This is a genomic window from Paenarthrobacter sp. 10L420 (assembly GCF_056395385.1).
In genome coordinates this window covers 1-57,101 of the sequence record NZ_JBFTJK010000005.1, presented here as the reverse complement: position 1 = coordinate 57,101, position 57,101 = coordinate 1, and the positions used below count along the sequence as shown (strand labels likewise).

The window sequence follows — 57,101 nt, the reverse complement described above, 5'->3', positions numbered from 1 at the left end:
TGGTTACCCAACCAATGCCATCGATGCCCCTGAGCTTCTGGGGTGACGACGGCAGCCGCTATCACGACAGCTACTTCGCGACATATCCGGGGGTGTGGCGGCATGGGGACTTCATTGAGTTCACCCTCCAGGGCATCCTGATCCACGGCCGCTCCGACTCAACCCTCAACCGCAATGGGCTGCGGCTCGGCTCGGCAGATATCTATGCCGTGGTTGAACCGCTGCAGGAAGTTGCCGAGGCTTTGGTTGTCGGTGCGGAACTGGGCGTTGATTATTACATGCCGCTGTTTGTCCATTTGGCTGACGGAGCCGACCCGAGCATCGCGCGGGAAGCTATCACCAGATCCATTCGGGAGAACCTGTCCGTTCGGTACCTTCCCGACGACATTGTCTTCATGCCCGGAATTCCGCATACCCGCACTGGAAAGAAGCTGGAGGTCCCCGTAAAGCGGCTCTTGCAGGGTGCACCACTGGAAACCGTCGCAGATCTCGGATCGGTGGACAACGCCGCCCTGTTGGAAGAATATGCGAGGTTTGCCCTTAGTCGGCAGACCGTATCACCCTAGGCGGCACCGCCCTACGGGCAATGGAAATGGGGGAGAGGACGAGCCGGACCGGCGCAAGCGAGGTCCGGCTCGTCGTCGTGCTCGGGCCCTTACGTCAAAGCGGTCCAGAAGCTGATTCGCCCGCTAGCGACGTCCCATCACCGCTTTCCTCGGGGTGCGATGCATCCAGGACTTCGACTGCGTATTGCACCACCGCTTTGGCCCGGTTTGTGAGGACCGCTTCCTTGGGCCACACCGCGACGACGGAGGTTTGGCCGGCACGGGGGCGGAGGTGCCTGGTGACGAGCCCTTTGCCTTCGCTCGAAACGGGGATCTGGTTGGGCCGCGACATCAGCAGGCTATAGCCGAGTCCCCGCCCGACCATTGCCCGGACAAGATCGATTTGCGGTACTACCGCCCCGAGGTGGGGTTTGAGGCCGCGTTGGGCGAACATCAACTGCGTATATTCGGTGCTGGGTGCCGTGTTGAGCATGATGAGCGGCTTGCTAGCCAAAGCTTCCAGTTCAATGTCCTCTTCCTGGGCAAGGGGGTCGTCGGCGCCCAGGACTGCCATGACTTCGGTTTGGTAGATGACTTTGCGTTCCACGTCCGCGGGAAGGCCGATGTCATAGACGATCGCAGTGTCCAGGCTTCCGTTTTCCAGAGCGGGCAGCAGGTCGGCATGGTCTCCCACCGTGATGCTGATTTCCACTTTTGGGTGGCGTTTTGCCATGCCCTCGAGGACGGCGGGGAGCACGTTGCTTGCCAGGCCTGTGTAGCAGCCCAGTGACACCGGGCCTTTGAGCTCGCCACGAAGCTCTCCCAACCCCTCGGCCAGTGCACTGGCTTCCCGAAGCAATTCCCGGGCCCGCGTTGCGAAGTGGCGTCCAGTGGGTGTCAGGTGCATTCCCTTGGCTTTCCTGCGAATGCACAGCTGTTCCCCCAGTGCTGCCTCCAGCTCACTGATGGCATGGGAGAGCGCCGATTCGGAGATGTGCAGCTGTTGTGCTGCTGACCCCAAGGTGCTGTGTTCGGGGAGCGCGGCGAACAGTTCGAGCTGTCGAAAGGTGAACTTCGGCACTTGAGTCTCTATTCCTAAGAAATCGAATTACTTCTGCTGATATCCGCAGTTTACTGGAGAATCCTTTGCCGTGACACTGATTACACGACGACGTACCAGTAGCACTTGTTACAAAACGACGTGCCAGTAGGAGCAAGCCATGACGACACAAGCGGGCGAGTGCCCGTTCCACGGGAACTCAGTGATTACCCATACGACAGCAGACCCGGTTCGCGGCAGCGGGGGAGAGGAGCCTGCAACTGTTTCACCGAATGCCGCTGACTACCCGGTGGCTGATTGGGTTGACGTAGCGGCCCTTGCAACTAATCCATACCCGACTTATGCCCGGCTCCGGGCGGAGTCTCCGGTGGCGTGGGTTCCGCAGCTTAACAAGTTCCTGGTGACGAGTTACGCCGGTTGCCACACGGTTGAACAGGATCAGGAGCTGTTCAGCGCCAACGTTTCGGGTGCAACGATGACCCGGGCGATCGGCGCCCAGCCAATGTTGCGCAAAGACGACCCGGAGCACGCCGCAGACCGGGCGCCTGTAAATCCTGTTCTTCGTCCCAAGTCCATCAAGGAAGTCTGGGGACCGGTTTTTGAGCGTAACGCCGAGACCTACCTTCAGAAAGTCGCCGAGCTGGGGCCGGACGAAGCGGATCTGAACCGGGATTACGCAGCCCCCGTGGCATCGCAGAACCTTATTGACCTCTTGGGATTGAAGGACGTTTCCGTGGAGCAGGTGCGGCGCTGGTCTCACGACTTCATCGCCGGCATGGGAAATGTTCTGGATGATCAGTCGATCTGGGATCGGTGTGATGCCGCTACCGCGGAGGCTGATCGCTTGCTGGAGGAGCTCATCCCCTATTACCGGCAGAATCCGGACGCCTCGATGGTGTCCGCATTCGCTAACAGCGGCCTCCCCACCGCGAATGTTGCGGCCAACGTCAAACTGACCATTTCCGGTGGTATGAACGAGCCGCAGCATATGGTCACCAACATGGTGTGGGCGCTGAGCAATCACGTTGACCAGCGAGAGCAGGTCCTTGCTGATCCAGCTTTGTGGGCATCAGTGTTTGATGAGGCGGTCAGGTGGCAGTCACCGATCGGAATGTACCCCCGGGAAACGACACGGGAAACTGTCCTTGAAGGCGTCCGTATACCTGCCGGCGCCGGTATCGGCGTCGTCGTGGCATCTGCCAACCGCGACGAGGGCCACTTCGGCGCTTCAGCTGCAGAATTCGATATCAATCGGACCAAACGCCCCCACCTCGCCTTCGGCAGCAGCGTCCACCTCTGCGCCGGTCACTGGGCGGCGAAGACCTCCATTGGCCAGATCGCCGTGCCGATGGCCTACGAGCGCTTTCCGGGCCTGCGCGTGGACCAGCGACGGAGTGAAAGCTGGGATGGCTGGGTCTTCCGCGGACTGACCAGCCTGCCCGTCACCTGGAACTAACCCAACTACCCATTACCAAAAGGAGCAACGATGCCCAGCGTCACCTACACCCAGCCCAACGGCACCCAACAAACCCTCCAAGTCGAGGCAGGCACTACCCTGATGCGTGCTGCTGTCAACAACGGCGTCGACGGCATCATCGGCGAATGTGGAGGCCAGGCCATGTGCGCCACCTGCCACGTCTACGTCCGCCCGGAATATGTGCAAGCGCTCCCGGACATCAGCGATGACGAAGACGAAATGCTGGACTGCGCCACGGCCGAGAGGACGGACAGCTCCCGGCTCGCCTGCCAGATCCAACTCAACGCGGAGCTCTCGGAGATTGTCGTGGACATCCCGGTCGGCCAACTCTAGAACGGGGACAGTGATATGAGCGTTGTCATCATTGGTGCCGGACAGGCCGGCCTGCAGCTCGCCGACTCTCTGCGGACAGAAGGATACGACGGCAAGATTGACGTGATAGGCGAGGAATTCGGTGTGCCCTATCAGCGCCCCCCTCTGTCAAAGGACTACCTCGCTCCGGGTAAGGAAGCAGCTCCCTTGCCGTTGCGCGGCCCATCCTTCTTCCTCGATAAGCACATCACGCTTCATGCAGGGGTTCGGGCACTGACTGTTGACCGGCCTGAACGCACGGTGAAAACCACTGAAGGGATGCTCGAATACGACCACCTCGTTTTCGCAACCGGCGCCAGAAACAGGATGCTGAGCTGCCCGGGCGCCCTCCTGCCCGGCGTCCATGGTCTAAAAACACTCTCGGATGCAGAGGCATTGCACATGGCGCTGCCCGCGGCCCGCAACATCGTGATCATCGGTGCCGGATTTATCGGACTCGAATTCGCGGCGGCAGCCTTGGCACACGGATGCAACGTCACAGTCCTGGAATTCGCTCCCCGTCCAATGGGACGAGCGCTGACTCCCGTCATGAGCGAATGGTTCGCAGGCGCCCTTCGCTCCCAAGGCATAAGCCTGCGCCTCAATGAAGGAATTGAGTGCTTCGAGCCTGGAACTGATGGCCGGGTAGCAGCCGCAATCTCCACCTCAGGGGCTTCCTACCCAGCAGATCTCGTCCTCGTCGGCATTGGCGTACAGCCCAACGACACCTTGGCTCGCGACAGCGGAATCGAAACAAGCAACGGAATCGTCGTCGATGAAACACTCCGCACAGCAGACCCCGCTATTCTGGCAATCGGCGACTGCGCCAATTTCCCCAGTGCACATGCCGTGGGCAGTCTCCGCCTGGAGTCCGTCCAAAACGCCACAGACCAAGCACGTCATGCGGCACGTGCAATCCTGGGGGCTGAAAGCCCCTATACGGCACTGCCGTGGTTCTGGTCCACGCAAGGCCCATACAAGCTACAGATGGCAGGCATCCCACAACCGGATGACGACGTCCTGATCATGGGCAACCCGAGCGAAGCAAAGTTCTCCGTCCTCTGCTTCAGGGAGGGCATCCTCGCGGCTGTGGAATCGGTCAACAACGCCGCAGACCATATGGCGGCCCGCAAACTACTCTCTTCAGGCATCGCCATCACCCGTACCCTAGTGGAAAGCGAGGGCTTCACCCTCAAGGCTGCCACCAGGGAGGTATCGCTTGTCAGCCCAGTCCCCTAATGGATGGACCCCCACCGGGATGGACCTGAATCTGTTGATGCCCCTGCGTGTGTTGCTGGAGGAGCGCAACGTCAGCGCGGCCGCTCTTCGGTTGAATGTCAGTCAGCCCACCGCTTCCACATTTCTTGCCAAGCTTCGTCGGTACTTTGATGACCCTCTGCTGGTGCGGGAAGGCAATATCTACAGATTGTCCCCTCTGGCAATGCGCTTGAAGGAAGAGCTACCGGGCGCCCTGCGGTCTCTCGAACAGATCATGAGGGCCAAATCGGAGTTCAATCCTTCCACCAGCGATCACGAATTCACCATTTTGGCCACGGACTATGCCAGTTGGCGCGTCGGCACCCAGCTGCTTCCCCGACTTGAGTCCTTGGCTCCGGGGATCAAGATCAGGTTCGACCATGTCCTTCCCGCCCACGTCGACGGCGCGCCCGAATCCCTCAAAGATGTGGATGGCATGCTGCTGCCGCACGGCTACCTCGCCCAACAGCCCTACTTGGACGTCCTCCTTGACGATTGGACATGCTTGGTCGCCAGCGACAACCCGCACTTGGGGGAGCGCCCTTCACGGGAAGAACTTCTGGCGATGCCCTGGATCATGACCATCAGTGGCAGGGGAGCGTTTACTCCCGCCGCACGGCAACTTCAGATAGCCGGGATCGACCCAGTGGTAAGCACCATTACCCCAAATTTCTTCGTCATTCCTTCCCTGATTGAAGGATCCAACAAGGCCGCCTTGATGCCCGGGGCGTTAGCCCGGAGGGCAGTCCAAAGCTCAAGCCGACTCCGCCTTGTGGACCCTCCTATCCCTCTGTCTGCGCTTTCAGAGGCCTTCTGGTGGCACCGGGACCGAGAACACGAGCCCGCGCACCGCTGGTTCCGCCAGCAGTTGGAACTGGCCTGTGCGCCGCTGCTTCGAGCGCCCTCGGAAGAGTTTTAACACCGCTCAAGGCAGACCTTCCACTATCTGATTTTCCAATAGCTCCTATTGGAAAATCCCGCTTCCCAATAGTTATGACCCAACTCACACTGAAATAGCCGGCAGATAACAAGCAATGGAAATTTGATACGGCTTTACAGAAAGGATCGACGATGATCCACCTCCTCTCACATCTTTCCCACATCGAGATTTTCGCGAGCGATCTCGAGGAATCCGTCCGCTATTACGAAGAGCAGGTTGGTCTTCGTGTCGTGGACCGTGCAAACGGCAAGGTGTATCTCCGTTGTTGGGGTGACTACTACGCGTACAGCGTGGTCTTGACTCCCGGAAATGAGCCTGGAATGGTCTCGATGGCCTGGCGCACGTCAAGCGACGAGGCACTTCAGGAAGCTGCCCGCCGGCTTGACGCCACCGAGTACGCCGGAAAATGGAAGGATGCAGGAGAAGGCCTCGGGCGCTCCTACGTCTTTACCGGACCGTACGGCCACACAATGCAGCTTTTCTGGGAAGTCGACCTGTACAAAGGCGAAGGCGAATTCGCTTCGACATACCCCGATCGGCCTTCGAAAAGAAGCAACCAAGGCATCGCGCCCCGCCAACTGGACCACGTCACGATCGCCGCTTCCGATGTTGAGGGATTTGCCACGTGGTACAACGAGACGCTGGGCTTCCGCATCATGGCCTTCGCAGGCTTGGAGCACCCGGACATCACTTTCTTTGGGGTCCTGACCACCAACGAGAAGTCACACGATCTGGGAATTCTGCTCGATGCTTCCGACCGTCCCGGTCGCATTCATCACTACGCCTTCTGGGTGGATAACCAGGCTGAGCTGGCCCGCGCGGCGGACCTCCTCATCGAGGACGGCACACCTATGGAGTTCGGTCCAGGCATTCACGGTATCGGTGAGCAGGATTACCTGTACTTCCGGGAGGCTAGCGGCCTACGTATTGAGGTCAATACCGGCGGATACCGTAACTACGTGCCTGACTGGAAGCCAAACCGCTGGACCCCTGCCCTCGGGGCGAACGATCTCTACCGGAACAGGGAACTGCCGCAGTCGATGCTGGAGGCCTTCCCGCCCGCAGCCGCACCGACCGCTACCGAGCAGGGTCTCGTTCCCGGCACCGAAGCCGAACTTATCGAACAAGCGGCGCTGCGAACAGAGAGGTTCATTGGATCATGACCGCATTCCCGGAATCAAAGCAGAGTTTGTCCTCTTTCACTGACTCCGTCGGCCTTACCTGGCGCCATTGGGCCTACTTCACACTCATTACGCTCGTCCTCCTGGCAGACGGGATGGAAGTTACGATTATCAGCCACACCTTCCCTTCGCTTGTGAAGGAGTGGGGTGTCTCTGTGGGCGGCGGTATCACCCTCATCGTGACTGCTGGCTTCATCACTATGGGAATCGGCGCGATCATCGCCGGACGTCTTGCTGATGTGCTGGGAAGAAAGACAGTGTTGACCAGCGCCGCCGGCCTCTTCTCCATCGCAACGACGCTAGGGGCAACATCCCCGGATTTCACCGCTTTCACCATGTGGCGGCTCGTGGCTTGCTTCGGCATCGGCGCCGTAATGCCAACCGGCGTCACTCTCCTTGCTGATCTGGTTCCAGCCAGGCGGCGCGGGGCAATGGTTGCGGCAGCATATGCGGGCGTAGGACTGGGAACGACGGTTGGTGCAGCACTCGCCGGCCTGCTGATACCCGGTGGCGGTTGGAGGGCGCTTCTCGTTGCAGGCGGCCTTGCCCCGGTCCTCATCATCATTATGCTTGCATTCCTCGTGCCCGAACCGCCTGCTTTCCATGCCGCCCGTGGGGCGACTGAGAGAGCGAAACAGGGACTGGCGCGCCTTGTTCCGAAGGTTGATCTCGCACATGTCGATCTGACGCCACCGGCAAAGGGAGACACTAAGGAAGCCCTTAAAGTCGTTGTCTCCAAACGCTTTGCCGTCACGACCATACTCCTCTGGGTCTTCGGGTTCTTCTCGCTCGGTACGCAGTTGCTGATCGCCCAGTATCTTCCGACGCTCCTCCAGCAGCCCGTCCCCGGCCTCAACACGGTGCAGAGCAGCACCATCGTAGGTGCATATGGATTCTCCAGCGTTCTTGGTGGACTGGTCCTTGGGGCCATTTTGACCAAGGTATCCCGATACTTGACCATTGGCCTCGTCCTTGGAATGTCCGTAGCAATGACCCTGGTCATCGCTCTTGTACCGAGTCCCGGGTTTTCCACGTTGTTGCCGCTCTTCACGATCGCCGGCTTCATCCTGCCGACAGGCTTCGGCCCTACACGCAACATCCTCGCCACTGCTGCTTACCCGACGGCGGTCCGCGGCACCGGCGTCGGAATGACAGAACTCGGAGCACGCCTTGGTTCGGCCGCCGGAGGAGCGGCCGGCGGCACCCTGATAGGTGCCGGACTGAGTCTCTCGGCCATTTTCCTCGCGCTCCTTGTACCTCTCGCAGTCCTGCTTGGCGCTCTCGTCGGCTTGAGAGCCGAAGCGAAACGAACGGGAGAAACCGGGGCGGAGGCCTCCGAAGAAGTAGCCGGTCCGGTCCTTGCCGCACCTACCGTTGCCAACTGACGCCGTCGTCGTTTCCTGCTTTGATTATTTGATGGCGCCTGCCCCGATTCCTTTGACGATGTGCCGCTGCGCCAGCAGATAGAAGATTATGACAGGAACAATCGATATCGCAGTTGCCGCCAGGAGGATTTGTTGTTGCGGTGTTTCTGCCGAATCGAAGCTGGTCAGGCCTCGCTGTATGGGCATGAGTGAATTGTCATCGAAGAGAACGAGGGCCATGAGGTACTCGTTCCATGCGGCCAGTCCCTGGATTACAGCTACTGCCGCCAGGCCCGGCTTGGCCAAGGGGAGGATAACGCTGGCGAAGATCCTGAGGGAGGAAGCGCCATCAAGAGCGGCCGCTTCCTCTAGATCCTTGGGCTGGCTGGCGAAGAAGCTGCGCATGATCAACGTGGCCATGGGAACACCTGAAGTGATGAGGATCAGGACGTAACCTACCCGGCTGTTGGTGAGCCCGAGGTCGGTCAGTAGACGGTATTGGGCGAGGAACATAGCAGGGGCCGGGATAATCATGACGGCGAGAATCACCACTGTGAAGATGCTCTTGCCCCGGAACTCCATGCGGGCAAGCGCGTAGCCGGCCATGCTCGATGCCACGAGAATCCCCGCGACCGCGGTCAGCGTGTACGTAATGCTGTTGAGCAGGTACATTCCGAGGTCGCCCTGCACCCATGCCGTGACGTAATTTTCCCAATGCGCTTCAAGGGGCACGAGGCTTTTTCCTGCAAGCAACTCCTCCAGCGATTGGAGGGAGCCGGAAACCATCCACAGGAGGGGGAAGAGCGCTATGAGCGCAGCAACTATCAGCAGGCCGTACAGACCGATTTTGTCAGGCCGGATTCGACTCCTCCGGACGCGCACGCGATGATCCTGCAGTGCAGTTGCGTCAGAAATGCGGGTTCGATGTTCGGCGACTTCGGTGTTCTTCACTGACATCAGAGGCTTCTTTCGACTGATTGATGTGTCCTCATGCCCGAGACCGCCTGGTTGAGACGGCAAGCTGAATCAGAGAGAGCAGCACGAGGGCACCGCCGAAGACAACCGACATGGCGGCAGCGCTGCCGTACTCGTGGTTTGTAAAGGCTTCAGCATAAATTTGAAGGGTCGGAACCATGGTGTGATAGCCCGGTCCTCCGTTCGTCAGCACCTGGACGGTGCCAAAGACCTGCAGTGCCGCCAGAAGGGTGAGCAAGCTGACGATGGTAGTGACAGGCGCAAGCTGCGGCCAGGTGATGTACCGGAATTTCGACCACGCCCTTGCCCCGTCCAGTTCCGCAGCTTCGTAAAGTTCGGAGGGAATGTCCTGCAGTCCTGCGAGGAAAAGCAGGAATCCGAAGCCCCAATGGAACCAGATGAACACCGCAATGACCGATGGCAACGCAAGGGCAGGATCGCCGAGCCAGTTCTGCTGGAAGGCGCCGAGTCCCACGATCTCGAGCAAACGATTGAGGACTCCGGATTGCGGTGAGAAGAGCGACGTAAAGATCAAACCAACGACGACGACCGAGAGGACTCCGGGAAGATAGAAGACTGTCCGGAAGAAGGTTTTTCCTCGTACCACTTTGTTCACTGCCACGGCCATGGCGATCGCGAGACCGTTACCGATGAAGAAACCGACCAGAGCGAAGACTGCGACGTTTTGCATCGATGCCCAGAACGCTTCGTTCTTGAACACTGACTCGTAATTCTTCCAGCCGATAAAGGGCGTGTCCGGGCTGACACCGTCCCAGCTCTGGAAACTGAGCAGGATGGCTTGGGCGAACGGAGTGATGGTGAACGTAGCGATCAGAACGATTGCGGGGGAGAGGAACAATAGCCCGAGCAGCGTCTTTCGCGCGCTGCCTCTGCGTCGCGGCGCCCCGAAGGAGCGCCGCGAGGCAGATGTTGCGAGTTGGGGGGACATCAGCTCTTATCCTGGGCAGCCTGCAGGTCATCCAGGACCTGGTCGATCGTAAGCTCGCCGAGGACAAGGCCCTGTGCATCCCGAATGATAGCGGTGTTCACGTTGGTCTTGATGGTGTTCGGCAGAACCTGCATGTCCTTAACACCTGCCCCGAATCCGGAAAGTTGGGGCGAAAGTGTCCCGCTTGCCAGCAGCTCAGGGTTCGATGGCATGATGTGACCCACTTCAGCGAAAACCTTCTGCTGTGCAGGGGCAGTAAGCCACTTGACGAACTCAAGCGCTTCCTTTGGGTGCTTGCCCTTCGGGTTGATGACTGCGCCCTTTCCCGGAAGGCCCGGTGAACGGGGTGCAAGTTTGCCGTTGGCGGCCGGCGGAACGGTCAAAGAGATGAAGCTGTTGTAGTCGGGGGCCGTCTTGAATCCGACCGAGACGCCAGGGGAGGCGTCGAAAATGGCGCCGACTTCATGCTTGCTGAAGAATGATCCTTCCACGGTGGGGTTGTCATTTTGGCCGCCTGTCAGGGAGCCGTTGGCAATAACGCCGGCCTTTTTCAAATCCACGAGCAGTTGGAAGGCATTGCGCCACCCGTCGGACTTCCAGCTGGCCTTACCGTCAAACGTCGCGGAGATCTCGTCGTCCGTCAGCCAGTTTGAGGCGAAACCCTGGATCAGCTGGGGCGTCAGCGAGGCGGCGACAGAGAAGGTACCCTGGCCGTTCTTGCTGGCCGCGGCGAGCTTTGAGATGAGTTCGCTGGACGTCTTTGGCAGGGCCCCGGGGTCGATGCCGGTCGCCGCCGTGTCCAGAAGGAGCCCATACGTCTGGGTTTCCCAATGCGCCGTATAGATTCCGGCGGGAACACCCAGGTTGTTCCCATCTGCGAACGTGGACATCTTGATCACGGCGGGGCTGAAGTTCTTACCCCAGTCTCCCTGCAACTCGGATTCAAGGTTCATCGCCCAGCCGGCTTTGTAGAAGGGCGCCATGTCCGTGGCATTGAAAGAGGAGTAGATATCAGGCATCGATTTTGACTGTGCTTTTGCCTGCAGCTTGGGCAGATAGTCTGTCGGGCCGGGCGAATCAACGGTGATTTTGATGCCCTTCTCCCTGGAGTACTGCTCCGCTAGCTGATTCAGGGCCGCTTCCTGTCCACGGGATTGGTTAAGGAAGGTCAACTCAACGGCACCAGAGCTGTCACCGGACGCGCTCGTTGAACCGCCGCCGGCGGAACAGCCCTGGAGGAAGAGTGAAGCGGCTACTGCGACGGCGCCGACGGTAACAGCCCGACGTCGGACAGCTGCCGGACTTGCTGGGGTACTGCTGTTTTTACGCATGGATTCTCACCTTTGAAAAGGACGTAAGGATTTGGGGGAGTTCTTAGTCTGTGGTTCATGGAAGGAGTCAAGGTTGCCCTGCAGGCGCGGAGGTGCCGGGCCTGCAGAATGGCGGACCGGGCGGACAGCTAATTTCATAGGCACGTTGGTTGCTCCCCCAGGGCGGAAGATGGTTCGACGTAGGCCCTGGATGTGTTTTCCTGGTGCTCGATGACCGCCACACCTTGCGGTTCAAGGACCATTCCAGCTGTCGGGCTTCCGCTTAGCAGGTCTCTGCCTCTGGCCGTAAGAGATACAGGAACGCAGCCATGGTTGATCACGAAGCTCACTTCGCCGCGCCGGACGGTCTCAACCCATCCTTCTCCGTCGGGTATCTCCATAGCCGCGTTGAATGCGATCCCTGCCTCGGCGAGCAGTGTGTGGACCAGATTCGTCATCGCGCGGGGTTCCAGACGGGTGGCCAAATACCACGCTGCGCCGTTCCCCGTGGATCGACGCGTGAGGGCAGGCATTCCCTCAAGGTGGCCTTGTCCGAAGTGCGCCTTGACCTCTGCGTCGAGGATTCGTACCGCTTCACTCCATCCAAGACCCGTGGCGCGGCCGCCGGGAAATACCTCACCGAGAACTTCTACAGTTGGAGGGATGGTCGCGTCCGGCCGAACCGGGATGGAGCCGGGTCGCTGCCATGCAGCCGCAAGGGGTACGAACTCTTCGATCCACACCCCCAGGGTCTGCTGCAGCTTGCCAAGATAGCCGTTCAGCCGGACATGCAGGGACTCATCGAGGATCGCCGATTGGGCTGTGACGAAAACGGTCGATCCGGAGTTGGCGGCCTTGTCCAGAGCGTCAAGTTGGGCGTCTGTTGCTACGAGGAGGTTGGGGACGATGATGAGGGGATATGCGGCGAGGTCCTCATCGCCGCGAACGAAATCGACCACAATGCCGGCCCTTGTCATGGCTGTGTGCCAAGGAGCTACGAGGGCGAGATAGCTGGATTCGACTGGTTGCCCGCGCTGCTCCAAGGCCCACCAACTGTTCCAATCGAAAACGATCGCCGCCTGGGCGGGGACGTGTTTGCCCATGAGGTGGGGGAGCCTGTCCAGCTCGTGCCCGAGCTGGGCTACTTCGCGCCAGATGCGGGTGTCGGTGCCGGAATGGGGCAGCATCGCCGAATGGAATTTCTCTGCGCCCACTCCGGACTGGCGCCACTGGAAGAAGAGTATTCCGTCGGCTCCGCGGGCCATGGCCTGGTAGGACAATGCCCGCATCTGCCCTGGCGCCTTGGGGGCGTTCTCTGGCCGGGTGATAACAGCACCAGTGGATTGTTCCATCAGGATCCACGGCTTGCCCCTGCCCAAGGACCGCATAAGGTCGCGCGCCATGGCTGCGCCGAGGGGCGCGTCAGGGTCTGCAGGATCGGGGTACAGATCATCCGAAATGACATCGACGTGTTGCGCCCATTGCCAGTAGTCCGCACCGCGGAAGACACCCATGAAGTTGGTGGTCACAGGTATGTCCGGCGTTACTTCGCGCAGTATGGCTTTCTCGGCAAGGAAGCAGCCGAGCAGTTCGTCAGAGCTGAAGCGGTCAAAGTCGAGCAGTTGGGTGGGGTTTGCGAAGGCTGCTGTCGTCCGCGGAGGCAAGACCTCGGCGAAGGACCCGTAGCGCTGGGACCAGAAGGCTGTACCCCAAGCATGGTTGAGTCCGTCGACGTCGACGTATTTCTTTTCAAGCCAGCGTCGGAAAGCTGCCGCCGATTCGTCGCAATAGCAGCGGGCCACATGGCATCCGTACTCGTTGTTGATATGCCATAGGGCCAGCGCGGGATGCTGACCATATCGCTCGGCAAGCTTTCGTGCGAGCCGTCCCGCGGCTGAACGGTAAGCTGGCGAGCTCGGGCAGTATGTCTGGCGTGAGCCCGGGGCCAAGCGGACGCCGTCGGCTGTCACCGGAAGTGACTCGGGATAGGCCAAGGAAAACCATGGCGGAGGCGAAGCCGTCGCCGTTGCAAGATCGACGCGGATGTTCCCGGTGTGGAGATTGTCCAAGGTCCGGTCGAGCCACTCGAAATCGTACTGGTTCTCTTTCGGCTCCAGCATGGCCCAGGAGAAAACGCCAACAGTTGCGAGATTGACTCCTGCAGCCTTCATCAGGCGAACGTCTTCAGGCCATATCGATTCGGGCCACTGTTCGGGGTTGTAGTCACCGCCGTACCACGGGGTGGTGGAGAACGCGGAGCGCATAGCTGCCTCTCTCATTGGTGATGGAAGGAAAAAGCGTGGTTCTAGCGGCTTGAATGGGGGGAAACGGCGTATCCGCTGAAGCGGGGCAGAGTGTTGAAACCCTCGACGGCGAGTCGCCAACCTGCTGGGAGTGCTGCTCCACGTTCAACGGCAAGGGCCAGATGGGCTATCGCAGCCAGGAGGCCACCGTTGGCAGGAAGGTAAAGAGTGAGGAAGCCTGGGATCTGGGGATTGTGCCCATTGACGAGGAACTGGTTCTTCGGCGACGGCAGAAGCAGTGCCTGAATCGCCTTCTCCATGTCTCCCAGCCGTGCTGCCGACATCGACATGACGGGATAGTCCCATCCCCAGGTGGATTGAAGGTCCCAATTGAGCCACACGGAGTCAAGGGTTGCGCGCATGGCCCCGGGATCAATAATGTCCGTGTCGGGCAACCAGCCAAGGGCCATCAGCATGGAGGGATGGTCTTTGCGCAGCAGGTAAGGCGGAGTCGCCAAGGCAGCGTATGTTCCGTCGGGCATCAACCGGGGTTGATGCATGCGGCGGCCGACAACGTCCCAGTCCTCACGTACCGGTAGGTTCAGCCGTTGCCGCCATTCATTGGCAACATTCAGCGCCCAGGACCAGTAGGCGAGTTCGAAGGTGGGATCTGTGTTTGTAGCCCGGTCAACGAGGTAGCTTTCCTGGGCAGGGATAAGCGGCGGTGGCAGGATAAAGGTTCCGTCGTGCTCTTCAACGAAGTCGGCCATGAAGTCCGCTGTCGCTTCAACAAGCCTGTAATGCTCCTCGAGGAATCCTTGTTCGCGGCCCTCGCTGTACAGAAGTTCGAGCAGGTGGATCAAGTGTGGCTGCTGCCATATGAGGAACACGCCGATATGACTGGGCGATTCCCGGGCTGACGGGTCTGTTTGCTTCGGCCAACGGGCACCCTTGTATCCTTGGCGGCTGGCCGTTTCCTGGGCAGCCGGGAGGGCTGTGTGGTACCAGCCGAGGCTACGTTCAAGGAGTGCCCCGCGCCCCCACAACGGGAAGTGGGCGCCATGCCACCAATGCATTTCGAGGTGGAACTTCCCGCACCAGGTGTTGTAACTCAACCCTGTTTCTGCAGGTGGCGTCCCTCCAGCGCTGTTCACCGCGAGGAGGTATTGGGACAACACAACCCGCCGTTCAAGCTCCGTGGCGCGTGCGTCGGTGCTTCCGTCGAAGCTAACTGCGGCACCGCTCAGCCAAAAGTCCTCCCATGCAGAAGCGGCGGCTGTACTGACAGCCTCAAAAGAGTGTGGAGAGTCCGCCGGTTGAGGCCCCGGAACGGACCTTAGGGTAACGACGACTTCGAGCTCGTCCTCAGTGGTGACCGCCATCACGCGGGTCCCGCCGTCGAGCAGGCATAACGTACCTGTTGTCTCCACCCGAACTTCGTAGGTTGTGGATTCCACAACTCTGCGGGCCAGCCATGTCCCGGGTGATGTCTCTTCCCAACACACGCTCTCGGCCAGCGGGAGTTCGAACGGGGCCAAGTCATCGCGCTGGGGGTCGAAAATCCAGGACACCGCCAGTCCGCTTCGCAGCAGTTCTGATCTGATTCTCGTGGCGAAACATTGTTCGGTGGGATGCGCCGTGGTGGCTACTTCGACGGGTACGCCCTGGAGCTGATAACCGGCACTTACTGTGCCAGACCACAAGTCGAGTTCAGTGTGTGCGCCCTCCAGTTCGTTCGGATGGCCAATCCGGGGACCTGCCTCGGTTGCGTCCAGCGCGAGGCGGCCCAGATGCATCCTTCTGGGGTTGAAGGCGAACCAAGCACTTGCCGTCAGTTCGCCGGGAATCGGGTCGGCGGCGCGCTGTAGCCCCATTCGGTCCAGGTAGGGTACCGGGCCCCTGGAGGTTTGGTGCATGGTGGTGGCATCTTCCAGAGAAAACTCCTGTCCGCTTCGGGTGCTGTACCAGCCCCAGCTCGATTGAGTGCGAAGGGGGATTTGGAAGTCGTCCACGTTAAAGCGCCGTACCTGCTGTTCAGGCAAACCCCTACTGCCATCATCGGCAATCCGCAGTGGATCGGGACGGAGTTCGTGAAACGCCGGAAAAGTCTGCAGACCGGAAATGTCCACAGTCATCGCGACATCGCCGTTGCCCACGCTCAGCGTGTTGGTAGCGTGCGCCTGTGTGAGGACGGGATTATGACGGCACACAGTGCTGCGCCGGTTGATTTTCATGCGCGTACCCCATGCAGGCCGTCAGAGAACATCTGGCTAGGGCGTGTCACTTTAAGGGGTTGACGGTGTTTGGGCATCTTTGCCTCCTCGACGCTTTGACCCGAATTCTGAGTCAACTATAATTTCTGTTTAGAGGATAGCGTTAAGGTTTGAAACGAATCAATAGTTTTCACGAAGGGACTTGATGTGGCGGAAAAGCGGGGGGAGTACGCAAAGTCGAACAAGCGCCGGGAAGCGCTCAGCGCGGCGGCGCTGAATCTTGTGCAGGCGAAGGGGCATCGGAATGTCACGGTCTCCGAGGTCGCCCAAATGGCCGGGGCCAGCGAGCCGACGGTGTTCTACCATTTCCCCACCAAGGAAAGTCTGTGGATCTCGGCCTTGAAGCAGTTTGACGACGAGAACATTCGCAGCGTTGGTCATGAGGCCGGAGCTATCGCTGATATGGGCCATCGCGCGGAAGTAGGTGTTCGCCGCCCCCACATCCCGCTTCTTTATGCGGAAATGGCGGGCGCCGCCGTCGATCGGGAAAACCCTGCGAACCCCTACTTCCAGGAGCGATTGGCCCGATCCCTGCAGGTCATAGCGACCGACATTGAACGCCTGCAGGACGAAGGCAAGGTGCCGGCCGACATAGATGCGCACGTGGCAGCCCGCGTTCTCCTAGCGTGCTGGGAAGGTTTGCAATTCCAGTGGCAGCACGGACCCGAGTTCGACATCCGAGCCCATTTGGAATGGAACATCCGGGCAGTCCTGGGTCCTGACGCATTGACCCCGCCGTGATGGCTTCCAGCAGCGGCGGGGTCAGTACGTCAATTGACAAGATTGGTAGAACCGCACTCAGTGCACCAGGGCATCCACCAGGCGGTCCACGGCTGTGACAGTGATCGTGGCCGTTTGGTTCGCGCCTTTCACGGTGACGGTGATTTCACCTGCTCCGGTGGGGCGCACGATTGCCAGCGCCCTTCCCTCGTAGGTGTTGCAGGCGTCTGAGCGGAAGGAATCCTGTGACTGCGGGTTCCCATTGCCGAAACCTTGCAACACGCCGTCGCCTTCCACCGCGACAGAGAAGGACTCCGCCCCCTGCCTGAAAACACGGCCCGCATCGTCTTCCAGGGATATGTCGACGAACGCGAGATCGCTATCGGAGGCGTCGATGATAGAACGATCGGTTTGTACCCGGAGCGTGGGCAAGCCCTCCGGAGTCGAGAGACTCCATCTTCCCTCCGATCCGTCGGCATTTCGGGCAATAGCCGCTACCTCGCCAGCGGCGAATTCGGTTTCGAAGATCGCCTTGAACCCGTTCGCGGGGCCTGCCGGGCGGACTCCTGCACTCTTGCCGTTGACCTGCAGTTCCACCTCAGGCGCTGCGCTGTAAACCTCGATGCGCATCGGTGCTCCCTCGGCAACATCCCAATCCCATGTTGCAACTGCGTCGCTGAAAGACCATTGAGTGGGGCGTGCCTCCCGCGTGAAATTTTCGGGGGGATGCACTGCGATGTAGGGCTCGGCCCTGAGACCGAACACAATTTCACGAAAGTAGGAAACAGGCCGGCGATGTCCGGTAATGTCGATGTCCCCGCACCACGCGGTCCGCCACGGGAATGGTGCGCCGAAGGATTGGGGTCCTTCGTCAGCGTAGTTGACGCGTCCTATACCGGCCTCGCCCAGGTAGTCCCATCCGGTCCAGGTGAAGTCGCCGATGAGATGAGGGTGCTGTTCAATGGCCACCCAGTTCTCACTGATCTTCGCAGGGAAAGTCTCGGTCCCCACTATGAGGCGGTTCGGGAACAGCTCACGGTCCAGCTCGTACCTGCTCTCTCCATAGTTGAGTCCGGCAACGTCGACTACCGCAAAAGACTCCTCAGTGCTGTTGGTGACCAGGTCCGACGTCGCGATGTCCTTCATCAAATCGCCCATCTGATTCATGGCTGAGTTGACGCCACCCTCCATGTTCCTGCCCGCCTCGGCGAGGCGGTGGATGACGGAGACCATCGGATTCATGCCGTTCGTGGTGAAGCGGGTGGGATCCAACTGACGGATCTTCTCAGTGATGCGCCTGCCCCACACGGCGCCCAGGGAGTTTCCGGTCTCGGGAATTTCATTCCCGATCGAATACATGATGACGCTGGGGTGGTTGGCGTCTTTGAGCACCATCGCTTCGACGTCCCGCTCCCACCAGTCAGCGAATCGCAGTGAATAGTCAAAGGATGATTTGGACTCGGTCCAAACGTCGAAGGCCTCATCGATGACAAGTAGCCCTAGACGGTCGCAAGCGTCGAGCATTGCGGGGCTAAGAGGGTTATGGCTACTGCGGATGGCGTTGAATCCGGCCTTCTTGAGCAGCTCGACGCGGCGTTCTTCTGCCCTGCGGATGGTGGCTGCGCCGAGGGGTCCGTTGTCATGGTGAATGCACGCGCCCCGCAGTTTAACGGTCCGTCCGTTCAGGCGCAGGCCGTGCGCGGTATCCAGCTGCAGAGTGCGGAAGCCAAACGCAGTGGTGGAAAGCTCAAGCTCATCGCCGCCGTCGAAGACGCGCGTCACCGCCGTATAGAGGTTCGGATGGTTAACGTCCCACAGCATCGGCTTCTCAATGGTCAGACGTTGACGCAGCACTGCGGGCTCAGCGGGAAGGACAGTTATGGGTGCCTCCGTGTGAGCGACCAAAGCTTGTTCTTGATCGAGGATGTCAACGCGGACCCGCACTGTTCGTGGTCGGGTCCCGGAGTTCCGCAGCGTCGTCGCTACGGCTGCGACGCCCAAGTCAGCATCGAGGTCAGGGGTGGTGATCTGGACGCCCGCGTAGTCGAGATGGACCTCGCCGGCAACAGTGAGCCAGACATCACGGTAAATGCCCGCGCCACTGTACCAGCGGGAGTCCTCGTGTGCGCGTGCCTCAACCCGGATAACATTTCGTTCCCCGTGGCGTAAGTGCGGGGTCATGTCTACCCGGAAACCGGAGTAGCCGTAAGGGCGTTGGGCTACAAAGTCATCATTAACAAAAACCATCGCGTCCCGGTAGACGCCTTCAAAGTCGACGGCGACGTGGCGGCCGCTCCACTCGGATGGCACATCGAACTCCTTCGAGTACGCGAACGCACCCCCGGGGACGTAGCCTGTATTCGACCCGTTATCGCTGGGAATCCGCACCGATCCCACGAGTGCGTCGTGGGGTAGGCGGACGGATTCCGGTGACGCCTGGCCGGGGCGCAGCTCCGAGAAGAAGCCGATTTTGGGGCGAACGGACCACCCGCTGTTGAAGGAAACGCGTGTGGGCTGCCTGTATTCCATGAGGTCCTTCGTCATAGTCTCTTCCAGTCTGTCTTGTGTGTTCCATGGACGGGCTTCCCGCGGTTGCGCATGCAACAGCCGCTGCAGAGGCCGGAATACGTCAATGAATAGTAACCGCAGTGGTTACTATTGGCAAGGTTCGACAGGCCTAGGCTGATCGCCCTTCGTCTTCGTAGTCGCTGACCCCGGCCAGCTCGCGTCCGGCGATGTATCCGAAGGTGAGGGCGGGGCCGAGATTGATCCCTCCTGCGGGGTAGTGGCCACCCATGACTGAGGCTTGGTCGTTGCCGGCGACGTAGAGTCCATTGATGGCTCGCCCTGCGTTGTCCAAGGCACGTGCGCGTGGATCTGTGGCAAGGCCTGCGAAGGTGCCGAAGGAGCCGGGGAGAACCTTGACGGCGTAGAACGGACCCTTTTCCAGGGGTCGGAGAGATGGGTTGGGTGTGTTCTTAGGGTCTCCGCCGTATCGGTTGAATTCGGTGGTTCCCCTGTTGAATTCGGGGTCGATGCCTTTGCGGGCGTTTTCGTTGAAGTCCGCCACGGTTTGTGCCAAGGCTTCAGGGTCGATGCCGCAGGCGGTGGCCAGTTCTTCGATCGTGTCGCCTTTTTTCAGGTAGCCGGATCGGAGGTAGGGGAATAGTGGGACGGGGCGTGGTTTGGCCATTCCCAGGGGGAACTTGCGGACGTAGGCGGCGTCGGCGATTTGCCAGGCTTCGACCGGTTCGCCGTCGGGCGTTGCTTTGAACATTCCTTCGACGTAGTCGTAGTAGCCGTTGGCTTCATTGACGAAACGTTTGCCGTTGCGGAGCACGCCGATGCTGCCTGGTTTGGCCCGGTCCATGATGTGCGGGAATGTTCCTGTGCGGCCGTTGCGGTAGGGAACCAGGGAGACCGGGCACCAGGCGGCAGGCGATTCGACGTTGGTGTCGAAGCTGGCGCCGATGGCCTGCGCCATCGTTATGCCGTCTCCGGTGGTTTCCCTGGGAGCCAGGGTCCAGTGTTCATTGCCAGTGGGGGTTTTGGGGAATAGTTCAGCGCGGCGTGCCACGTCGTTGGGGAAGCCGCCCGTGGCGAGCACGACGCCGCGCGCCGCGTTGATGGTGTAGCTTCCGTCAGGTGAATGTACGACGGCGCCGCTCACCTTTCCTGCCTCGTCGGTGAGGAGGTGTTTGGCCGGGGTGGAGACGCGGATGTCAGCACCAAGATCGTCAGCTGACTTCAACAGCCTGGCGGTGAGGGCGGTGCCGTTGACGAGTTGCATGTTGCGACGATGGATGAGCAGATCCAGAACATGCCGTCCCACCCGCCATGTTGCATGGAGCAGGCCTTGGATGTTGCCCTGGGATGCGGAGAGGAATTTAGTGAGATCAGGTCCGGCCATGATGCCCATGCCCAGGAATGAGGTTTCGTAGAGCTGGTGGCGCGCCTTTGCCCGTAGCTCCGGCTTGATGTTGCGTGCATTGAGGGGTTTGGGGCCGACAGAGCGGTTTCCGGTGCCCGCGCCAGGGGTCTGGCCATAGATGTCTTTGATCTTGGCCCCGGGGACGAATTGGAGGCTGGTCTTGTTATGGAAGAACCCGACCATGTGGGGAACTGCTTCAAGGAAGGCCTCGATCCTTTCCGCATTGTAGTTCTTGCCGATGCGGTGGCGCAGGTAGGTACGGAAGAGTTCCCGGTCCTCGTTGATTCCGGCTGCTTTGGCCAAGGGGTTACCTGGGGTCCAGGCCCAGCCGCCGGACCAGGACGTGGCACCTCCACAGACGTCTGCTTTTTCCACGACGATGACTTTCAGCCCGTGGTAGGCCGCTGTGACCGCTGCTGAAAGGCCGCCTGCGCCCGATCCGATGACGAGGACGTCGCAGTCGAACGTGGTCCCGGAGGTTGCGCTTGATTCGATGGTTTTGGTGGTCTTCACTCGGTTCTGGCCTTCAATGTTGTTTGTTGGTCTCGTGTACGGGCTGGAGGCAGGTGCGCGGTGGCACGCACCTGCCTCCTGTCTGTTGCTGGGGGATGGGTACTGCTTTGGGTTTAGCGGTGTTCTTTGTTGGCCCACTTATAGGACCAAAGGCTTGAGACCAGTGCTATGAGGCAAAGCCCTGCAAGGAGTGCTGCTGCCGGGACCCAACTGCCGCTGCTTGCCATCAGGGCGGTGGCGATCAGGGGAATGAAACCGCCGACGGCGCCAGCCAGTGCGTAGGCAAATCCGGCGCCGCTGTATCGGATCCGGACGTCGAACATGTCGGTGAACCACGTTTGCTGGACGCAGGTCGAGATGTTGTGTCCGAGGTTGATCAACGCGACGAAGCCAAGGATCATCGGGAACAGATCGCCGCTTTCAAGGGCCGCGAAGAACGGGGCTGCTGCAAGCGCTGCGGCCAGTGGGCCGATGATGTAGAACCATTTCCGGCCGAACTTGTCGGCGAGTCGGCCCCAGAGGGCAAGGAAGGGAATGGCCAGGACCATGGCGACCATGGAAGCGGTCAGGACGGTTGAGGATGGGGTATCAGTGAAGTTCTTGACATAGGCAAGTGAGAACGTAAAGCCCATGTAGAAGGTGCTTTGGTCCACCATTCGCATTCCGATCACTGCCAGGATCTTTTTGGGGCTCGTCCGCAGGGCTTCGGCCAAAGGTGCCTGGGCGGCCTTGTGTTCTTCCTTGGCTGCGGCAAACTCCGCTGATTCCGGCACGCCTGCCCTGATCCAAAGGCCGACGAGGGCGAAGAGGATGCTGATCACGAATGGCAGTCGCCAGCCCCAGGCGAGGAACTGTTCAGGGGTGGTCATGGCGGTGACCAGCGAGAACGCCGCGGTGCCGAGCAGCAAGCCGACGAATGAGCCGATCTGGACGCCGGTCGCCAGGAAGTTCCGCTTACCTGCGGGTGCGTTTTCCACCGCCATCAGGGCGGCTCCGCCCCATTCCCCGCCGACAGCCATTCCTTGGATGGCCCGCAGGGTCACCAGCAGGATGGGCGCGGCGACACCGATGGCAGCGTAACCGGGGAGCAACCCGATGGCCGTGCTGGCCAGGCCCATCATGATGACGGTGATGAAGAGCATGGTGCGGCGGCCGTACTTGTCACCGAAGTGGCCGAAGATGGCCCCGCCCAGTGGGCGGAACAGGAACCCGACGGCGAAGGAACCCATGGATGCCAGCAGTCCGGCAACTTGGTTGTCGGACGGGAAGTACAGGGGACCGAAGACAACGGCAGCGGCTGTGCCATAGAGAAAGAAGTCGTACCAGTCAACGACTGCGCCGACTGTGCTGGCCAGTGCTGCACGGCGGCCTGCCCTGGCGCTGATCGTTACCGGGGGATGGGTGGGAGTGCTCATGGCGGCAGTGCTCCCTGTGCTGGGGGTTTGGCGAGTCGTCATTGCGGTTCACCGCAACCTTTCTGTAGCTCGGCACCTTTGCCGGCGAGTGGGATAGGTGCTTTAATGACTACGCAGTCATTTAGTGATTTTGATCATACGCGCATCGTTGGATCGCGGTCAAACACCCATTGAGCAGGACGGAAGTTATGAACAGAACCATTGGTCTGGCCCACTTGTCAGCGTTGCATCTGAGTCCGCCCGAACTGGTCCAGGCTGCGGCTAACGCCGGCTTCACCTCTGTCGGCATCCGCGTTTACCCGGCGACCAAGGGCGAATCGACCTACCGCATGGCGGTTGGCTCCACCATGTTTGTACACACGCTTGATCGTCTCGCAGGGACGGGAGTGGCGGTGCGTGATGTGGAGGTATTCACGCTCAACGGGAATCGTGGACGCGCCGAATGGGAGCCCGTGCTTGAAGCGGGAGCTGCCCTGGGTGCGAGTGTTCTGAACGTGATCGGAAGTGATCCGGATGGGGGCCGGCTAAGGGACAGCCTTGCGGCGCTGGTCGAAGATGCCCGCGCGTTCGGGATCAGGCCCTCCGTTGAGCCGATCTCCTACCAGCCCCTGGCAACCGTGCCTGCGGCGGGATTGCTTGTCCAGCAGACGGGATGCGGAATCATGCTCGATGTTCTTCACTTCGTGCGTGCCGGCGGCAGGATTGCGGAACTGGAGCATCTGCCTGCAGGGGCTGTGACTGTCATCCAGCTGTGTGACGGCCCAGCCGACACCCCGGACTTGCCGGTCCCGCGTGCCATGCCCTTGGGACAGGACGTCAACGGATCCCCCCGGCAGATCGAATCCCGGTCAAAGAGGCTAGCGCCAGGGGAGGGTGTCTTCCCCCTTGGGGAGATCCTGGACCTTTTCCCGGACACGCCGATCAGCGTCGAAGTCCCTGACGTCCTGGCCGTCGAGGCGCATGGCACATTTGCCCACCTCCAACACCTCTATGAGGCAGCCGCAACGCTGACCCGAACCTCCCTGAAAACCGAAACGAAGTGAACACCATGAGCGAACTTACCCAAGAAAAAACAACCCGAACCGCCGCCCCGGAGACCTATTGGCCCGGTCGGTTTCAGGACCAAGTGATCCTGGTGACCGGCGCCGCCGGCGGCCTCGGCTCGGACACCGCGGACCGGCTGGCACGCGAAGGTGCCACAGTTGTATGCACGGACGTCAATGCCGGCGGCCGGGGTGATGGCAGCAGTCCGTCGAACTGCATGGCCCTGAATGTCACCCAAAGGCAGGACTGGGACCATACTGTGCAGGCCGTTCTGCAGCGGTACGGCAGGATCGACGGGGCGCTCTTTGCCCATGGCATCCAGGGACCGGAGGTTCCCGTGACGGAGATGCCGGCAGAAGGATGGGCCAGAACCCTGAGCGTGAATCTGGACGGCTGCCTCCACGGTCTGGCCAGTATCCTGCCGGTCCTCACCAAGCAGGCCTACGGCAGGATTGCCATCCTGTCATCCATTTCCGCGCGTGAAGGGAATCCGCACCAGGCCGCCTACTCGGCTTCCAAGGCGGGCCTGGTCGCACTGGTGAAAACGGCAGCGAAAGAGGTGGCACCTTACGGTGTTACGGTCAATTCCATCGCCCCGTCCATGATGAAAACCCGGCTCCTTCAGGACCTGAGCCCGGAACGAAACGCCCAACTCCTTGCCAAGGTTCCGATGGGAAGAGTCGGGCTGCCGGAAGAATTCTCGGCTTTGGCCTCATGGCTGCTATCCACCGAGGCCAGCTACATGACAGGCCAGACACTGGACCTCAGCGGCGGCCGCAACACCGCCTAAGCGGGCGGTCCCGTCGTCCCCCGCACCTGCATATGGACCGGAAACACCGTCTTCATCGTTTCGCTGGGAGGCTCACCTTCGATCCTCCCAGCAAGACGGTCCACTGCCAGATACGACATCTCCGGGATCGGCTGATGCACAGTGGTGAGGTTGATGAAAGCCCACCGCGCCGGCCCGGAGTCATCGAACCCCACCACGGAAAGCTGCTGGGGAACACTGATCCCCAGTTGCGCAGCGGCGTCCAACACGGCAAACGCCAAAGCATCCGTCACGCAATAAATTGCCGTCGGCCGGTCCTGGGTATCCAACAACTCCAGCGCGGCCCGGACCCCTTCTTCATGGGTTAGCCTCAGATGCCGAATCCAGTCCTCACGAACCTGAAGTCCACGCCGTCCCATGGCCGCCCGGAACCCGTCCTCACGGTCCCGGCCATTGGACCGGTCCCTCAACGTGGTCAGGAGACCGATGCTCTTGTGCCCCAGGCCTTCGAGATGGGCCACGACGAGCTCGCCAGCGCGTCGGTCATCGGCAAGGACCGCCTCGACGTCAACAGTCGTATCGTCACGGCTAAGCAAAACCGCCGGTGTCCCGCGCTCCAACACCCTGCGGACGGCGGCAGAAGATTCCCGCGCCGAGACAAAAATCATCCCGTCCACCGTTGCACTGTCCAGGACATCAACTGCCTCAGGGTCAGGTGAAATGTCCGGGTCCCGGATGAGGACCATCCGATACCCGCGCTCAAGAAGCCGATTCTGCAACGACTCCACAATGACCGGATAAATAGGGCTGGTCAGGTCAGCAACAACCACACCGACGGCGTGTGTCCGCCGCGTCACCATCATCCGGGCAGCGGCATCAGGCACATACCCTAGCTCCCGTGCCACCGAAAGAATCCGCGCTTTCGTGGCTGGGGCAACGGACGGATGGCCCCGAAGGGCACGGGACACTGTCGACTGCGACAATCCCAAATGACGGGCCACGTCAACGCTGGTTACCATTGCACCATCGTATTTCACCAGATCAGCTCGGGTCCCGATGCTATTGAACGTGCGTCTGGCTCTTCTGAGCGGACGGGCTGTCTTGCTGGTGCCGTGGGTCTGCGGTGTCCTGACTGAATTTCTTGCGGGTTTCGGGTGCGATGAGTGCGGACACCACCGTAATGATGCCAATGATGCTGAAGTACAGGATCACCCATCCTGGTTCACCATTCCCGGCGTTCAGAAGGGCGACGGCGACCAGCGGCGCGACGCCACCGGCGAGCACCGAACCGAACTGATAGCCCATGGAGGCTCCGCTGTAGCGCAATTTAGTAGAGAACAGTTCTGCAAAGAAAGCTGCCTGTGGCCCATACATGGAGTTGTGGAAAACAGCGAGGCCAATGATGATGGCGAGGGTTGCCAACAACGCACTGCCTGTGTCGGTCATGACGAAGTACAACGGGAAGAACAGGAGTCCTCCGATGGCCCCGAAAAGGTAGACGGGCTTGCGGCCGATTTTGTCGGAAAGGATGGCCCAGAGTGGGACGGCGATAATGCCAATCGCGGAGGCGATAAGTACCGACATCGTTCCCTGGTTGGCGCGGTCGGTCCCGAAGGTCTTCATGATGTAGACCACGGAGAAGGTGGTGTAGAGGTAATAGGCGGAGTTTTCTGCCAAACGCATTCCGACGACGAGCCAAATGCCCTTGGCCTCCTTCTGCAGTGCCTCACCCAAGGGTTTCTGCGAGGTCTGCTTGGCCGCGACGAGTTCTTTGAAGTCGTCGGAGTCCTCGAGCTTGGAGCGGACGATCATGCCCGTAACGATCAGGAGGACACTGAGCAGGAACGGTATGCGCCACGCCCAGGCGTCGAAAATGTCGGCGGGCACCGAGGCTTTTACGACAAGGACGCTGGAATTGGCGAGCAGCATTCCGGCGGGAACGCCCATCTGGGTGAAGCTCCCGAACAATCCACTGCGGCCAGGAGGCGCGTGCTCGATGGAAATAACTGCCGCTCCCGCCCATTCTGCTCCTGCCCCGAAACCTTGCAGCAGGCGCAACATCGTGAGCAGGACGGGAGCCCAGAAACCGATCTGGGCGTAGGTCGGCAAGAGTCCCATGGCCAGGGTCGCGACCCCCATGATCAGGAGGGAGAGAACGAGCATGGGCTTCCGGCCGATCTTATCTCCGAAGTGACCGGCGAACATCCCCCCGAAGGGGCGGGCCACGAAACCCACCGCGTAGGTGACAAAGGCAAGAAGGAGACCGGTTGCTGGGTCTTGTTCGGGAAAATACAGTCTGCTGAAGACGCCGGTCGCGGCAAGGATGCCAAAAATGTAGTAGTCATACCATTCGATGGTTGTGCCGACGAAGCTGGCGAGTGGCACACGCCAGGGGGTCTTTGTGCTGATGGATGTGCTGGGAAGTGTCATGGGATTTTCTTTCAGCTTGGTACAAGGGAGTTGGCGGGGGAGATGGTCAGGCGAAGGGATTGGAGAGTCCGATGTAGACGGTCTCGAGGAATTCCTCGATTCCTTCGGCTCCGCCTTCACGGCCGAGGCCTGACTGCTTGACGCCGCCGAACGGTGCTGCGGGGTTGGAGATGATGCCCGAGTTCACACCGAGCATGCCGGTCTCGAGTTGTTCGGATAGGCGAAGGACCCGGTTGATGTCGCGGGTGAACACGTAGGAGATCAACCCGTAGGGGGTCGCGTTGGCGCGGTTGATTGCCTCTTGTTCGTCGTGGAAAGGAACAATCGGGGCCACCGGTCCGAAGATCTCCTCTGACAGTGCACGCGCCTCGGCCGGCACATCGGTGAGGACGGTGGGTTCGTAAAAGTAGCCGGGTCCGGGCAGCATCCTTCCACCGGTGAACACGCGTGCCCCCTTACTGACAGCGTCATCGACAAGGTCTGCGACTTTTTGGCGGCTGTGCTCGTCAATGAGCGGTCCGATCTGAACTCCGGCCTCCGTCCCGCGACCGAGTGTCATTTCGGACATCCGGGAGGCCAGACGCTTGGCGAACACATCGGCAAGGCTGTGGTGAACGTAGAACCGGTTGGCCGACGTGCAGGCCTGTCCGCCGTTCCGGAGCTTGGCTGCGATGGCACCTTCAATTGCCGCGTCGAGGTCTGCGTCGGCGAACACCAGGAACGGTGCGTTTCCACCAAGTTCCATGGACGTTCGAAGCACGGTCCCCGCTGCCGCTTGCAGGAGGCGGACCCCGACTTCCGTGGAACCGGTAAACGAGAGTTTCCGCAACCGGGGATCTGCGATGAGGGGACCCGTCACAGCTCCCGCCGAGGATGTGGGCACCACGTTGAGCACACCTGCTGGCAATCCTGCCTCGTGCATGACCTGCGCGAAAAGGAGCGTCGTCAGCGGTGTCAGGGCCGGTGGCTTGATCACCATCGTGCAGCCGGCCGCGATTGCAGGAGCGACTTTCCGTGTCGCCATCGCCAAGGGAAAGTTCCACGGAGTGATGAACAAGCAGGGGCCGACCGGTCGTTTCGTCACCAGAAGGCGCGAATTCCCGTCCGGCGATGGGGAATACCGGCCCGAGATGTGGGCTGCTTCTTCACTGAACCAGCGGAGGAACTCCGCGCCATAGGCGACCTCGCCGCGAGCTTCAGTAAGGGACTTGCCCATCTCCATTGTCATCAAGAGGGCGAAGTCCTCGGCGCGGGCGGTGACGGCTTCGAAGCCGGCTCGGAGGATTTCGGCGCGGGTGCGCGCGGGGGTACCGGCCCAAGCAGTTTGCGCTGCCGCCGCCGCGTCGAGTGCTGCCAACCCGTCCACAGGGGATCCATTGGCGACGGTGGTGAGGACTTTCCCGGTGGCAGGGTCTTCAACATCGAAACGCTGCCCTGTCGCGGCGTCATGCCACTTTCCAGCAATGAAGACTCCGGTTGGTAAGGAGTCCAGCAGGGAGACTTCCGAAGCCGCGTTCACCGAGGATCTGCTTCCGCTACCGCAAATGTGATGATTTGTCGCACCGCGAGGCCGTCCGCGAGGTCGTCCATGGCTTGGTTTACTTCCTGGAGGGTGATGGTGGATGAAATCAGTGCTTCGATGGGTAGCCGCCCCTCACGCCACAGCTGCGCGAAGGCGGGGATGTCACGGGCAGGGACGGCGGATCCGAGGTAACTGCCAATGATCGTGCGGGCCTCGGCGGTGAGCCCGAGCGGCTTGATCGCCGCTTCCGCAGTTGGTGCAGGAAGGCCAACGGTGACGGTCCGGCCACCTACGCCGGTCAGTGCCACGGCAGTTTCAAAGGCTCTGGCGTTACCGGCAGCTTCAATCACGATCGGCGCCTTGAGCCCTGCTTCGAACGCCTGACTGGGCGTGTAGACCGCGCTTGCGCCCAGAGCAGTCGCTCGTTCGAGCTTGTCGACGACGGCGTCCACTCCGATGACGTCCCCTTTTCCGAGGGAAACCGCTGTGAGCAGCGCCGCCATTCCGACTCCGCCTAGACCCACCACTATGGTCGTCTCTCCCTCTTCGGGCTTGGCGGCGTTGATCACTGCCCCGCCCCCAGTGAGCACGGCGCATCCAAGGACCGCGGCGATCTCCGGCGGGATGTCGTCGTCAACAGGCACTAGTGAGCGCCGATCGATGACGGCGTGGGTTGCGAACGCGGACACACCCAGATGGTGGTAAACATCCTGCCCGCCGCGATGCAGACGTGTTCCGCCCGAAAGCAAGGTTCCCGCATTGTTCGCTCCCGAGCCGGGCGTGCAGGGTAGTCGCCCGTTCGTGCGGCAATTGGCGCACTCCCCACATCGGGGAAGGAAGGCCATCACCACCCGCTGGCCCGTGACCAGGTCCTCGACTCCATGCCCCCAACTGACGACACGGCCGGCAGCTTCATGGCCGAGCAGCATCGGTAGTGGCCGAACCCGGTTGCCGTCCACGACGGACAGGTCAGAGTGGCAGATTCCTGCGGCTTCGATTTTGATCAGGACCTCACTTGGGCCGGGCGGATCGAGCTCGAGTTCGCTAACGGTGATAGGACGGGAGGTTCCGAAAGGCCGTGGGCGGCCGATCTCTTCCAGGACTGCTCCGGTTATTTTCATGGTGTGGCTTTCATGTTGATGTCTCCCCGGGTCGGTGCGGGGTGATGGGAATGTGGGGTTGCTCCTTCGGCGATGGCCGAAGTTACCGCTGTGGCGATGTCGTCACCGGCGCGGAGTGGGCGGCCTGAAAAGATGCCTTCGTGCGCGAGGATGGGGCGTCGGTCACCGGCCAGTTCCGGGTAGCGTTCTTCGAGTGCTTCACGGCGCTCGGCAACTCGGTGCCAGTGCGCGATCGTTTCGCGGTCGCCCTGCCGGACGGCGTTCCAGCTACGCGGCATCTGCTCCCGGGAGGGCCCTGCGGACGCGCGTCCCCCGATGTTCAGCCGGGAAGGGCGCCTGCTGGTTTCAGCACCACACCTTGGACAGGGCGGGTTGGCCGATGCCATTGTCGCGAGGCCGGCCTCGAAGTGGTGCCCGTTCTGGCAAGCGAAATCGTAGAGGATCACGTGTTCTCTCCCAGCGGCCGGCTCAGTTGTAAAACCCATCGGGTGCATAGCGCAATGTCTTGGCCTGTTCCCCGTCGTGGCCGAAGATAACCTCCGCCCCCGTACGGTCGGCGATAGCCCGGAGTTTTTCGACAGACTCAAGCCAGCGAACGTTGTCCCAAACGATCGCCGCGCCGACGGCGGGAGGCCCCCAACTGTCCGCGAGGTACACCGCGTCCGAAGTGAAAATCTTCGTCCCCTCGTTTTTGAGATCCAGCTGCAATGACATGGTTCCCCAGGTGTGGCCGGGGGTCTCTATTACCTTGACGCCGGGCACGATCTCCACGTCGCCGCTGACCCCTTCCAGATCGAGCGACTCGTAGTCCGAGACGATGTGCGCCCCCTTCGAATAGCCTTCTATGGCACGTGCGCCAGCGATCTCGGCGCTGTTGGCGATGATCCGGGTTTTGCCGTTGTCGAACATCGAGGCGTTTGCGGCATGGTCGAAATGCAAGTGTGAGAGCACCAGGATGTCAATATCATCCGGTGTCAATTCCAGCTGAGCGAGAGAAGAGTCCAGATAGCCCGGTCCGTCCACTGGCTCACGTACCGGAAAGAAGTCCTGAAACCCTGTGGGCGCCCATCGCTGCTCCCAGTCACGCGGAACGCCCGTGTCCCACAGAATCCGACCCTCGGGATGCTCGATGAGCACAGCATGGGTGGGGCAATCGCCCCAGACGACAGGGTCCTCTTTATGGTGCCGGTCGCGGATAGTCCGCCCACCTTTGAGCAGAAGCCAAGTCAGGTCGGTCTCCATGACCCCGGTGGACAGAATATGGACGCGCATATCAGTCACTACAACCTCCTTGTTGTTCGCGGCAACTTTTACCGTTCCCCCACTCTGCAGGTTCACAAGAAGCAAAACCATGGTCGTCTCAGACATATAAATGGCTAATGCATAGCCGACGCTGACATACGCAGCTTAGAATCACCGTATGACCGAGACCAGAGTCCAGGAATTCAGGGCACCGGGCGACCCGGAAATCCTCATGGCCGCCACTGAGAGCTCGACGGATCTGGCAAGCGTGCGCGATCGTACGCTCATCCTCAAGGGGATCCTGCGCCGCACCCGTACGCTTTTAGGCGCCGACATGGCATACCTCAGCCTGAATGACCTGCCTGCCGGGGAGACGTATATCCATGTCACGGACAACGTGCGTACCGAGGAATATCGGAACATTCGCATGCCCTTGGGCACCGGGGTACTTGGAGCCGTCGCCACCGGCGGTTCAACCGCCTCCACTCTTGACTACCTGGCTGACCCAAACATGAACCACATCCCCGCAATCGACCAGATCGTCGCCCTCGAAGGAGTAAAGGCGATCGCCGGGGCGCCGCTTAGGGTAGGTGGTCGGATCGTCGGTGCCCTGCTCGTCGCACATCGTACGCCGGCCAGCCTTCCGGCTGCCGGGCAACGGGCCCTTGAGCACATGGCAGCCCAAGCCGCCCTCGCACTCGAACAAACCCGCCGAGGAAGTGAGATTACTCAGCTTAGGGCGCTGATAGGAAGTACAAATACCAGCAACGCCGGCCGGACCCGGGAACTGGAAGCAATGCTCGCACTCGATGAGCGGCTGATGGGGAGTATGGTCGCCTCCGTCAACGCGGAGGGCGTCATTGCAGTGCTCGAAGAAGCAACGGGGCGGCCCCTGGGACTGTTTGACCCGGCAGGACGTCACCGCTTCGGCTCCGTGACGCTGAACAAGCCCGCACTTGAAAACTGGGGTGTGCAATCAGCAATCAACACGTCCCTGCACGGCGCAGGTGCCGCGACGGTGCGCCACAAAGGTGATGCCTACACGGTTGTCGCCATCGCGGCCGGCAACGAGCACCTGGCGACATTGGTCATGAACGGTACCGCCGGCAAAGAGATCGCCTTGCTTGAGCGGGGTTCGGTGTTTGTGAGCGCAGCGCTACTTTTCGAACGCACCCTCGTCGATGCCAACAACCGCGCCCAATCAACGCTCATGGAAGATCTGCTTGCCAGCCGAACCGAGGACCAGGCTCATGCTGTGAGAGCCAGGTTCGTCGCCTACGGCATTGAACTCCGCAATAAGATCGCCGTCCTGGTCATCCTGGTTGATCCTGCGGTACGGCACGCTGCCCTTGCGATAGTGCAACAGAGACTTCGAAAAGCTCCAATGCTCATTTCGTCCCACATGGGCCACATCTGCGTGGTGACGACGTCGAGCGGGGCAGCCTTGGCCGAAGAACTGGACCAGATCCTGCACGAGGATGGGCTGTCCGCAGTAATTGGGCATGCAACAGCGACCGGCGGCACCATCACCAGTGTCCGTGAGGCCCATGATGAGGCCTCAGAAGTGGTTACGGCCGCCAAAGAACTCGGCTGGCGACGCGGGTTTGCCGACCTCAACGATCTCGGTATTGCCGGAATCATGCTCAGCCATGACAGCGCTGCAACCGCAGCGCGGATCATCGAACGAACGCTCGGCCCTGTTCAGGACTACGACCGGGCGCACCGAACTGAACTGCTTGGCACGCTCTGGGCGTACCTCGAGACCGGGAGTCGTCTCCAAACCACGGCTGCGCAGCTGCACATCCACCAGAACACCGTTAAGCAGCGGCTCGAGCGGATCGACTCCCTGCTCGGCCCGCAGTGGCGAACGCCGTCACGCCGCGTCGACGTGCACTTCGCGCTGCGGCTTTGGAAACTGACTCCACAACGACTCCACGAACCCCGCCGATAGTATTCCGTGATGGCACCGCCATGGACTTAGGAAGAGCCACTCACAAAATTGCCCTGGCGTACAGCGCTGCTCCAATCAATCCAGCGTCTTGGCCAAGGGTTGCGGGGAGAATGAGGGGGCGGCGATGAAAGGTCAGTAGTGCGTCGACCGCTTTTCGTAAGGGGACAAGCAAGGCTTCCCCCGCTTGGGAGAGTCCGCCACCGATGACGAAGACCTCCGTGCCTAGGATGCTGATGCACTGGCTGATGCTGAAGGCCAGTGCCTCTACTGCTTCTTCCCAGACTTGCTGGGCGATCGGGTCGCCTTTGGTGGCGAGGGAGAGTACAGCTTTCGCGCCGTCCACCGTGTTGCCGCTTATTGCTGTGTAGCGGTGGGCAATGGCTCCTGCAGAACCGAGGGCTTCAAGTATGGTCGTTCCGCCGGAAGGGTCCGGGACTAGTGCGTGGCCTATTTCCCCGGCGTAGCCTCCGGCGGTCACGGGTTTGCCGCCGGAGAACACTGCGGCGGCAATTCCTGTGCCGATGACAAGGACTGCGGCATCGTGGTAGCCGGGTGTTTGGCGCATGTGTAGTTCGGCTGCCCCTGCGGCGGCCACGTCATGGCCGAAAGCCACGGGCATGCCCAGCCTCGACTGCGCTTGGGTGGTGAAAGGGAAGTCGCGCCATCCTAGATTGGCGGAGTAGATGCCCGTCCCTGTGACGGCGTCTACGATGCCCGGTACCGTCAGGCCTGCTGCCTGGACCTCTGCGTTGGGGTGTTCTGCTTGTAGCTCGCGGGCGAGCTCTGCGATCCGGTCCAATATTGTCTCCGCCGGTTGCGTTGGATGCAGTGGCGTGGCCACGCTGCGGGAGCCCCGCACGTCGCCGTTGGTATCGATCAATGCGGCTTTGATGAATGAACCGCCGACGTCGAAGGCCAGGACTGAGGCGCGTGCGGCACCAAGCGACACGGGGGATGGCATGGGTGTCCTACTCTTTGTCCTCTGAATGGTGGAACGATTGCGGATGGCGGGTTTAGACGGCGCCATAGGACAGTCCTGAGATGAGCCGGCGCTGGAAGATGATCGCGAGGACCAGGATCGGGATTGTTCCCACCGTTGCCGCGGCGGCCATCTGGCCGAAATCTGTTCCCGCGATCGAGATGAAGAAGTTGACGGTTGTCGGGAAGGTGCGGGCGTCGATGGACGTCAGGAATTGTGCGAACGCGAATTCGTTCCAGGTCTGAATAACAAGCACGTCCCCCTGGCCCGTCAGGCGAAGGCTCAGCGGGTACTTCGAACAGCGCAAACGCGACCTTCATGACAGCTCGTCAGAGTGCTGCCGGACTATCGTGAACGTTTCGTATTGGATGGATCACGTATTAGAGTCATCGTATGGCGATTAGAAGCGAGCAGAGTCAAAGAGCGATCCTCGACGCCACCATGGCGTTGCTTGATGACAGAAAACCTGGTGCCTTGACCGTCCAAAAGCTATCGATTGAGCGTGTCGCCCGGGAGGCGGGCGTAAGCAAGACAACGATTTACAGGTGGTGGCCCAGCAAGGCTGCGGTCGTGATTGACACCTTCCTCGACAACCACATCGCGCGTACTCCCATACTGGAGGATGTTCCGGCGATCGAGGCACTCAAAGAGCATCTTGGCTCACTGGCTGAGGTTTATGGCGGCCGTGAGGGCCACCTCGTCGCCCAGCTGATCGCGGAGTGCCAGTACGATCCGGCTGCCATGGCCGAGTTCAAGGACCGATTCTGGAATCACCGTTTGGAAGCCGCGCTTGCCCTCATTGAGCGGGCGGTCCAGGAGGGGTCGATCAGGAGTGACATACCTGCCATGGTTGTGACTGAACTTCTCTACTCGCCAATCTATTTTCGGTTGTTGCTTCAGACTGGACCACTAGACCGAAAGATGACGGACCAGACGCTAAGGGCAGTGCTGGAAGGCGTCCGCGCATAGCTGGATAAGGAACAAACACAGGAAGGGATTGGCGCTGACAGCGTCAATCCCTTCCTCTTTGCCTGCCCGGGAGCCCGCGCCCGAAGGCGTAAATCACGCCAGCCCTCGCCAGCTGCATCTGGGATAGCCCGGCCGGGTTTGGCAGACAGGCCCGCCCTTGAGACATTGTCAATACGATACGAACCGTATATATTCGGGCTGGGGCGTCGCGCTGCATCGGCCCGGCGGGTTTTACGTCACCCATTTCCGTGAACAAAGGAGTTCCACGTGACTTATCCGAATCAACTTGGCAAACCATCGAATCAAGGTCCTGAGCCGTACCCGCCCGGCATCCAGGTTCGTGTGGGCGCGACCCTTACCGCAGCCTTTGCCGCACCGTTCGTCTCCTCGATTGCGAACGTCATACCCGGATCACTGAACGGTGTTCTGCAGCAGCACTTTCACACCCACGCTTCGCAGCTCACGTGGATCACCGCAGCATTCCTGATTCCGGTTGTCGTCTTCGAGCTAACCTTCGGAGCCATCGGTGACATCTTTGGGCGAAAGAGGCTCATGTATCTGGGGTCGCTGCTCCTTCTGGCTGGAAGCGTAGCCTCGGTGTTGGCTCCGACGGTTGAAGTGATGTGGCTTGGCGCTGCACTGAACGGCCTGGGTGCGGGCGCGTTGTATCCGACGTCGTTGGCGATGGTGGCCGCCGTCGTGCACACACCAGTCCAGCGGACCCGAGCCATCGCGGCCTGGGCAGGATTTCTCTCCCTTGGCGGTGCCATCTGTCCCATCATTGCCGGGGCGTTCGCAAACGCGGGCTGGTGGCAGGGCGGCTATGTGCTGATCGCGGTCGGCGCAGTGATTACGCTTGCTTTGGTTATCCGGGCAACGGATTCGTCGGCGCCTATGGGCCGAAAGCTGGATCTTCCCGGACAGGTGACGTTTGCTGTGGGCCTGACCGTGGCCCTTTGGGCGACAGTGCAGGGATCCGAGGTCGGCTGGAGCCAACCGGAGATCATCATCGGCTACCTCGTCGCGGCTGTCCTGCTGGCCTCTTTCATCATCATCGAATTGCGAACACCTTCGCCACTGCTGCACCTGGGCATGTTCAGGATTCGTTCATTCTCGATTGTTGGCATCGTAACTGTGATCGGTACCTTTGGATTTCTCATATATTGTTTCTCCACCAGCGTTTGGCTTGGCGTGCTGCAGCACCAGAATGCGGTCTACATCGGGGTCATTTGGCTCGTGATGCAGGGCCCGTCCTTCGTCTTCGCCCCGGTCGTTGGCAGGCTCCTGCACTCCGTCAGTCCACGGTGGCTTCTCAGTCTCGGGTTCGCGTTGATCGCCGTTGGTGCCTTTATCGCGGTCGGATTTGACCCGCACGACTTTGACTGGACGAAGTTCTTCCTTCCAGGGGCGTTCATCGGTATTGGCTGGGCCCTGACCATCGCGTCGATTTCGGAGGTATCTGTGAACACCGTGCCGAAGTCCCTTGCCGGGATGGGCAGCGCTACCACGAACCTTGTTCGCGATCTCGGTTTCGCGCTCGGCCCCGTCATTGGCAGTGCGATCGCTTTCGGGACGGCCAACAGCCAGCTGATTCCTGCTTTGGGCGCGCTAAACCTCCCGGCGGAGCAGGCAGGCCCGGTTCTGGGTATCGCCCAGGCCGGTGGAGCGATTGCCGTCAATAGTGTTCCCACCCTCCCAGCTGGTGCGCACGAGGTTGCCCTGACGGTCCTGGGCAGTGGATTCCAATTGGCCTTCCTGATCGGTGCGATCGCTGCCGCTGTTGCAGCGGTCGTCACACTCATCGGCCTCGCTGGCATGGACAACCAACCGGCGGTCGAAGAGGTTACAGCCCAGGACCTGGAGCCTCTGGCCGATCCCGTCTGACGTTACTTCCCAAGGCGTCTCGTCGGTCGCCCACGGCGGGTTTGCGTTTACCGTCGCTGCCACCGCGAGACGTACCCGGATGAGGCAGGTGTTGAATCTGACTGTCATAAAGGGTGCGGGAAGCCTGAAGCCAGGCTGCTGTTTGGCTCGAGATTTGCCCGGGATATCGACTTCCCCGATGATGACGACGGCGGCGAACTCCCGCCGTCGTCGGCTGCAAGGTCCTCTGGAACCTTCTTGAGATGTGGACGGAAAGGGGGCTACCTTGCGGGAAAGACTGTTCGCGAACCAGAGACTGAACTCCGCTACGCCGAATGCAAGTCAGCTAGCACTCTTGCGTTCCAGGATGTTGACCATTTGCCTGAAACCTTCAGCATGAGTCTGGCTGAGTTCGAGCGCGACCGGTTGTGGGCAGGAGGAGAACTTCGCAATAACAGTGTCGCTGACAGGGTCAATCCAGATGAATTGGCCGTGGATCCCAGCAGCGTAGACCGTGCCTCGGGCATCTCCGGGTACCCACCATTGGTTTCGGTATGAGCCGTTGGGGTGGACCTGCTGGTAGGCGGTTCCGCGGGCCAGTTGCGGGTCTCCACCGCGCATCGTCTCTTTGATCCACCATGATGGGACTAGCGTTTGCCCGTTGGCTTTCCCCTCGTCCAGCATTAGCTGTCCGATCTTGGCCATGTCCCGTGCGGTGCAGGCGATTCCTCCGTTCGCAAATGCGAACCCACCGGAATCGGTGGTGATGAGTGCATCATCGCTGGTCCCAAGCCGGGACCATAGTTCGTCCGAGAGAACTTCGGCGTATCGCTTTCCGGTGACGTTCTCAATGATCCATGCGAGCACGTCTGTACTGGCCGAGCAGTACTGGAATGATCTGCCGTGTTCGCCGGCAGGTTGGAGCCGTGTGAGGAATTCGTAGGTGTCCCTTGAATCTGTCTCGAGCTTTGGACGCCAGCCGGCGACCCTGTCCTGCTGCTGGACTTCAGCGTCTGCATCCAGGTAGTTCTCGCTGTAGCGAACGGCGGCGGTCATGTCGAGCACTTGGCGGACAGTCGCGTTTCCGTAGGCGCTTTCCTTCAGCGCCGGCACGTAGTGGCGGACACTTTGTTGGGTATCTATGAGTTCCTGGCCTACCAGGATGCCCATGGTGAGCGCGCAGATGGATTTGGAAACAGACATCAGGACGTGCCGGTCGTGCGGCTGGAAAGCGCCAAAGTAGCGTTCCATGACCACGTTCCCGTGCTGGAGGACCACGATGGCATCTGTGTGCGTGGATTCCAGGAACTGGTCAACACTGCGCCATTTCTCTGCGTGTTCGGTGGTGACTGGAGCGATTCCAGTAGGCGGCTGGGATGAGCTGTCCCGACGGATCGTTGCGGTGGTGATGAGTTCACTGATGTGAGCGAAGCCCCAGCGGTTGAATGGACTTTCCTGCCAGTTGTCCAGGGTGACGTTCCCGTTGAAGTCCTGGCCTGTGTAGCGGTCGATCCTACCGGGATTTGTAAGGAGGAAACCACTTGCTGTTGTCTCTGGCATGTTCTAGTCGCTGCCTTGCGTGTTAAGGGTGTGGGCGTTTGCAATCTCTGGTTGGCCATGTCCTGGGGCTGCCTCGAGGAGTTTGCGGGTGTAGTCGTGCTGTGGGTTGGTGAAGATCCGCTCGGCTGGTCCGCTTTCTACGATCTTTCCGGTCTTCATGACCGCAACGTCATCGCTAAGGTAGCGGACGACGTCGAGATCGTGAGAGATCAGCAGATACGTCAGCCCTTTTTGTTGCTGCAAGTCCTGGAGCAGGTTCAAAATCTGGGCCTGGACGGAAACATCAAGAGCGCTGGTGGGTTCATCCAGGATCAGGAGACGGGGCGAGGTGGCCAGAGCGCGTGCTATGCCGACGCGTTGGCATTGTCCTCCGGAGAGTTGGTGTGGGAGCCTGTGTGCGTGTTCGGCTCCCAGCCCGACCTCGTCAAGCAGATTGTTTACTCTTGCTTGGAGCCTCTGCCCCTTCAGGGAAGTGTGGGTCCGTAGTGGCTCTGCCACTGAAGCCCCGATGGTCATGCGTGGGTTCAAGGCCGCCACGGGATTCTGCAGTACTATTCCCATTCGCGAACGGACAGTGCGCAGTGCCTTGGGTGCGAGCATGCCGAGGTCTTGTCCTTCAAAGATGGCCCGCCCGGATGTTGACCGCATTAGCTGCATGGCACAGCGGGCCAGGGTACTTTTGCCAGAGCCGGATTCTCCGACCAGGCCGTAGACGGTGCCTTCCTGGATGTTGAGGGAGACGTCGTTGACTGCGGTGAAGACTCTTCTATGGTGCGGGAACGTTTTGACGATGTTTTCGAGGGTGAGAACGTTGGTCATAGTTCGGCTTCCTGGAGGCAGGCGACTGCCTGGTGTGGTCCTGTCTCGGTGAGGAGCGGGTCGGTGAGGGAGCAGTCGGTGACTGCATGCAAGCAACGGTTTCTGAAGGCGCACCCGGTGAGGGAGAGGAGGTTTCCCGGCACTGTTCCAGGGATGGCATGCAGTCGCTGGCCGTGTGTTCGCCCTGCCGGGAGGGCGCCCAGAAGGCCGCGGGTGTAGGGGTGGCGTGGGTTGTTCATGACCGCTTCGACAGTTCCGGTTTCGATCACCCTGCCTGCGTAGAGGACCGCCACCCGGTCACATACATCGCGAATGATGCCAAGGTTATGGCTGATGAGCAGCACACCGAACCCAAACTTGTGCCGGAGTTCGTCAATCAGGACCAAAATTTGCCGGGCGACAGTGACGTCCAGGGCCGTCGTCGGCTCATCCAGTATCAACAGCCGGGGCTGGCGCAGCAGAGCCATGGCAATCATGGCCCGCTGCAGCATCCCGCCGGACAATTGATGCGGATAACTGCGGTAGACACGTTCGGGGTCGGGAAGGCCGACCAGGCTCAGGTGTCGTATGATTTCAACTTTGCCTTCGGGCCTTGAGATCTGTCGGTGCCGGCTCAGGACATCGCTGAGTTGGCGGCCAAGCGTGAAGACGGGGTTGAAGGCAGTTCCGGGGTTTTGGAACACGATGGCCACTGGCCCGCCTGGTTCCGAGGAGGCGTGTAAGGGATCATTGCTGATGCTCACTTGCCCCGTGCGCCGTGCACCGCGGGGAAGGATCCCCAAGGCTGCAAGTCCTGTGAGGGACTTACCGCAGCCCGTTTCACCTACCAGGCCGAGGATTTCACCCGCGGAAACATCAAGGTCGATCCCGCGGACGGGGCGGTTGGTAACCTTCCCCCGGTCGGTGAATTCGACGTTTAGGTCGCGGATGCTAAGTACGTGTGTCATCGCTTTACCTGCCTGGGGTCAAGGAGGTCGCGCAGCGAATCTCCGAGGAGGTTGAATCCCAGGACGGCCACAAAGATGGCCAGCCCCGGAAAGGTGGCTATCCACCAGGAGCTGAATATAAGTCCTCGTCCTTCGGCCACCATCAGGCCCCAGTCGGGCAAGGGCGGCTGAGTTCCAAGACCGATGAATGCCAGGGATCCGGCGGCCAGGATCACAGTACCGATGTCAACGGTTGCTTGGACGAGGATGGGCGTCATGCAGTTGCGAAGTATATGGCGGCTGATGATGAGCAGTTGCGGAATGCCCATGGCGCGGGCTGCTTCGACGTAGGAGCGTTCCCGAAGGGATTTTGCTTCCGCTCGCACAAGGCGCGCATACCAGGGCCACCAGCTGATGGCCAAGGCGATGCCGGCGTTGGTCAGGCTGGGCCCAAGAATCGCAACGGTCACCATGGCCAGGAGCAGAGGCGGGAAGGCCTGGAAGATCTCGGTCACACGCATCAAGGCTTCGTCAAGCCAGCCACCGCAATACCCGGCGACTGCGCCGAGGGGAATGCCGACGAGGGCAGCGGCCGCGACAACGACGGAAGATATGGTGAGCGCCGGGTTCGCGCCCATGATAATGCGGCTGAGAACGTCACGACCGAGTTGATCGGTGCCTAGCCAGTTTAAGGCGTTGGGGGCGAGGTTTCGGGCGGAGGCATTGGTCGCCCCCATTCCCTGATCAGGGAAAGGTGCCAGCCATTGCCCGAAAACAGCCAGGATTACGAGAAGGATAATGATCATGGCGCCGACGGCGGCCAAACGGTCACGGCCCAGCGTCTGTTTGAGTAGCTTGATCGGTGTGAGGGTTCGCTGTTCTCCGGTCGTCCCGGAAGGGCTGGGAGCGGCGATTTGGGTGGTGGGGCTCATGACATGCTCACTCTGGGGTCGATTCGGGATTGCAGGATGTCCACCAGAAGGTTGGCCAGCAGGTAGGCTGTGGCGCCCATGAGTGTAATTGCCATGATGGCCGGGTAGTCCACTGCAAGCATGGAGGATGTAGCGAACTGCCCGATCCCTGGCCAGTTGAAGACAGCTTCGACGAAGAAGGTTCCGGTCAGGGCGTAGGCTGCAGCCATTCCGGCGATAGACAGGACGGGTGGCAGAGCATTTTTCAGGGCGAGGCGCCATCGGATGGCGGACTCCCTCAGACCGTAGGCCCGGGCGGTGAAGATGTAATCCTGGTTCATGACATCGAGCATGGCGGCCCTTGTCATTCGTGCAACGAGTCCGAGAGGGTATGCGGCCAGGGTGAGGGCCGGCAGGATCATGTGCTGCAACCCGTCGGTGAAGGCCACGCCGTTGCCGGTGATCATGCTGTCTAACAGGGGAAGACCGGTCACGTGACTAATGGGGTTGGAGTATTTGATGGAGTTGCTGAATTGCCCCGTTGCTGGAAGTATTCCCAGCCCCCCAACGAACAGGAGTTGAAGGAGCAGTCCGAGCCAGAAGGCCGGCACTGAAATCCCTCCGATAGAGAGGAAACGGATTGCTCCGTCGAGGAATCCGCCGGGGCGGCGGGAGGCCACCACGCCAAGGATGATCCCAGCCATAACAGCCAGGACTATGGCAAACCCGATGAGTTCCAATGTGGCCGGGAGGCGGGTGAACAGCTCGTCCAACACGGGGCGTTTTGTGGCAAGGGAATGACCCCAGTCGCCTGTGATCAGGTTCCTCAGGTACTCGAAGTACTGAACAAACAAGGGACGATCAAAACCCAGTTCTTGGCGGACCCGGTCAAGCTCGGCAGGCGGGGCCTTCGGACCGGCATAAATGACGGCTGGGTCGCTGGGAACGATACGGGATAGTACGAAGACGATCGCTGTGAGCACGGCGAGAACCAGCACCGATGTGATGAGCCGTCTGAGGACGAAGCGCAACATGGTTCTCCTTATCTTGGATGATGGAATGAAGGTTGGATCGGGGAGAAGCGGCCCGGCTCAAGAAGCCCGGGCCGCGTCTCAGAAGGGATGGCTAGGCAGCGGGTTTGATAGATGCAAAGAACACCGTGAAGGGATAATTTTCGTTGAACTGGGAAATGTTTAGTCCAGCCGGAACGACGGAGACGGCGCGGGCATCGTAGAGGAACGCAGCAGGTGCCTCCTTATAAAGGAGCTGCATGGCTTCCTCATAGAGGTCCGCGGCTGCAGACCTGTCCGTTCCTGTCAGTGTTGCCGCCTTATCCACCAATGCGTCGTACTCGGAGGATTTCCAGTAGCTCAAGTTGAAGGATGGCTTTTCGCTGGAATGGAACAGTGTGGTGAGGTTGTCACTGCCGGCGTCGCTGTAGGTCGGCCAGTAATACAGCACAAAAATGTCCTGAGCTGTTGCGGGATCGGCCTTGGCGGCATCCCACTGCTGATTGAACAACTGGGCCTTGACGTCCACTTCCACACCGATCTTGGCGAACGCATCCTTGATCAGTGGCACAAAGCGGGCTTCCGCAGGGTTTTCGGAGGCATAGCTAAGAGTGAGCTTCAGGCCGTCGGCATGACCAGCTGAGGCCAACAGTTGCTTGGCCTTTTCCAAGTCTTGGGAGTACTGCGGGACATCCTCGCTGTAGGGGAATATGCCCTTGGGAGCAGGGCCGTGGGACTGCGTACCGTAGCCCTGCCCTCCGATGTCGATGATCTCCTTGTACGGAATTGCGTAGCTGAGCGCGCGGCGGACCTCCGGGTCATTCAGCGGTGCACGGCTGGTGTTAAACATGGCCAGGAAGTTGAAGGGTGAGTTGAAGTCTTTCACCGTGAACTTCGGATCGTTAGCCAGCGTCTTGGCGTTTTCCACGGGGATGCTGGTCGCATAATCGACCTCTCCTGCGGTCAACATTTGCTGGGCCGTTACCGCATCCGGAGTGATGAAGATGTCCACAACGTCGAAATGCGGGGCCTCTTCTTTGTTCCAGTGGGCATCGAACCTTTTCAGCACGACCTCAGAGCCGGGTTTGTAGGAGTCGATGGTGTACGGTCCGGAGCCCGCGTCAATTCCGGCATCAAAGTACTTCTCGTCCTTAGCCGATGCCGCCAGGGCTTTGGGGGAAACGATCCAGGCGCCATAGGTGGAGGAAGCTACGAGGTCCATCGGGGCAGCGTATTTAAGATTGATAGCCACAGTTGAGTCGTCAGGGGTTCCTATGCTCTCCACCGGGGCCCAGATGAAGGATGCTGCTGCCCGCTCCCTTGCGGCGTCAATGCTGGCCTTGACAGCTGCAGAATTGACGGGCTCGCCGTCGTGGAAGGTTGCGCCTGAACGGATCTTAAAGGTCCATGCCTTTCCGTCCTCACTGGCGCTCCAAGACTCGGCGATGGCCGGCTTGAATTCTTCGGCGGAGCCTTCAGGGTTCTTCCATAGCAGGGGCTCATAGACGTTTCCCATGTACAGCGCCTCGGTTGAAAAGGAACGCACGGGATCCCATGTGGTTATGGCAGCAGACGCGGCGACCGTGAACACATCCGGCTTTGAAGGTGCATCCGGAGAGGGAGTGCAGCCTGCTGAGCCCAAAGCAAGAACGACTGCGGTGGCCGCAGCGAACACGGTCCGAGCCGGGGTTGGAAATGAGAGTGCCAAGAGAGACTCCTTGAAGAAGGGGGGAAGTGTGACGAGTCTAACTAGGCGACACTATGCCTGGGAAATGCCTATGATGGGTAGAACCAATACCTTGGAGGCATAGGTGGACTTAAGGCACCTGACATATTTCCTGAGCATCGTTGATGAAGGATCCATCAATGCTGCGTCACGCTCTTTGATGGTGGCCCAACCATCTTTATCCCGGCAGCTTCGTTCGTTGGAGAAGGACCTCGGGCTGACCCTCTTCGATAGATCAGCAGCAAAATTGTCACTGACCGCTGCGGGCACTGCATTTCTGCCCATCGCCAAGGACCTGGTCACTCGCGCCGCCCAGGCCAAATCATCCGCACGTGCAATGGCCGGGGGATCAGTGCAACGGCTGACGATAGCAGCAGCCTCTGCCACCATCGCCGACATCATCGCCCCCTTCATTGTTTCGCAGGGGCCAGATGGAGTCCTTACCAATGTTGTCGAGGCAACCCCTGAGTTTGTCTACGATGCGTTGCAAGAAGGTAAGGCTGACTTTGCGCTGGGAACAAAGCCACCGCCATCCGAGCTTGAATCAGTTGTAGTGGGAAGGGCGTTCCTTTGGGCGCAGTGCAACGCCGAACACCCACTTGCCGGGCGGGAGAAAATCAGCCTCCAGGAACTCGTGCAATGGCCGCTCATAACCATGACAACCGATTTTGGTGTCCGCACAATGTTCGATGATGCTGTTAGCGCCGAGAGTCTCACGTATAAAGCCGAATTTGAAGTACGCTCCGCCCGGGTCGGCCAAGCGCTGGCGGCCGCAGGCAAAGGCATCTGTGTGCTCTCGGATGATCCGGGTTTTGGAGTGCATGCCATGCCCATAACTCATCGCGGAAAGGATCTGGTGTTCACGCTCTTCGGTGTGTGGAATCCGCTGCACTTCGCCACACCTGCGATAGGGGAGTGCCTGAACAACCTTTCACGTTTCACATCGGACCTGTATCCGGCCGCTCGAACATAGAAGGGACCTCACTCCCTCGTCTTGGTTTTCACCATGGTCCTCGCGTAGCTGATCAGAAACTCGTACTCGTCGTCCGGTGTCAGGTCACCGAGGAGCACGTCCATTACAAGGCCGTCCTCGAGGGCTACGAAGCTCCGGGCCAGGAATCCGGCGGGCGCCGACAGGGTGAAAGTATCCTCCTGCGCGCCTCGTTCCAGGATCCCCTTGTAGAGGTTCGTTTGGCGTTCCACGAACGCCATCTGCTGTCGGGCAGCTGCTTCGTTGCGCAGATAAACCGGGATCAGTTCCACGAGGATTCGGGATGCCGTTTCGCTTTCCCCTGGCCAAGGTACGCCGGAATGGACGCAGGCCCTGAGCTGCGCTTCAGGTCCGCTCTCAGCTTGGATGCGAGCCTCCCTCCGGTCACAGTACTCCGTAACGCCTTGATGGAAGACTTCGCTGAAGAGCTCGTCAACGTCGCGGTAGTAATACAGCACTGCAGCTGGGGTGACACCGGCTTCGTTTGCAATGTCGGAAAGGCGGGCCGCTGATGAGCCCCTGTCCAGGAGGACTCGTCCAGCCGCTGCTACGAGTTGATCCCTGCGTTCTGTCTGGTTCCGTGGTCTTGCCATGATCTCAATGCTTTCACACCGCGCTCAAGGTGAGCCTTGACACACCCAGGTTCCTTAATTAATCTTTAATTAATCTTTATTTAAGAAACTCGCTATACGCAAGGAAACCTCCCTGTCATGACTCGACTTCTCCCTCTCGCTCTTGTGCAATCACCTGCAGAGACGTTGACTGATTTTGCTGCTGGTCTCGAGCGGAAGGTCAAAGCACATGCGGTTGCCGACCTTTTCGTTTACCCGGAGCTGCACTTGAACACGGCAGACTCTCCGGGTCCTGAGGGCCGGCAGGCCTACATGGAAGCCTCGGCCGAACCTCTCCATGGCCTGCGCGGGCGCACTCTTTCCGAGCTTGCCGGAGACCTTGGAATCTGGCTTTTGCCGGGCAGCGTGCTCGAACGTGGCACGGACGGACGAATCTACAACACCGCCGTCGTGTACTCCCCGCAAGGAAAAGCTGTAGCCGCGTATCGGAAGATCTTTCCCTGGAAACCCTACGAGACCGTTTCTTCCGGCCAGGACTTCGTAGTCTTCGATATGACTGGTTACGGCCGCGTCGGCCTATCCATTTGCTACGACGCATGGTTCCCCGAGCACAGCAGGCATCTGGCGTGGATGGGCGCGGAACTCGTCCTTAACGTTGTCCAGACCCCGACCAATGACCGCGTGCAGGAAGTGGTCATCGGGCAAGCCAACGCAATCGTCAACCAAAATTTCGTTGCCAGTGTTAACGCGGCCGGTCCGCACGGGGTTGGACGCAGTTTTCTGGTTGACCCTGAAGGCCGCGTGCGGATCTCTGCGACCGGGCCTGAAGACGCCACCTTGGTGGATGTGATCGACCTGGACCAAGTAGGAAATGTACGTCAGTATGGCACTGCGGGCGTCACCCGCCCCTGGGACCAGTTCGCTGAAAATGATGACAGCATTCCGTTGCCGCTCTACGCGGGTCAGCTGCATCCCCGCCTCTGGCGGCAAACCAACTCCCCATCAAACCTGACCAACCTCAGCACTGCCCCAGCCCAAGGAACCTCCCATGTCCGCTGAGAACATCAAACTCACCCCCAAACTATCCCTGCTATCGGTGGTCGTGTTCGGCTTGGCCTATATGGCGCCGGGCATCGTCATGACGATCTTCGGTGTGATCTCCTCCACCAGCGACGGATCAGCCCCGACAGCATTCGCCCTGGCCACTGCCGCCATGCTGCTGACGGCCCTCAGCTACGCAAAAATGGCAAAGATCTTTCCGAACTCAGGTTCGGCCTACGTGTATGCGCGCCGACTACTCGATTCCCGCGTCGGCTTCCTCGTCGGGTGGGCGATCCTCCTGGACTACCTCTTCCTTCCCACCGTGGCCTGGCTCTTCCAATCGTTCTACCTCGCAGCACAGTTTCCCGACATCCCCGTTTGGGCCTGGCTCGCCTTGAATGCAGGACTGACAACGATCATCAACGTCACGGGCATCGTGCTCACCGACCGTGTCAATAAGACGCTGACCCTCCTGGTGGTTACCCTCATCGGGATCTTCATCGCCTACTGCCTGGCCTACCTCGGTGGAAACCCGCCGTCCTCGTTCACGGACCCCTTCTGGAATAGTGCGACGACCGTAGGCGGCGTCGCCGCGGCTGCGGCCATCGCTGCCTACGCCTTCCTGGGATTCGACGCCGTCAGCACACTCAGCGAAGAAACCAAAGACGCCGAGCGCAATATTCCGCGGGCTATCCTCCTGACAGTCCTCGTCGGAGGAGTACTTTTTGCCGTTGTCTCCTACATCATGCAGCTCGTTCATCCCGGCGGGGACTTTGAAGAAGCAGCCACTGCGGCATATGCGATGCAGGTTCTCGTCGGAGGGCAGTTCTACGCCAACATCACCAACATGCTGTTTGTCGTCGGCGGGTTCGCGTCGGGGCTCGCCATCCAGGCCAGCACCAGCCGGCTCCTCTACGTCATGGGCCGCGACGGAGTCCTGCCCCGCCGGCTCTTCGGGCGCCTTCACCCCCGAACCAGGACGCCTATCTTCAATCTGGTCCTCGTTGGTGCCGTGGCCACGCTTGCACTGAACATCTCCTTGGAGGTCGCAACCTCCTTCATCAACTTCGGCGCCTTCCTGGCATTCACCACCGTCAACCTCTGCGTCGTCGCCTACTTCATCCGAAGCCGTCGGCAAGGAAAAGACCTTTCGATCATTGGCTTCATCGTCCTACCAATACTCGGGGCTGCCGTCGACATCTACCTTCTAACCCAGCTCAGTCCCATCGCCATCACCATTGGCCTCTGCTGGGTCGGCCTGGGTGTGCTCTACCTCGTCTTCCTCACCAAAGGATTCCGCAAAGAACCACCAGAAATGCGTCTACAAGACCGTGAGGGCCAGCCCGGCGAACCCACTAGCGTTCTGCCGCCAAAGGCGGACGACACACGGGCAGCCAGGCAGAAAGCAGCCCCGGTCCAGCCCACTGAAATCTAAACTCCCCGACAACTATAAGGACGGGCCGGGCACGGGTGCCCATGCCTGTCCTTGCGTGGCATGCGAAATGACGACCAATCCAAGTCGACACAAAGAGCAAAGCAGGAGTCCAATGATCATTACGATCGAGGCCGGCCGCTACTTCCACATCACCGGCCAATCGACAACAGAAATCTCAGACAGTATCAACACGGCTGTGTAGATGGCCCGCGACCACTCGATGACAGAAGGATGGCAGGGCATTATTGTCACCCGCCACGGGCCTGACATGTACACGGTGAACCTGAGCTCTGATGTTCCCTGTGGAGTAACGGTGGAACGGGATCTCACCAGCGGCAACCAGCCTAAGGACTGGGGACGTCAGGCAGCTATCTAGAAACACGCCGACGACGGCGGCAAAATCCGCCGTCGTCGGCCGTAACGCACCCGAACTTTCTCGAGGTGCGGACGGAAGGCGCCGCTATCTGGCCGCAGTTGCCGGGGCCTCCTGGAAAGCCGGTACAACGTGCTCGATGAAGAGTTCGAGCGAGAGCTTCTTCTCCTCGTGCGAGAGGCTGTTGTCCGACCAGATGCTGAACTCCGTAACCCCCAGTGCCTCGTACTGGCGGAGCCGTTCGATCACTTCTTCAGGGGTCCCGATCATTGCCGTTTGGTGGAGGGACTCCGGCGTGAACTCCGGACGGTCGGCGAACTTTTCTTCAGGGCTGGGCTCGAGGAAGCCGTTGATCGGAGTGTTCTTGTTTCCGAACCAGGCGTCGAATGTCCTGTAGAACTTGTTGATGGCCTCGGCCGGGCGGCGCCACCCCTCAGGTTCGTCGGCTGAGTGGACATGCGTGTGGCGGAGCACCATGAGATCCGGCCGGGGGACACCCGGGTTGTTTTCGACGGCGGTATCAAACTTGCGCGCGAGGTCGTCGACTTCCACGTCGCCCTTCATCAGCGGGGTCACCATGACGTTGCAGCCGTTTGCGACCGCGAACTCGTGCGAGGAGATGTCGCGGGCTGCGATCCACATGGGCGGAGTCGGTTTCTGTATGGGCTTGGGGACGCTGGTGGATGTGGGGAACTGCCAGATCTCGCCGTCGTGTGCGTAGTCACCTTCCCAGAGCGCGCGCACGGCGGGAACGATTTCGCGAAGGTGCTTGCCGCCGTCCACCGCGGACATGCCTCCCATGAGGCGGTCGAACTCGAACTGGTAAGCGCCGCGGGCGAGCCCTACCTCCATTCTGCCGTTGCTGATGACATCCAGAAGTGCGGTCTCTCCAGCCACGCGGAGCGGGTTCCAGAAGGGCGCAATAATGGTCCCGGCGCCCAGCCGGATGCGTGAGGTTCGCGCCGCCAGGTAGGCGAGTTGGGGCATGGGGCTGGGGGAGATGGTGTACTCCATGGAGTGGTGCTCACCGATCCAGACGGTGCTGAATCCTCCAGCTTCCGCGAGGAGGGCCAGCTCCGTCAGGTTCTCGAAGCATTCGCGGTGGGAGACGGACTCGTCCCAACGCTCCATATGGACGAAGAGGGAAAACCGCATTAGTGACTCCTTCGTTCTGCGGCGGCGTGTGCCGGCGAATCGATGTTTGGGGCAGCTTCCTGGGCTGCTGCATTGCGTTCGGCAATGGTCTGATTGCCGCGGGACCAGTGTTCGTGCTGGATTTCGCGGATGATGACCGTGGTATTTTCGGGCAACGCGCCCACAGAGATCTCGGCGGCGCGGTGGAGCTCGTCAATGAGCGATCGGAGCTGCTCGGGGGTCCTGCCCCGGGCGATTGAGACTTCGATAAGAGGCAAGATTGTCAGCTCCTCATGATGAAGGGGTCGGCGATGGGGGATTCGTCGGTGTTGATCCAGACACTCTTGACCCTGGTGTATTCACGGATGCTTTCCATGCCGTGTTCCACGCCCACGCCGCTGGTCTTGAAACCTTCGCGTGGTGATTGGGGAGACATGGTGCGGTAGGTGTTGACCCAGATCGTTCCTGCCTCCAGACGGCTGGCCATCCGGTGTGCCCTGGCCAGGTTGGTGGTCCAGACGCCGGCGGCGAGTCCGTACGTGGTGTCGTTGGCAAGGCGAAGTACTTCGTCCTCGGTTTCAAAGGGCATGATCGCTGCGACGGGACCAAAAATTTCCTCCCGAACCACACGCATGGAGTTGTTCACGTCGGTAAGGACGGTTGGCTCGAAGAAGTAGCCGCCGAGGCCGGTGTTGGGTCGGCCCCCGCCGGTCAGGACAGTAGCCCCTTCAGAGACACCGAGATCCACGTAACTGGCCACCTTGTCACGTTGGTCCTGGAATGCCAACGGTCCCAGTTCAGTGGCGTCAAGCAGGGGATCGCCAATGACAATGCTGCGGGCGCGGTTGGCAACGCGCTCAAGCAGTTCGTCGTAGATGGATTTGTGGGCGAACACACGACTTCCTGCAATGCAGGTCTGCCCGGCGGCGGCGAATATGCCAGCTACTACTCCCATGGACGCATTGGCAATGTCAGCGTCGCCGAAAACAATATTCGGGGATTTGCCGCCCAGCTCCAGCGTTGAACCGATGAAACGGGACGCGGTTGAGGAAGCAATGCGGGCGCCTGTGGCGGTGCTGCCTGTGAATGAGATCTTTGCCAGGCGGCGGTCCTCCACCAGCGCGGCCCCCGCCTCTGCGCCGAACCCTGTGACGACGTTGATGACACCGGGCGGAAAACCGGCTTCATCGGCCAGCGCGGCGAGGCGCAGGACGGTGGCCGAGGTGTATTCGGAGGGCTTGATGACAATGGTGTTGCCGGTCGCCAGTGCGGGGGCCAGCTTGCTCGTGGTCAATGTCAGGGGCGAGTTCCACGGTGTAATGGCACCCACGACGCCGAGGGGTTCCCGCAGCGTGTAGTTCAGCATGGCGCGGCTTGAGCCAGGTATGGTGTCGCCCTGGATCTTGTCGGCGAGGCCCGCGTAATAGTAGTAGTACTCGGGCATCGCGGCGAGCTGGGCCCGCATTTCGCGCAGGAGCTTACCGTTGTCAAGGGATTCCATGCGGGCCAGTTCGTCACCGTGCTCGCCGATCAAATCGCCGAGCCGGCGGAGGAGGTGTCCGCGCTTGGTCTGGCTCAGGTCCCGCCAGGCCGGGTTCTCGAAAGCCGCAGATGCTGCTGAAACGGCCTTGGAGACATCGGCTTCGTTGCCGCGTGCTGCGCGGTACAGGACGTCGAGGGTTGCGGGGTTGCTGCTGTCGAAGTAGTCCCCATTGGAGGGCGCAACCCACTCGCCGTTAATGAAGTGTTCGTAGCGGCGTTCAGTGGACATTCGAATGCTCCTTGATGAAGGCTGTCAGTTCGTTGGCGAGCTCTTGGGGACGCTCAACGGGCATCATGTGGCGTGCCCCGCTGATGATGGAGTATGTGCAGCCGGGTATGGCCGCAGCCAGTCGTGCACTCATCTCGGGCGTTGATCCCGGGTCCAGCTCGCCCGTCACAGCAAGGGACGGAACGTTAATCCGGGGAAGCTCGGGGGCAATTTCGGCATCCGCAGTTGCGAATACCCGATAGCAGGCCAGGAAGGACTGGGGATCGTTGCGAAGCAGGACCTTTCTGGTTGCCTCGACCAATTCGGGCGTCACGGAGGACCCTTCCGGATACCAGCGGAGGATAGATGCTTCCACGGTGGCGGGAAAATCGGCGGCAGCTGAGGCCAACCGCGTCATCACTGCGGCGTGCTCGTGCGGTGTCCGGTTACATACTGATCCGACCGAAACCAGGGATGCCACAAGATCGGGCCGGTAACGGGCCAGATGCTGGGCGACGAGGGCACCGAGCGAGAACCCCACGAGGTGGGTGCCGGGTTCGAGGTATCCCGCGACGTCCGCGGCGAGTTCGGCGAGCGTTATTCCTTCCGGCGCGGCCTGGGCCCGGTTTCCGTGGCCGAGGAGTTCAATTACTTGAATGTCGAACTCAGGTTCGAGGAATTCACGGAGCGGCCCCCACATCGACCCGTCAAGGCCGACTCCGTGAATGAGTGCGATGCGGGCGCGGCTCACTGGGCAGTCTCCTTAGTTGGCTTCGGTGCTGAACGCGGCGAGGCGCTGCTGGGGCCGACCTTGGGCTGCGGCGGCCAGGGCAATCACGATTTCATCGGCATGCGGGGCGTCGTTAATCCGGACCTCGATGCTTTGGTGGTGGGACCGGATGGTCGCATCAGTGATGTGCTTAAGGGGAATATCGAAGACCACACCAGCGGGGCCTCGCTTTTCCACGGCCGGCAAGAGGGTGGTGGCGTTGGCAGCGTCACGGAAGTGGTTTCCGAACGCGAGGGTGTGAATGAGGCCGGAACCGTGCTCGATTTCACCGTTCAGTCCCACGATCGCAGCTTTGCCATATGCTTCGGCAGGGGAGCCGAGCGCTTCAAGCACGCGTGGAGCGAGGAGGGCTCCGATGTCCGATGCATTGCCATCGATACCGGCGGAAAGGTCCTCAACAAACCCTTGGCCTGCCCACGGGTTCTTAATGATGGCTGCGACAACCGCGACCCTTGCGGTCGGGCTGACTTCCCGGCCTCCTTCAGTCAGGACGTCTTCGGTCAGGGTGACAATTTTGCGAATGCTCATGAAACAAGTTCTCCTAGGGTGTCTGCTTTGACGATGGGATCGGTGCGGCGGTCCCCAATGCGGGAATGCGGCCTGGGCCCCGTTGAGGCCCCGAGGACGACGACGATCTCGCCTGGGCGCGGGGCGTCACCGATGCGTGTGGTGATGCTCTGGTAATGGGTGCGGGTGGCGGCGGCGTTCTTATGCCAGAGGGGTACGACGAGCGAGGTCCCTGCCTCGGCACGGTCGTCTGCGAAGCAAATGATGGATTCACCATCGAAGCTTTCACGGACCAGGTTGCCAAAGAACGGTGTGTGGATAAGGGCGGCGCCGTGTTCAATTTCGCCGTCGATGCCGACCAGCGCGGCCTTGCCGAACGCCTCGATGGCGTCCACGCCGCCGAGGTTGGCAGCAAGGAGGTCGGTCAGTTTACGTGCAAGCACTGGAGCGAGCTGTACTACTTCCTTGCCGAGGTCATCGCTCGGGCTGCCACCCAGCCATGGGTTGGTGACCACGGCAGCAGCTGTCGCGCGAACCGCTGGAATGGCGGGGGAGGCACCATTTTCGAGCAGGATTTCCTCGCTGTAGTAGACAATCTTGCGGATGCCTAGTCTTTGGTCGTTCATTATCGGTTCTTTCCAATAGTGGTTGAGCGCATGGCTTCCTTTCGTCGTCGTTGCTTCAGCTCCGGCGGCCCGGAACCGGTTCGGTGAGGGCCTCCCTCGATGAGGCGTGAACGTGGTTCCTCATGGCGGATTCGGCCCCGAAGGGGTCCTTGTGCTCGATCATGTCCAACACAGCCCGATGTTCACGCGTGGAGGCTTCGAGCCTCCCCGGGTGTTCAACCGTGCGCAGGACAAGGCGTTGGTACGCGAGCTGGTTCATGAGCCGTTCGTAGTGCTCAATAAGCTTTCGGTTATCCGAGCCCCGAACGATCGTCCAGTGAAACTCATGGACCAGCCGGGCATAGGTGTCGGTGTCATGGGTGAGGGAAGTCATTTCGGACTCTTCCAGGTTCCGCCGCAGTATTGAGAGCTCCTTGACCTCTCCGCGTCCGGCGAGCAGGGATGCAGCGAGTCCCTCCAGGGACTCCTTGAGCTGGAAGAGCTCGATGATCTCCCTGCGCGTGGGCTCACGCACGAAAGTGCCCACCTTGGGCCGGATCTCAACCAGACCTTCATGCTGCAGCTGCTTTAGTGCTTCGCGGATAGGGGTCCGGCTCACGTCGAACTCCTGGGCCAGGAATGCTTCGGGAAGAACTGCGCCCGGAGGAAAATCCCCTCCCAGTACCAGTCTGCGGATCCGATCAAGGAGGGCGTCGCGGTCAGCCAGCGCATTCTCTACTTCCAGGTTCTCTTGCATACATGAAAGACTATGTTGCATGCATCAGCGGAGTCAACAGCAGGCCGCGAACTTTTACTAAAGCCCGGCATTACAGGGAATTTGCCAATTTTGCGTTGGCCTATTGACGTTGGTATGTGACCTGTCTTACGGTCATTGGTATGCAACAGACGCTCGAACCGCTTATCACGTCAGCTTGGCTCGCCGCTTGGGACAAGGGAGACCTTGATGCTTTGGACAGCCTCGTATCTCCCGGTTATACCCGCACCAGTAAGGCGACAGGCGCAACTGTCGACCTCGCCGGCCTGAAGTCGGAGATCGCCGCCGTTCGGGAAGCCTTCCCGGACCTGCGCACTACTGTCGATGACGTCGTCGAAGGGGACGGAACAGTCGCCGTTTTCTGGACTTCCACCGGCACCCACACCCATGAATACCTGGGCGTACCCGCCACTGGTCTCACCGTCCAGACCCGTGGCTCAAACATCCTGATCCTTCAGGACGGCAAAATACTCAAGGAAACCGTGACATGGGACGGCAGTGAACTGCTCGCCGGCCTTGGCATTCGGCCACTGCGCGGTATTGCTGCTCCGATTGTTCCGGATGGCGACGAGTTTGCTGAACTGGACCCATCCCTGATGAAGGCTTTCAACCGCCAGTTCATTACCGGAGTTACGGTCGTGACCACGAAGGAAGGTGATACGCCAAAGGGGTTGGCAGCCAACTCCTACTGCTCGGTCTCCCTGGAACCACCGCTGGTGCTTGTCTGTGTACAAAAGACGTCCAGCACCTACCCCGCCCTTTTCTCTTCAAGCCACTTGGGCATCAACATTCTGGGCACGGAGCAGTTGGGCACTGTGAAGACTTTCGCCTCGAAGGCTCCGGACAAGTTCGCCGAGCTCGACTGGCACGAAGGGCCCAAGGGAAGTCCCCTGTTGGACGGTTCGGCCGCTTCCCTTGAAGCTGAAATCCAGGAACGTTTCCAAGCCAAGACCCACACGGTCTTCATCTGCAGGGTCCGCCACGCGGAAATCAGCGAAACTGCGCCAATGGTCTACAAGGCCGGGCACTTTTTCGACGGCGCTCAACTCGCCGAACTCTAGACGGCCGGCGCGGCCAACAATCCCCGACAGGAAACCAACCGCGCCGACCGAACTGCTCGTAAGCAGCGCACCGAGGTGCGCATCCAACATTAGGACAAAAATGAGCCCGGATACCATTCGCGCTGCAGAAAGCAGCATTGCCGAAGATCGCGGTTACCGCGACAGCCTCACCAAAATCGAGCCTTACGGCATCGAGCACATTCCCGACGTCGAGCGCCATGGCAAGCCCCGTTCCCAGTTCTTCCTTTGGTTCGCCGCCGGAATGAACTTCCCCATCGTCGTCCTGGGGTTCAGTGCCACATATTTCGGCCTGCCGTTCTGGGCTGCGGCCCTGGCGATCATCCTTGCCGGCGTGACCTCCTCTGCAGGAATGGGTTACTTGTCCGCGATGGGTGTTCGGCTGGGCGTCCCACAGCAGATGCAGGGGCGCGGACCTCTTGGCTTCATCGGCAACCTCTTCCCGGTGGCCTATGTGAATGTCTTCGCTGGAATCGGCTGGGCCGCCGTTACGGTCATCCTTGGCGGCAAGGCGATCGCCCTGCTCACCGATATCCCCTTTTGGCTCTCGTCACTGATCCTCATGGGTATCCAGCTTGGAGTGGCCGTTATTGGCTACAACCTGATCCACTTCCTGCAGCGGATCCTGTCCTTTGTCCTGGTGATCGGCTTCGTCTTCATCACCATCGTGGCGGCCGCCAACGGACGCGTCGAAACCGACTTCAACCCCACAGCCCTGGGCTTTAACGGCGTCGGAGGGTGGATCGTCTTCTTCGGCTGGTTCTTCTCCTTCATCGTCGCGTGGATGCCCTTTGCCTCGGACTACTCCCGTTACCTTCCCAATACAGCGGGGAACAGGCGCGGCGCCGGCTGGGCCACCATGTTGGGCAACTTCGTGACCCTTGTCTGGATGGGGATCCTCGGAACCCTCCTGGGAACCACCACCACGGCGTCCGATAGCATCGGTGCGCTGAAGGAACTCATGGGCCCCTGGGCCGCCGTCGGCCTCGGCGTCGTCGCTTTGTCCTCGTTCACCCAGAACTTCCTCAATGTCTACGGCGGCGCCATTTCCATCCAGACCATGGGCGTTCCGGTCAAGCGACACACAGCCGTAGTCTTCATCTGTGCCGCATCCTATCTCGTGGCGCAGTGGGGCCAGACCGGATTCAACGAAGGCTTTACCGCATTCCTTAACCTCACTGCCTACTGCATCGCCCCGTACGTGGCGGTCCTGGTCTGCGATTACCTGTTCGGAGGCCGACGCACCGATCGTGGGCTGCGTGAACTCTTCGATAAGAGCAGGAAGTTCGAATGGGGGTTCGTGGCCTGGGCGGCCGGCGTCCTGCTTTCCTCGCCGTTCTGGATGTCCTCGATCTATACCGGACCCATAGCCGCCGCTTTCCCGCAAATGGGTGACCTCTCGTACTACATTGGTGGGGCCATCGCTGCCGGTACCTACTTCGCCACCCATCGGCGCAGGCGTCTTTCAGGACTGGAAATGCTCGACCGCAGCCCCGGCGCGCAAACCCTCTAACCATCAACAAGGTAAAGGTCGGGGAGGACTCCATCCAGGATCCTCCCCGGCCTTTCCACAACAACCTTCAAGCCCAGGGCAACCGACCGTATCAGGAGCACCCGATGAGTACCGCCACACTGCAAGGGACGAGCGCGGAAGTAGACTTCGCCGCAGCTCGCCCGCCCCGGGCGGTGGTGGCGGTGGTTGTTCAATGGCGCGGACGAATTGCCCTCTTCAAGCGCAGCCAGTCCGTCGGTCATGAACGCGGGCTCTGGCATTGCATCACCGGATACCTCGAACCAGCCGTTTCCCCGCTCCAGCAGGCACTGGCTGAGCTGGAAGAGGAAGCAGGTCTCGCCCTCGGGGATCTCGCCAGCTTCCGGACCGGTGAACAGCTTCAAATTTCTGACCACGAAGGCAATCCGTGGCTGGTCCATACCTATACAGCCGTCAGCAAGAGGCGACGGCTAACGATCAATGACGAGCACGACGCTTATCGCTGGGCTGCTCCCGGGAAGATCCGGCGGTTCTCAAATCGGGTTCCGTGGCTGGACATCGTCCTGGGGAGCCTGATGCCGGGCGCCGAAACGAACGCAGGACGATGAACGCAACATCGGGGTCCTGCAACACATACGCAATAGTAAGGAACCCTCTGTGGCCGAACACTCTACTTTGACGATTGACCGAGAAACGAGTCTCCTCGCTTCCGTGCCTACCGGCCTCCTGATAGGCGGTGAATGGCGGGATGCGTCCGACGGCGGGACGTTCGATGTGCACGATCCCGCCACTGGGGAGGTGCTCGCCACCCTCGCTTCCGCGACCAGCGCCGACGCTGTGGCCGCGTTGGACGCGGCCGACGCCGCCCAGGCCTCCTGGGCGCGGACCGCGCCCCGGACCCGGGCCGAGATCCTCCGCCGTGCCTTCGATTTGGTGACCGAACGGGCTGAGGACTTCGCTTTGCTGATGACCCTGGAAATGGGCAAGCCCCTGCCCGAAGCACGCGGCGAAGTCAGCTATGGGGCTGAGTTCCTGCGCTGGTTCTCCGAAGAAACCGTCCGCGACTACGGCCGTTACCTCACCACGCCCGAGGGCAAGAACAAGATCCTGGTCCAGCACAAACCCGTCGGACCCTGCCTGCTGATCACCCCGTGGAACTTCCCGCTGGCGATGGCCACCCGCAAAGTCGCTCCCGCTGTCGCGGCAGGCTG

At 60.5% G+C, this 57,101-nt stretch carries 52 protein-coding genes (1 of these 52 running past the window's edge); 21 read left to right on the top strand and 31 right to left on the bottom strand.

What is annotated here, in order from left to right; genetic code table 11:
- On the top strand, positions 1–566 hold the end of the coding sequence (locus AC1DD5_RS10000) for an acetoacetate--CoA ligase (RefSeq protein ID WP_477521321.1). It extends 1,405 nt beyond the left edge of the window; only the last 566 of its 1,971 coding nucleotides appear in the window; the start codon falls outside the window, past its left edge; its stop codon occupies positions 564–566.
- Positions 567–660: 94 nt separating this feature from the next.
- Here the strand turns inward: AC1DD5_RS10000 and AC1DD5_RS09995 are convergent, their stop codons facing one another.
- Entirely contained in the window at positions 661–1,626 is a 966-nt protein-coding gene (locus tag AC1DD5_RS09995) for a LysR substrate-binding domain-containing protein (protein WP_477521320.1), read from the bottom strand.
- A 139-nt stretch (positions 1,627–1,765) separates the two neighbouring features.
- Here AC1DD5_RS09995 and AC1DD5_RS09990 point away from each other — a divergent pair, with 139 nt between their 5' ends.
- The 6 genes from AC1DD5_RS09990 to AC1DD5_RS09965 all read left to right on the top strand — a co-directional run bounded on the left by AC1DD5_RS09990 (position 1,766) and on the right by AC1DD5_RS09965 (position 8,196).
- Positions 1,766–3,061, top strand: coding sequence for a cytochrome P450 (locus AC1DD5_RS09990; protein WP_477521319.1), 1,296 nt, complete (start codon positions 1,766–1,768; stop codon positions 3,059–3,061).
- A 30-nt stretch (positions 3,062–3,091) separates the two neighbouring features.
- Complete coding sequence (locus tag AC1DD5_RS09985) at positions 3,092–3,415, top strand: 2Fe-2S iron-sulfur cluster-binding protein (protein WP_477521318.1); 324 nt, start codon at positions 3,092–3,094, stop codon at positions 3,413–3,415.
- A 15-nt stretch (positions 3,416–3,430) separates the two neighbouring features.
- Complete coding sequence (locus AC1DD5_RS09980; protein ID WP_477521317.1) at positions 3,431–4,672, top strand: NAD(P)/FAD-dependent oxidoreductase; 1,242 nt, start codon at positions 3,431–3,433, stop codon at positions 4,670–4,672.
- A gap of 19 nt (positions 4,673–4,691) precedes the next feature.
- On the top strand, positions 4,692–5,609 hold the full coding sequence (locus AC1DD5_RS09975) for a LysR family transcriptional regulator (protein ID WP_477521316.1): 918 nt from the start codon (positions 4,692–4,694) through the stop codon (positions 5,607–5,609).
- A 152-nt stretch (positions 5,610–5,761) separates the two neighbouring features.
- Positions 5,762–6,793, top strand: a complete 1,032-nt coding sequence (locus tag AC1DD5_RS09970; RefSeq protein ID WP_477521315.1) for a VOC family protein — start codon at positions 5,762–5,764, stop codon at positions 6,791–6,793.
- A complete protein-coding gene (locus AC1DD5_RS09965; protein ID WP_477521314.1) occupies positions 6,790–8,196 on the top strand; it encodes an MFS transporter in 1,407 nt (468 codons plus the stop codon). The genes AC1DD5_RS09970 and AC1DD5_RS09965 overlap by 4 nt, the downstream gene beginning before the upstream one ends.
- 24 nt (positions 8,197–8,220) lie before the next feature.
- Here the strand turns inward: AC1DD5_RS09965 and AC1DD5_RS09960 are convergent, their stop codons facing one another.
- The 5 genes from AC1DD5_RS09960 to AC1DD5_RS09940 all read right to left on the bottom strand — a co-directional run bounded on the left by AC1DD5_RS09960 (position 8,221) and on the right by AC1DD5_RS09940 (position 15,886).
- Positions 8,221–9,132: a carbohydrate ABC transporter permease gene (locus AC1DD5_RS09960; protein WP_477521313.1), complete on the bottom strand. Its 912-nt coding sequence runs from the start codon at positions 9,130–9,132 to the stop codon at positions 8,221–8,223.
- Between the two features lie 31 nt (positions 9,133–9,163).
- Positions 9,164–10,099 (bottom strand): carbohydrate ABC transporter permease, encoded by a 936-nt coding sequence (locus tag AC1DD5_RS09955; RefSeq protein ID WP_442015741.1) that lies wholly within the window; start codon positions 10,097–10,099, stop codon positions 9,164–9,166.
- Entirely contained in the window at positions 10,099–11,430 is a 1,332-nt protein-coding gene (locus AC1DD5_RS09950) for an ABC transporter substrate-binding protein (RefSeq protein WP_477521312.1), read from the bottom strand. Before AC1DD5_RS09950 ends, AC1DD5_RS09955 begins: the two co-directional genes overlap by 1 nt.
- Before the next feature lie 134 nt (positions 11,431–11,564).
- The gene (locus AC1DD5_RS09945; RefSeq protein ID WP_477521311.1) at positions 11,565–13,688 is read right to left on the bottom strand and encodes a beta-galactosidase; all 2,124 of its coding nucleotides are present in this window, start codon (positions 13,686–13,688) and stop codon (positions 11,565–11,567) included.
- Between the two features lie 26 nt (positions 13,689–13,714).
- Complete coding sequence (locus AC1DD5_RS09940; RefSeq protein ID WP_477521310.1) at positions 13,715–15,886, bottom strand: hypothetical protein; 2,172 nt, start codon at positions 15,884–15,886, stop codon at positions 13,715–13,717.
- 186 nt (positions 15,887–16,072) lie between these two features.
- Between AC1DD5_RS09940 and AC1DD5_RS09935 the strand changes: the two genes are divergently transcribed.
- A complete protein-coding gene (locus AC1DD5_RS09935) occupies positions 16,073–16,666 on the top strand; it encodes a TetR/AcrR family transcriptional regulator (RefSeq protein ID WP_477521309.1) in 594 nt (197 codons plus the stop codon).
- 57 nt (positions 16,667–16,723) lie between these two features.
- On the opposite strand, the gene AC1DD5_RS09930 is transcribed toward AC1DD5_RS09935, so the two are convergent.
- From AC1DD5_RS09930 to AC1DD5_RS09920, 3 genes are all read right to left on the bottom strand, one after another.
- Positions 16,724–19,189, bottom strand: a complete 2,466-nt coding sequence (locus tag AC1DD5_RS09930) for a glycoside hydrolase family 2 TIM barrel-domain containing protein (RefSeq protein ID WP_477521308.1) — start codon at positions 19,187–19,189, stop codon at positions 16,724–16,726.
- 133 nt (positions 19,190–19,322) lie between these two features.
- Positions 19,323–21,089 (bottom strand): FAD-dependent oxidoreductase, encoded by a 1,767-nt coding sequence (locus tag AC1DD5_RS09925; RefSeq protein WP_477521307.1) that lies wholly within the window; start codon positions 21,087–21,089, stop codon positions 19,323–19,325.
- Between the two features lie 113 nt (positions 21,090–21,202).
- Positions 21,203–22,504 (bottom strand): MFS transporter, encoded by a 1,302-nt coding sequence (locus tag AC1DD5_RS09920; protein ID WP_477521306.1) that lies wholly within the window; start codon positions 22,502–22,504, stop codon positions 21,203–21,205.
- 188 nt (positions 22,505–22,692) lie between these two features.
- Between AC1DD5_RS09920 and AC1DD5_RS09915 the strand changes: the two genes are divergently transcribed.
- The gene (locus AC1DD5_RS09915; protein ID WP_477521305.1) at positions 22,693–23,547 is read left to right on the top strand and encodes a sugar phosphate isomerase/epimerase family protein; all 855 of its coding nucleotides are present in this window, start codon (positions 22,693–22,695) and stop codon (positions 23,545–23,547) included.
- Between the two features lie 5 nt (positions 23,548–23,552).
- On the top strand, positions 23,553–24,338 hold the full coding sequence (locus AC1DD5_RS09910) for an SDR family NAD(P)-dependent oxidoreductase (protein ID WP_442015732.1): 786 nt from the start codon (positions 23,553–23,555) through the stop codon (positions 24,336–24,338).
- Here AC1DD5_RS09910 and AC1DD5_RS09905 read toward each other — a convergent pair.
- Genes AC1DD5_RS09905 through AC1DD5_RS09880 form a run of 6 tightly spaced genes read right to left on the bottom strand, consistent with a single transcriptional unit; the run spans position 24,335 to position 30,662 of the window.
- On the bottom strand, positions 24,335–25,336 hold the full coding sequence (locus tag AC1DD5_RS09905; RefSeq protein ID WP_477521304.1) for a LacI family DNA-binding transcriptional regulator: 1,002 nt from the start codon (positions 25,334–25,336) through the stop codon (positions 24,335–24,337). The two genes, AC1DD5_RS09910 and AC1DD5_RS09905, sit on opposite strands and share 4 nt — an antisense overlap.
- Positions 25,337–25,376: 40 nt before the next feature.
- Positions 25,377–26,747: an MFS transporter gene (locus AC1DD5_RS09900; protein ID WP_477521303.1), complete on the bottom strand. Its 1,371-nt coding sequence runs from the start codon at positions 26,745–26,747 to the stop codon at positions 25,377–25,379.
- Positions 26,748–26,793: 46 nt separating this feature from the next.
- Positions 26,794–28,266: an NAD-dependent succinate-semialdehyde dehydrogenase gene (locus tag AC1DD5_RS09895; RefSeq protein WP_477521302.1), complete on the bottom strand. Its 1,473-nt coding sequence runs from the start codon at positions 28,264–28,266 to the stop codon at positions 26,794–26,796.
- Positions 28,263–29,390 carry an alcohol dehydrogenase catalytic domain-containing protein gene (locus tag AC1DD5_RS09890; protein ID WP_442015728.1) on the bottom strand — a complete coding sequence of 376 codons (1,128 nt, stop codon included), beginning with the start codon at positions 29,388–29,390 and terminating at the stop codon, positions 28,263–28,265. The genes AC1DD5_RS09895 and AC1DD5_RS09890 overlap by 4 nt, the downstream gene beginning before the upstream one ends.
- A complete protein-coding gene (locus AC1DD5_RS09885; RefSeq protein WP_442015727.1) occupies positions 29,387–29,836 on the bottom strand; it encodes a zinc ribbon domain-containing protein in 450 nt (149 codons plus the stop codon). The genes AC1DD5_RS09890 and AC1DD5_RS09885 overlap by 4 nt, the downstream gene beginning before the upstream one ends.
- 22 nt (positions 29,837–29,858) lie before the next feature.
- Positions 29,859–30,662, bottom strand: coding sequence for an N-acyl homoserine lactonase family protein (locus tag AC1DD5_RS09880; protein WP_442015910.1), 804 nt, complete (start codon positions 30,660–30,662; stop codon positions 29,859–29,861).
- Between the two features lie 148 nt (positions 30,663–30,810).
- Here AC1DD5_RS09880 and AC1DD5_RS09875 point away from each other — a divergent pair, with 148 nt between their 5' ends.
- Positions 30,811–32,583, top strand: a complete 1,773-nt coding sequence (locus AC1DD5_RS09875; protein WP_477521301.1) for a helix-turn-helix domain-containing protein — start codon at positions 30,811–30,813, stop codon at positions 32,581–32,583.
- A 40-nt stretch (positions 32,584–32,623) separates the two neighbouring features.
- On the opposite strand, the gene AC1DD5_RS09870 is transcribed toward AC1DD5_RS09875, so the two are convergent.
- Together AC1DD5_RS09870 and AC1DD5_RS09865 are read right to left on the bottom strand one after the other, a co-directional pair.
- Positions 32,624–33,544, bottom strand: a complete 921-nt coding sequence (locus AC1DD5_RS09870; protein WP_477521300.1) for an ROK family protein — start codon at positions 33,542–33,544, stop codon at positions 32,624–32,626.
- 52 nt (positions 33,545–33,596) lie between these two features.
- The gene (locus AC1DD5_RS09865) at positions 33,597–33,818 is read right to left on the bottom strand and encodes a hypothetical protein (RefSeq protein WP_477517801.1); all 222 of its coding nucleotides are present in this window, start codon (positions 33,816–33,818) and stop codon (positions 33,597–33,599) included.
- A 137-nt stretch (positions 33,819–33,955) separates the two neighbouring features.
- Here AC1DD5_RS09865 and AC1DD5_RS09860 point away from each other — a divergent pair, with 137 nt between their 5' ends.
- Positions 33,956–34,531 carry a TetR/AcrR family transcriptional regulator gene (locus AC1DD5_RS09860; RefSeq protein ID WP_477521299.1) on the top strand — a complete coding sequence of 192 codons (576 nt, stop codon included), beginning with the start codon at positions 33,956–33,958 and terminating at the stop codon, positions 34,529–34,531.
- A 267-nt stretch (positions 34,532–34,798) separates the two neighbouring features.
- The gene (locus AC1DD5_RS09855) at positions 34,799–36,415 is read left to right on the top strand and encodes an MFS transporter (protein ID WP_477521298.1); all 1,617 of its coding nucleotides are present in this window, start codon (positions 34,799–34,801) and stop codon (positions 36,413–36,415) included.
- A 321-nt stretch (positions 36,416–36,736) separates the two neighbouring features.
- Here AC1DD5_RS09855 and AC1DD5_RS09850 read toward each other — a convergent pair whose 3' ends face one another.
- The 6 genes from AC1DD5_RS09850 to AC1DD5_RS09825 all read right to left on the bottom strand — a co-directional run bounded on the left by AC1DD5_RS09850 (position 36,737) and on the right by AC1DD5_RS09825 (position 43,328).
- Positions 36,737–37,954, bottom strand: coding sequence for a serine hydrolase domain-containing protein (locus AC1DD5_RS09850; RefSeq protein ID WP_477521297.1), 1,218 nt, complete (start codon positions 37,952–37,954; stop codon positions 36,737–36,739).
- 3 nt (positions 37,955–37,957) lie between these two features.
- A complete protein-coding gene (locus tag AC1DD5_RS09845) occupies positions 37,958–38,773 on the bottom strand; it encodes an ABC transporter ATP-binding protein (protein WP_477517804.1) in 816 nt (271 codons plus the stop codon).
- On the bottom strand, positions 38,770–39,720 hold the full coding sequence (locus AC1DD5_RS09840; protein WP_477521296.1) for an ABC transporter ATP-binding protein: 951 nt from the start codon (positions 39,718–39,720) through the stop codon (positions 38,770–38,772). Before AC1DD5_RS09840 ends, AC1DD5_RS09845 begins: the two co-directional genes overlap by 4 nt.
- The gene (locus AC1DD5_RS09835; RefSeq protein WP_477521295.1) at positions 39,717–40,631 is read right to left on the bottom strand and encodes an ABC transporter permease; all 915 of its coding nucleotides are present in this window, start codon (positions 40,629–40,631) and stop codon (positions 39,717–39,719) included. The genes AC1DD5_RS09840 and AC1DD5_RS09835 overlap by 4 nt, the downstream gene beginning before the upstream one ends.
- Positions 40,628–41,644, bottom strand: coding sequence for an ABC transporter permease (locus tag AC1DD5_RS09830; RefSeq protein WP_477521294.1), 1,017 nt, complete (start codon positions 41,642–41,644; stop codon positions 40,628–40,630). The genes AC1DD5_RS09835 and AC1DD5_RS09830 overlap by 4 nt, the downstream gene beginning before the upstream one ends.
- A gap of 91 nt (positions 41,645–41,735) precedes the next feature.
- Positions 41,736–43,328 carry an ABC transporter substrate-binding protein gene (locus AC1DD5_RS09825; protein ID WP_477521293.1) on the bottom strand — a complete coding sequence of 531 codons (1,593 nt, stop codon included), beginning with the start codon at positions 43,326–43,328 and terminating at the stop codon, positions 41,736–41,738.
- Positions 43,329–43,431: 103 nt separating this feature from the next.
- Between AC1DD5_RS09825 and AC1DD5_RS09820 the strand changes: the two genes are divergently transcribed.
- Positions 43,432–44,319: a LysR family transcriptional regulator gene (locus AC1DD5_RS09820; RefSeq protein ID WP_477521292.1), complete on the top strand. Its 888-nt coding sequence runs from the start codon at positions 43,432–43,434 to the stop codon at positions 44,317–44,319.
- Between the two features lie 8 nt (positions 44,320–44,327).
- On the opposite strand, the gene AC1DD5_RS09815 is transcribed toward AC1DD5_RS09820, so the two are convergent.
- Positions 44,328–44,930, bottom strand: a complete 603-nt coding sequence (locus tag AC1DD5_RS09815) for a TetR/AcrR family transcriptional regulator (protein ID WP_477521291.1) — start codon at positions 44,928–44,930, stop codon at positions 44,328–44,330.
- A 117-nt stretch (positions 44,931–45,047) separates the two neighbouring features.
- Here AC1DD5_RS09815 and AC1DD5_RS09810 point away from each other — a divergent pair, with 117 nt between their 5' ends.
- The 3 genes from AC1DD5_RS09810 to AC1DD5_RS09800 all read left to right on the top strand — a co-directional run bounded on the left by AC1DD5_RS09810 (position 45,048) and on the right by AC1DD5_RS09800 (position 47,761).
- A complete protein-coding gene (locus AC1DD5_RS09810; RefSeq protein WP_477521290.1) occupies positions 45,048–45,968 on the top strand; it encodes a carbon-nitrogen hydrolase family protein in 921 nt (306 codons plus the stop codon).
- A complete protein-coding gene (locus AC1DD5_RS09805; RefSeq protein ID WP_477521289.1) occupies positions 45,958–47,385 on the top strand; it encodes an APC family permease in 1,428 nt (475 codons plus the stop codon). Before AC1DD5_RS09810 ends, AC1DD5_RS09805 begins: the two co-directional genes overlap by 11 nt.
- A 202-nt stretch (positions 47,386–47,587) precedes the next feature.
- Positions 47,588–47,761, top strand: a complete 174-nt coding sequence (locus AC1DD5_RS09800; protein ID WP_477521288.1) for a hypothetical protein — start codon at positions 47,588–47,590, stop codon at positions 47,759–47,761.
- A gap of 84 nt (positions 47,762–47,845) precedes the next feature.
- Here the strand turns inward: AC1DD5_RS09800 and AC1DD5_RS09795 are convergent, their stop codons facing one another.
- Genes AC1DD5_RS09795 through AC1DD5_RS09765 form a run of 7 tightly spaced genes read right to left on the bottom strand, consistent with a single transcriptional unit; the run spans position 47,846 to position 53,301 of the window.
- Positions 47,846–48,913 carry an LLM class flavin-dependent oxidoreductase gene (locus tag AC1DD5_RS09795; RefSeq protein ID WP_477521287.1) on the bottom strand — a complete coding sequence of 356 codons (1,068 nt, stop codon included), beginning with the start codon at positions 48,911–48,913 and terminating at the stop codon, positions 47,846–47,848.
- Entirely contained in the window at positions 48,913–49,170 is a 258-nt protein-coding gene (locus tag AC1DD5_RS09790; protein ID WP_442005126.1) for a tautomerase family protein, read from the bottom strand. Before AC1DD5_RS09790 ends, AC1DD5_RS09795 begins: the two co-directional genes overlap by 1 nt.
- Positions 49,171–49,175: 5 nt before the next feature.
- Positions 49,176–50,663, bottom strand: a complete 1,488-nt coding sequence (locus AC1DD5_RS09785) for an aldehyde dehydrogenase (protein ID WP_442015703.1) — start codon at positions 50,661–50,663, stop codon at positions 49,176–49,178.
- Positions 50,653–51,393, bottom strand: a complete 741-nt coding sequence (locus tag AC1DD5_RS09780) for an alpha/beta fold hydrolase (protein WP_477521286.1) — start codon at positions 51,391–51,393, stop codon at positions 50,653–50,655. The genes AC1DD5_RS09785 and AC1DD5_RS09780 overlap by 11 nt, the downstream gene beginning before the upstream one ends.
- Before the next feature lie 12 nt (positions 51,394–51,405).
- The gene (locus AC1DD5_RS09775) at positions 51,406–51,960 is read right to left on the bottom strand and encodes an amino acid synthesis family protein (protein WP_431114987.1); all 555 of its coding nucleotides are present in this window, start codon (positions 51,958–51,960) and stop codon (positions 51,406–51,408) included.
- Positions 51,957–52,565: an amino acid synthesis family protein gene (locus AC1DD5_RS09770; protein ID WP_477521285.1), complete on the bottom strand. Its 609-nt coding sequence runs from the start codon at positions 52,563–52,565 to the stop codon at positions 51,957–51,959. Before AC1DD5_RS09770 ends, AC1DD5_RS09775 begins: the two co-directional genes overlap by 4 nt.
- A gap of 55 nt (positions 52,566–52,620) precedes the next feature.
- Positions 52,621–53,301, bottom strand: coding sequence for a GntR family transcriptional regulator (locus AC1DD5_RS09765; protein WP_442005131.1), 681 nt, complete (start codon positions 53,299–53,301; stop codon positions 52,621–52,623).
- Positions 53,302–53,441: 140 nt separating this feature from the next.
- Here AC1DD5_RS09765 and AC1DD5_RS09760 point away from each other — a divergent pair, with 140 nt between their 5' ends.
- From AC1DD5_RS09760 to AC1DD5_RS09745, 4 genes are all read left to right on the top strand, one after another.
- Positions 53,442–54,380: a flavin reductase gene (locus AC1DD5_RS09760; RefSeq protein WP_477521284.1), complete on the top strand. Its 939-nt coding sequence runs from the start codon at positions 53,442–53,444 to the stop codon at positions 54,378–54,380.
- A 100-nt stretch (positions 54,381–54,480) separates the two neighbouring features.
- Positions 54,481–55,911: a purine-cytosine permease family protein gene (locus tag AC1DD5_RS09755; RefSeq protein ID WP_477521283.1), complete on the top strand. Its 1,431-nt coding sequence runs from the start codon at positions 54,481–54,483 to the stop codon at positions 55,909–55,911.
- 104 nt (positions 55,912–56,015) lie between these two features.
- A complete protein-coding gene (locus tag AC1DD5_RS09750) occupies positions 56,016–56,498 on the top strand; it encodes an NUDIX domain-containing protein (RefSeq protein WP_477521282.1) in 483 nt (160 codons plus the stop codon).
- 49 nt (positions 56,499–56,547) lie between these two features.
- Positions 56,548–57,101, top strand: a 554-nt coding sequence (locus tag AC1DD5_RS09745) for an aldehyde dehydrogenase family protein (RefSeq protein ID WP_477521281.1), incomplete at its 3' end; no start/stop codon positions are given.

Coding starts and splice junctions, on each gene's coding strand:
- AC1DD5_RS09990 (WP_477521319.1), top strand. CDS start 1,766: ATGACGACACAAGCGGGCGAGTGCCCGTTCCACGGGAACTCAGTGATT.
- AC1DD5_RS09985 (WP_477521318.1), top strand. CDS start 3,092: ATGCCCAGCGTCACCTACACCCAGCCCAACGGCACCCAACAAACCCTC.
- AC1DD5_RS09980 (WP_477521317.1), top strand. CDS start 3,431: ATGAGCGTTGTCATCATTGGTGCCGGACAGGCCGGCCTGCAGCTCGCC.
- AC1DD5_RS09975 (WP_477521316.1), top strand. CDS start 4,692: ATGGACCTGAATCTGTTGATGCCCCTGCGTGTGTTGCTGGAGGAGCGC.
- AC1DD5_RS09970 (WP_477521315.1), top strand. CDS start 5,762: ATGATCCACCTCCTCTCACATCTTTCCCACATCGAGATTTTCGCGAGC.
- AC1DD5_RS09965 (WP_477521314.1), top strand. CDS start 6,790: ATGACCGCATTCCCGGAATCAAAGCAGAGTTTGTCCTCTTTCACTGAC.
- AC1DD5_RS09960 (WP_477521313.1), bottom strand. CDS start 9,132: ATGTCAGTGAAGAACACCGAAGTCGCCGAACATCGAACCCGCATTTCT.
- AC1DD5_RS09955 (WP_442015741.1), bottom strand. CDS start 10,099: ATGTCCCCCCAACTCGCAACATCTGCCTCGCGGCGCTCCTTCGGGGCG.
- AC1DD5_RS09950 (WP_477521312.1), bottom strand. CDS start 11,430: ATGCGTAAAAACAGCAGTACCCCAGCAAGTCCGGCAGCTGTCCGACGT.
- AC1DD5_RS09945 (WP_477521311.1), bottom strand. CDS start 13,688: ATGAGAGAGGCAGCTATGCGCTCCGCGTTCTCCACCACCCCGTGGTAC.
- AC1DD5_RS09940 (WP_477521310.1), bottom strand. CDS start 15,886: ATGAAAATCAACCGGCGCAGCACTGTGTGCCGTCATAATCCCGTCCTC.
- AC1DD5_RS09930 (WP_477521308.1), bottom strand. CDS start 19,189: ATGACGAAGGACCTCATGGAATACAGGCAGCCCACACGCGTTTCCTTC.
- AC1DD5_RS09920 (WP_477521306.1), bottom strand. CDS start 22,504: ATGAGCACTCCCACCCATCCCCCGGTAACGATCAGCGCCAGGGCAGGC.
- AC1DD5_RS09915 (WP_477521305.1), top strand. CDS start 22,693: ATGAACAGAACCATTGGTCTGGCCCACTTGTCAGCGTTGCATCTGAGT.
- AC1DD5_RS09910 (WP_442015732.1), top strand. CDS start 23,553: ATGAGCGAACTTACCCAAGAAAAAACAACCCGAACCGCCGCCCCGGAG.
- AC1DD5_RS09905 (WP_477521304.1), bottom strand. CDS start 25,336: ATGGTAACCAGCGTTGACGTGGCCCGTCATTTGGGATTGTCGCAGTCG.
- AC1DD5_RS09900 (WP_477521303.1), bottom strand. CDS start 26,747: ATGACACTTCCCAGCACATCCATCAGCACAAAGACCCCCTGGCGTGTG.
- AC1DD5_RS09890 (WP_442015728.1), bottom strand. CDS start 29,390: ATGAAAATAACCGGAGCAGTCCTGGAAGAGATCGGCCGCCCACGGCCT.
- AC1DD5_RS09880 (WP_442015910.1), bottom strand. CDS start 30,662: ATGCGCGTCCATATTCTGTCCACCGGGGTCATGGAGACCGACCTGACT.
- AC1DD5_RS09875 (WP_477521301.1), top strand. CDS start 30,811: ATGACCGAGACCAGAGTCCAGGAATTCAGGGCACCGGGCGACCCGGAA.
- AC1DD5_RS09870 (WP_477521300.1), bottom strand. CDS start 33,544: ATGCCATCCCCCGTGTCGCTTGGTGCCGCACGCGCCTCAGTCCTGGCC.
- AC1DD5_RS09860 (WP_477521299.1), top strand. CDS start 33,956: ATGGCGATTAGAAGCGAGCAGAGTCAAAGAGCGATCCTCGACGCCACC.
- AC1DD5_RS09850 (WP_477521297.1), bottom strand. CDS start 37,954: ATGCCAGAGACAACAGCAAGTGGTTTCCTCCTTACAAATCCCGGTAGG.
- AC1DD5_RS09845 (WP_477517804.1), bottom strand. CDS start 38,773: ATGACCAACGTTCTCACCCTCGAAAACATCGTCAAAACGTTCCCGCAC.
- AC1DD5_RS09840 (WP_477521296.1), bottom strand. CDS start 39,720: ATGACACACGTACTTAGCATCCGCGACCTAAACGTCGAATTCACCGAC.
- AC1DD5_RS09835 (WP_477521295.1), bottom strand. CDS start 40,631: ATGAGCCCCACCACCCAAATCGCCGCTCCCAGCCCTTCCGGGACGACC.
- AC1DD5_RS09830 (WP_477521294.1), bottom strand. CDS start 41,644: ATGTTGCGCTTCGTCCTCAGACGGCTCATCACATCGGTGCTGGTTCTC.
- AC1DD5_RS09815 (WP_477521291.1), bottom strand. CDS start 44,930: ATGGCAAGACCACGGAACCAGACAGAACGCAGGGATCAACTCGTAGCA.
- AC1DD5_RS09810 (WP_477521290.1), top strand. CDS start 45,048: ATGACTCGACTTCTCCCTCTCGCTCTTGTGCAATCACCTGCAGAGACG.
- AC1DD5_RS09805 (WP_477521289.1), top strand. CDS start 45,958: ATGTCCGCTGAGAACATCAAACTCACCCCCAAACTATCCCTGCTATCG.
- AC1DD5_RS09800 (WP_477521288.1), top strand. CDS start 47,588: ATGGCCCGCGACCACTCGATGACAGAAGGATGGCAGGGCATTATTGTC.
- AC1DD5_RS09795 (WP_477521287.1), bottom strand. CDS start 48,913: ATGCGGTTTTCCCTCTTCGTCCATATGGAGCGTTGGGACGAGTCCGTC.
- AC1DD5_RS09785 (WP_442015703.1), bottom strand. CDS start 50,663: ATGTCCACTGAACGCCGCTACGAACACTTCATTAACGGCGAGTGGGTT.
- AC1DD5_RS09775 (WP_431114987.1), bottom strand. CDS start 51,960: ATGAGCATTCGCAAAATTGTCACCCTGACCGAAGACGTCCTGACTGAA.
- AC1DD5_RS09770 (WP_477521285.1), bottom strand. CDS start 52,565: ATGAACGACCAAAGACTAGGCATCCGCAAGATTGTCTACTACAGCGAG.
- AC1DD5_RS09765 (WP_442005131.1), bottom strand. CDS start 53,301: ATGCAAGAGAACCTGGAAGTAGAGAATGCGCTGGCTGACCGCGACGCC.
- AC1DD5_RS09760 (WP_477521284.1), top strand. CDS start 53,442: ATGCAACAGACGCTCGAACCGCTTATCACGTCAGCTTGGCTCGCCGCT.
- AC1DD5_RS09755 (WP_477521283.1), top strand. CDS start 54,481: ATGAGCCCGGATACCATTCGCGCTGCAGAAAGCAGCATTGCCGAAGAT.
- AC1DD5_RS09750 (WP_477521282.1), top strand. CDS start 56,016: ATGAGTACCGCCACACTGCAAGGGACGAGCGCGGAAGTAGACTTCGCC.